Genomic DNA, 56,954 nt, shown 5'->3' with positions numbered 1-56,954 from the left:
AGTGTGATTTATCGAAAATAAGACTTGCTATATTCTGCGTTTAGAGGCATATATGTACATGACCAAAGGGAACAACCTACACACAGAAAGCGAGGAACACAAAATGAGAAACGCAGAAGCAAGATGGCCGAAGACCACTACGATGGAGCACCTCGATGAGATGCGGTTCGGAACGAGCGGCGCGATCCTGCGGTACGGCGAGCAGATCCTTGTGGTCGGGATGGAATGCTGGGGCTTCCACGCAGCCGTTTATGAGATGGTCGAAACGCCGGAGGAGACGGGATTCGCGGACATCGAATGCCGCTTGAACCTTGTCGAAGCCGCCACCGAGCTTTTCGAGGACGGCGGGCACGCGATGGCTTGGTGCATGAAGCGCATCTAAGCCACGCCGAACAACAAAACAGCCCTTCGGGGCTGCTTCTCGTTACAGATATTTCGAGTCGCTGACAGCGGCTCTTTTTTGATGGGGGTGATTGCTTGCGAAAACTTACGGACTACAAGCCGACAAAGTTTATGGCAGAGAACGCGCATTATGACAAAGAAGCTGCGGACTACGCTGTGGGATTCATCGAGTGTCTGTGCCATACGAAGGGGACGTGGGCAGGAAAGCCCTTTGAACTCATCGACTGGCAGGAGCGCATTATCCGAGACATTTTCGGAATTTTGAAGCCGAACGGGTATCGCCAGTTCAACACGGCGTATATCGAGATAGGGAAGAAGAACGGGAAGAGCGAACTTGCGGCCGCCGTTGCACTGCTCCTTTGCTGCGGCGACGGGGAGGAACGTGCCGAGGTGTATGGCTGTGCTGCCGATCGTCAGCAGGCGAGCATTGTCTTTGAGGTCGCAGCAGATATGGTGCGGATGTGTCCCGCACTCGGTAAGCGGGTGAAGATCCTTGCCTCCCAGAAGCGAATGGTCTATCTTCCGACGAATAGCTTTTATCAGGTGCTTTCGGCAGAAGCATACTCGAAGCATGGCTTCAATATCCATGGCGTTGTATTCGACGAACTTCACACGCAGGCGAATCGCAAGCTCTTTGATGTTATGACGAAAGGCTCCGGCGATGCGCGTATGCAGCCACTCTACTTCCTTATCACCACGGCAGGAACGGATACGCAGTCCATCTGCTACGAGACGCACCAGAAAGCGAAGGACATTCTCGAAGGGAGAAAAATCGACCCGACCTTCTATCCCGTGATCTACGGAGCGAAGGAAGATGAGGACTGGACAGACCCCGAGGTATGGAAACGGTCGAATCCGTCCCTCGGCATCACGGTCGGCATCGACAAGGTACAGGCGGCGTGTGACTCTGCACGGCAGAACCCTGCCGAGGAAAACAGCTTTCGTCAGCTGCGTCTGAATCAGTGGGTGAAGCAGTCCGTGCGGTGGATGCCAATGGATAGGTGGGATGCGTGCGCCATACCTGTGGATGCGGATGGTTTGGAAGGACGTGTCTGTTACGGCGGTCTTGACCTTTCCTCCACGATGGACATTACGGCATTTGTTCTCGTGTTCCCTCCGACCGAGGAAGATGAGCCGTTTGCCGTGCTTCCGTACTTCTGGATTCCCGAGGATAACATCGACCTGCGCGTGCGGCGTGACCATGTGCCGTATGACGTGTGGGAGAAGCAGGGCTTTCTCATGACCACGGAGGGGAATGTTGTGCATTACGGATTCATCGAGGCGTTCATCGAGAAATTGGGCGAAAAGTACAACATCCGCGAGATTGCCTTTGACCGCTGGGGCGCGGTGCAGATGGTGCAGAACCTTGAGGGAATGGGATTCACCGTTGTTCCGTTCGGGCAAGGCTTCAAGGATATGAGTCCGCCGACCAAAGAGTTGATGAAGCTGACACTGGAAAAGAAAATAGCGCACGGCGGGCATCCCGTCATGCGCTGGATGGCAGACAACATCTTTATTCGCACCGACCCTGCGGGCAACATCAAGGCGGACAAGGAGAAGTCCACCGAGAAGATCGACGGTGTAATCGCGCTCATTATGGCACTTGACCGTGCGATTCGGTGTGGGAACGATACGTCGGAATCGGTGTATGAAAATCGTGGGGTGTTGGTGATGTGAGCGAATTGTATCTTTACACCGATGACATTAAGCCCCCATTTAATCTGCTTACTCAAACCACAGTTTATCGAGTTCCTCTACTTCCCCAAAAGTCTCTTTTATGATTGTATATGTCCGCTACTTTATTTAATACCCCTGCTACGACATCAGGGGCGGAATCATATGTCCATAATTCAGGTGTCTTCAACACATATTTTTTTACACTGCCATCTCTTGCAGTTTCATAACCTGCAATCACTAGAAATTGTTTCTTGTTTGGGTCAAATCTTGTGTAGTATAAAGCAGACTTTATCGGTATATTCATTAATAATTTGTCCTGTTTTTCTTTCGACATTTCAGGGGTTATGAGCCGCCCTACATCAATATCAAGACGTATCCATCCTTCAAGGTAGTTATCTACCCAGCGAATAGATTGTGCGTCAACATATATATCGGTAAAACGTGCATAGAAGATTTTTTCAGTCTTCGGATCAATATCATCAGTTTTTTCCCATTTCTTTGTCAATCTTGCCCAGTAGTAGTCAAAATTTCTTGAATATATCACATTTAGTTCATGTTCTTTGCGTTTGTTTTTATTGAAGTAAGTATCCTTAATTGATTCGAGGAACTCTATTGAAGCATTGGCGATTTCGGCATATTCAGGGCTATTATCCATGTCGGAAAAGTTGTAGTCTGTATGAAACGTACCTTCTGGATCTAGGTTTAGTATAATCTCAGGATTTTTCCCCGCTTTCGTCCATAAAGATTCATCAAATATCGCTACAGATCGTGTTCTAAAGTCTAGATATATTTTTTCTTGAATCCATAAATCATTGTTAGCGTAGGCAGAACCAATCCTTGAAACAATATCCTCCGGATTCCAAAATGGTGGTGCATAAAATTCACGAATCACGCTTTGAATATGATTCACATATGACCTCGATTTTATCTTCTTTATGATGGTCATCTCGATCTTTTTATTGGAGTAGAAATTGAATAGCTGATTTTCAACAAGATTTGTGGTTATATAGACATCATACAGATCCGACGAATATGCTAGTCGATTTTCATATATTTCACTACGAACAGCATAGCAATATGAATTGTTCATCACAATCAAAAGGAAGCATACAATCAATAAAGCGAGCTTTTTCATCAGAAGCATCCTTTCTGCAAGTCTAAAAAAAAATATGTATATCATAGCATACAATCATCTTCAAGGGGGGGATTATATGAATTTCTTTACAAAACTCTTCCGTTCGCGGGACAAGCCCATGAATCATCTCGGCGGCTTGTCCTTTTTGTTTGGGCAGACGGCGGCGGGCAAGGCGGTCAATGAGAGAACCGCGATGCAGACGACGGCAGTCTACGCTTGTGGCCGCATCCTCGCAGAATCCATCGCAGGGCTGCCCCTTCATGTTTACGCATACAAAGGGCAGGGCAAAGAGCGCGTGCCGGAGCACCCGCTGTACCTCCTGCTCCACGATGCACCGAATCCCGAGATGACCTCCTTTATATTTCGCGAAACAATGATGATTCACCTTCTTCTGTGGGGAAACGCCTATGCCCAGATACTTCGGGATGGCAGTGGACGTGTTCTTGGTCTCTATCCGCTGCTCCCGGACAAGATGGAGGTGAGCCGTGACAGCCACACAGGCGAACTCTACTACACCTACACCAGAAGCACGGAGGAGAATCCGAATTTTGCGGATAAGGGGCAGATTCGTCTGCGACGTGAGGATGTGCTGCATATTCCGGGACTCGGCTTCGATGGTCTTGTGGGCTACAGCCCCATCGCTATGGCGAAGAATGCCATCGGCATCGCTCTGGCAACGGAAGAGTACGGCGCGGCATTCTTCAAGAACGGTGCGCGTCCGGGCGGCGTACTCGAACATCCGGGGGTTCTCAAAGATCCGTCGAAGCTCCGTGAGAGCTGGCACGCCGTCTACGGCGGTACAATGAACACAGGCAGGATTGCTGTGCTGGAAGAGGGCGTGAAATATCAGCAGATTGCCATACCGCCCGAGGAGGCTCAGTTCCTAGAGACGAGGAAGTTCCAGATCGACGAGATCGCACGGCTCTATCGTGTGCCGCCGCATATGGTGGGAGACTTGGAGAAGTCCAGTTTCTCAAATATCGAGCAGCAGTCGCTTGAATTTGTCAAATACACACTGAATCCGTGGGTGGTGCGGTGGGAGCAGTCCCTGCAAAAAGCACTGCTGACGGATAAAGAGCGGAAGGACTACTTCATCCGTTTCAACGTGGACGGGTTGCTGCGCGGAGACTACAAGAGCCGCATGGAGGGATATGCCATCGGGCGGCAGAACGGATGGCTCTCGGCAAACGACATCCGCAGTCTCGAAGACATGAATCCGATTGAATCTAGCGAGGGCGGCGATCTATACCTTATCAACGGGAATATGACGAAACTGAAGGATGCGGGCTTGTTCGCAGGAAATCAGGAGGGAGAAAGCGATGAAGCGTAAATTTTGGAACTGGGTACGGAACGAGGGAGAGAAGCGAATCTTGCTTCTGGACGGTGAAATCTCGGACGAGACGTGGTGGGGCGATGAAGTCACACCCCAGACGTTTCGCTCTGAGCTGAACGCAGCTGAGGGAGATATTGACCTCTGGATCAACTCGCCGGGCGGCGACTGCTATGCAGCGGCACAGATCTACAATATGCTCATGGAGTATAAGGGAAACGTCAATGTCAAGATTGACGGGATTGCGGCATCAGCTGCCTCTGTTGTTGCGATGGCAGGAACAACAGTTGAGATGTCGCCCGTGGCCACCATTATGATCCATAATCCGATGACTGTTTCCATCGGAGACACGCACGAAATGGAGCGGACAATCACATTCCTTGCCGAGATCAAGGAGAGCATCATCAACGCCTATGAGTTAAGGACGGGATTGTCCCGTGCCAAGATTTCAAGGCTCATGGATGCCGAAACGTGGATGAACGCAAAGAAAGCAGTGGAGCTTGGATTTGCAGATTCTGTTCTCTATGCGGACGTTCAGCGTCCTGTGACGGATATGGAGGACGGACTGATCTTCTCCCGTGCCGCCGTCACGAACTCTCTGCTCTCGAAATTCGGGCAGGGAACGCAAAATACTAATGTCGATGCAGAGCCGTTTAAGAAGCGGCTCTTTTCTATTTCGCATTAACGGAGGAAAAAGAACATGGATAAGATCATGGCAATGCGCGAGAAGCGTGCGGAAATGTGGGAACAGGCAAAGCAGTTTCTGGATTCTCACGAAAAGGACGGTCGTCTTACGGCAGAGGATGCCAAAGCGTACGAGCAGATGGAGAATGAGGTGCTTGCGCTCGGGAAGGACATCGAGCGCATGGAGCGTCAGGCGATTCTCGACGCGCAGCTCGCAAAGCCTGTGACAGCGGCGATCACCAACACTCCGGGGGCAGGATTGTCTTCTGAAAAGACGGGGCGTGCAAGCAAGGCATACCGTGCGGCAATGCTCAAGGCACTGCGTACGAATTTCCGGCAGGTGGAGAACGTCCTGCAGGAAGGCGTGGATGCAAACGGCGGCTATCTCGTTCCCGAGGAATACGATCAGCGTCTGATCGACGTTCTGAATGAGGAGAACGTTCTGCGCCCGCTTGCGACGGTGATTACCACAAGCGGAGAGCATAAGATCAACATTGCCGCCACAAAGCCCGCCGCATCGTGGATTGAGGAAGGTGCGCCGCTCACCTTCGGGGATGCGACCTTTGACCAGATCGTCCTCGACGCGCACAAGCTCCATGTTGCGGTCAAGGTGACGGAGGAACTTCTCTATGATAACGCATTCAACCTTGAGAGCTATCTCATCGAGCAGTTCGGCAAGGCACTCGGCAACGCAGAGGAGGACGCATTCCTGAACGGCGATGGGACGCACAAGCCGAAGGGACTTCTTGCCTCGGCAAAGACATCCGTTACCACGGCGGCAGCCGACCTCAAGGCAGACGAACTCGTGACACTCGTCTACAACCTCAAGCGTCCCTACCGCAAGAATGCAGCATTCATCGTCAACGACCAGACGCTTGCCAGCATCCGCAAACTCAAGGATGCGAATGGCGCATACTTCTGGCAGCCGTCGTATCAGATGGGCGAACCCGACCGTCTGCTCGGCTATCCCGTCTACTCCTCGGCGTATATGCCCGCTGTCGAGGCGGGAAAGATCGTCATTGCATTCGGGGATTACTCCTACTACAACATCGGCGACCGTGGGACACGTTCCCTGCAGGAACTCAAGGAGCTGTTTGCAGGCAACGGTATGGTCGGCTACGTCATGAAGGAGCGGGTAGACGGAAAGCTCGTTCTTGAGGAAGCCGTGCAGACGCTTAAGATGAAGGGCTGATTGTGAAATATGCGGCAAAAGAAGAGAGGTGGTTCTATGCTTGTGCCGCTTGCAGCAGTCAAGCAGTATCTTAGGATTGACGGCGATGAAGAGGATGATCTCCTCACGCACTTTACGGAAACGGCAGAACAAATCTGTACAGCATTACTGCGCGTGAAGAAGCTGTCCAAGGTTGAAGATCAGGCGATTGTGCGCGTTGCAATTCTCTATGCCGTGTCCTATCTCTACGAGCACCGGGAGGAAGCGGATCACAGAGGTCTTGCGCTGACATTGCGCTCTCTGCTCTTTGGTGTACGGAAGGAGGTCTTTTAGGTGAGAGTGTCCATGAGTGAACTGCGTCACCGAATTTCCATTCTGCGACCTGTGACGGATACGGACGATGAGGGGAATATCCTCGCGCAAACAACGCAGGAAGTAGGAAAGGCGTGGGCACTCGTTCTGCCCTTTGCCGCAAAAATCTCGGACGGATATGCGGAGAAGGTGCAGGAGGTGGATCATCGTGTCGTTATCCGTTACCGTGCGAATGTACGAGTGACGGATCGTATCCGTTGGGGAGATAAAACGCTCACGCCGATTGCGCCGCCCTATCCGCTCGGCGGGAAGAAGCAATGGCTTGTTCTGGAATGCAGGGAGTTGGTGGAGGATGGCTAGATACCGAGGTTTCGTCTCTGCCGAGAAGATCCTTTCGGAACTCGGCGCAGAGGCGACGGCTGCGGCAAAGGAAGCCCTCGCACACGGTGCGGACGATGTGGTCGCAGAGGCAAAGAATCGCTGTCCCGTCTATACGGGAACAGATAAGCGCGTGGTCAAGGGCGCACTCCGTGACTCCATCCACAAGCGGCTGCGTCGAAAGGACGGCTCTGTCTGGCGCATCGCGGCGGATGCAGAATCTCAGGACGGTGTGCCCTACGGCGTGCTTGTCGAGTTCAGCCCGAGAATCAACCGCCCATTTCTCTATCCCGCACTTGACGCCAAGAAGGACGGTATCCGCTCTGCCATTGTGGATGCCGTGCGGTCTGCGATACGGCGGAGAGGAAGATGAGTGTTGCACGAGCCGTATATCAGGCGCTTTCTCATTCACGCGATGTGACGCAGCTTCTTGCACACGGGAAGAAGAGCATCTACCACGGACGCAGCCCCGACGCAGGGACATACCCGATCATCGTCTATTCGGTGATCTCCGATGTTCCCGTGCTCTCGGCAGACGGCGCAGAACTGGAACGGTGCATAACGCTGCGCATCCACGTTCTGACAAAGGACGGACGCTTTCGGGAGATTCATAAAGCTGTACAGAAGGCGCTTCTGCCGCTCGGCTTTGTTCGGGCGCAGACGCAGGAGTTTTTTGAGAAAGATATTTTCGTTGAAATCACAGACTACAGAACAGCAGTAGAGGGAGAATAAAATGCCAAGTCCAACACCAACTGGAAAGCCCGCCGCAAATCTTACGAGCGGGCAGTTCATCAACATCCAGAAACTTCATATCGCGAAGATGCTCACCGATGTGGCAGGAGGAGCGGCGACCTACGAGGCTCCGATTCCGCTCGGAAAACTTCTGCGTAAGGTGGACATCAAGCCACAGACGAATCAGGCGGAGCTTTTCGCCGACGGGCAGTCCGTAGATACGGCATCGAATACCGCATCCTACGACCTCACCTTCGATACTGCCGCGCTTCCTTTGGAATACACAGCCTATCTTTTGGGACACAGTATCGAGAACGGCGTGATGAAGGCGGGCAAGGACGATGTCGCTCCGTACTTCGCCGTGCTCTTTCAGTCAGATAAGCGCAACGGCAAGAAGAGATACACCAAATTCTACAAAGATGAGTTTTCTTAGGGATACATAATCAACGTAGTTTTATCGACAATCTTCAAGAGGAAGACGACCATGTGGATGCAAAAATCCTGCATGGTCGTTGCTTTATGAGAGTATATCTCAAAAAGTACTTGCAATTTCTGCCTCGGCGAGTGATAGATAGACATGGAAAACCACACCATTACAAAGGAGGACAACATCATGGAACGCAATTACAACGTGAGCGGAGCAGACCGCAAGCGCCTAGTCAAGACTATCGGAGATGCTTTGGGAATCAGACCAAAGTATATGGGGACACCGAGCTTTGCCTTTCAGATTGGCAGTTACGAGGTCACTAAGCACGGCGTGCTGATTTTCGAGAAGGATGAGCAGACGGCAAACGTCCTCGCAGCCATTGAAGCAGCAGGATTCATGGCAGAGCAGTCCGAAGGGGATGTTCTCACTGACAGCAGTATGGAAGAGGCCAAGGACACTCTGCAGGAGGAGGGTACACAGATTACGGAGATTGAAGCGATGGCGCAGACAGTCGAGGAACACATCATGGAGGAATCTGCCCCCATTGAGTCACAGGAGGATATCGTCAATCTTTCTATCAGTATGCCGAGGGAAAATTTCTCCGACACTGCATTGGCAAATTTAGATGCCTTGCTCAAAAGCAAAGGGAATCTCATCAAGGCGGCGTTCGACATCGAGGAGGTAAACTATACGCTGACAGAGGAGCGGATTACTTTCGCATGGTTTCACGGAACACTCACGCCGGAGGCGTATCGTGCCTACGCTGATTTCATCAGCAAGCTGTGCGATATGGCACAGCGGCAGAAGCGTGTACTTGCCAAAGAAAAGAAAGTGGACAACCCCAAGTACGCATTCCGCTGCTTCCTTTTGCGATTGGGGTTGATTGGAAATAAGTATAAGACCACCCGGAAAATTCTCCTTCAGAATCTTTGGGGGAACAGTGCATTCAAATGCGGACATCGCAAAGGAGACTGCTTATAATGAAATTTCCCAGTAAAGAACACATCGAAATGTTCCGCAAAAAGTACCCCGCGGGGACGGTGGTCGAGATTATCTCGATAGAAGATACCCAAGCGCCTCCTGCCGGGACATTGGGGACGGTTTGGGGAGTAGACGATGCTGGAAGCATTTTGGTGCGCTGGCAAAATGGCTCATCCCTAAGCCTTATTCCTGAAGTGGACGAATTCCGAAGTATGAAGGCTGCAAATAAAAAGTCAAGCCATCAACAGTAAAAAGATGAGGAGTTGAGGAAAGGCACGGAAAGATTTTTTCTCCGTGCCTTCAGATTTACGCAAATATAGTCTTCTCGAAATCTGTGTAGGCTTTTTTCCTTAATTCTTCAGCTTTTGTATAGAACTTGTCGGCTCCGTCTTTTGTGGAGTAGTATTTCTTGATGATTTCCTCTTGCTCTGAGATTGAGGGAATCGGGATACGGATAGAACCTATTTCGTCACTATTTATATTACACTGTCCTGCTGTTTGTCTGCTCATAGTATCGATTTGAAATCGTACCAATGGAAGCATGAATAGGATGTTCACATATTCTGGCAAAACTATAGAAGTATCAAACCGATACCGTATGACGTATGAGGCATAGGTGTAATCGCCGTCAAGGTTAAAGACTGCTGATTTCCCAACGAGCTCTTTGCTGTTTGTTCTGTTAATCAGGAAGTCGCCTTTACGTAATAACCATTTATCCGGCTCCCTTGCCGTAGTCGCAGTTTTGCGTGGTAAGTACTTTAAATCGTCTAAATCAAGCGCCCCATCGACGATGTTAGGCATTCGCAGCATTGGTATCATACCCGTTTTCTGTGTGGGAGATGCCTTTATCGACAGCCCGAAAAGCGACTCCTTTGTAAGTTCCGCAATTGTGTGTATGGGGGATTTGAAACTGTTATAGACCTTGTCCAATTTGCCTTCTTTTAAACCAAACGCAACTTCCCAGCGTGATACGGATGAATAAGATATGATTTGAAGAATCGATGATGTTGTCGCTGTCGACACATCCTGCTCCTTCAAATCTGAAACTGTAGACTGGATATCGAATAGTAAGCCACTGCTGAAATCGTCCCCGTCAGACATACTTTTTTCGGCCGCCGCAATCGTGGCGTGATATACCTTTAGGATCTGTTCTTGTTCCGGGATTGGCGGAATAGGTGCCTCAATAGCTGCTAATTTTTCATAACTCAACGTTTGTCTAACCGAACCTGTGGTTGAATCTTTGATTAAAGTGTTGAAGTATTCGCTCCTCATCATCAACCATAAGAATTGTGGAATTAGAGTTTCCATGCAGCTGAAAACGACATATGCGGGACTGATGTAGTCACCTTTTAAATCGGCTGTTTTAATGCCTATAGAGCCGACATTGATCCTGTACGGGTTATAAGCAAGCCAACCGCTTTCTACCCTGTGGTATTTCTGCTTTATCTTCTTACCCTTTTTAACACCGGCATCAAACATTCCGACCTTATTGGAAACGCCAAGAATAGTGCAATCCTCATCAGGGTAATCGGATAGCTGAATCTTTTCTGTTTGATGAATTAAATGCTTTCCTAATGGCTCTACTGGATAGATTGACTTTATCTTGTTTAGCAGAAACTGCTTTACATCCCACTGCCCAAGTGAAGAAAACAAAACATTGGAAAGGATGGCCGACTTATTGTTCATTTAATACAACCTCCTTTTCATGGCTGTTTCTGCAATAAAATCCGTCTGCATTAAGACTGTATTCGACATTGATTTTTTCTGAATACCATAAGTGGTTCTGAATTCGATAATCCCGATATTCATTCACCAAGGCAGGTAACTGATTGCCTTCTGATGCCGCTCCGGTGGTAGTGATTCCTGCATCATCGATCTTTGCAATCGGCACATCGTAGTCAAATTTTTTCTTTACGACGGGTTTGGTCTCATCCGCGATCTGTTTCTGCAGGTCTTTGAGAGCCTTCTCTGCAGACTTCTTCGAGTCTCTGTTTTCTTTCTGTTCCAGCTGAATGGCTTCGACCTCTTTCTCAATTGCAGAGAAATCCGCATCTTTTGCTTTTTTTGCCTGTTTCATTCGAATACGAGCATCCTTCAAATCTTTTTTTAAGATATCTGTATTGGAGCTACATTCGGCGATAGTGGTATTCAGGTCGTCGATTTCGGGTTGATGAAGTGCGGTTACTTCATCGAGCGCAGTTTTTTTACAACGAGCATATTCTTGCTCTTCCTCATCTGTAAACTTGCGCATAAAGACGAGGGACGGCTTTACTGTTGCTCCTGCTGCGATGAACACATCTTGGGGGATCGAGCAAATGAGTATAAGTTTTGCACGTCCTTCAAAGTATTCTCTGACTGTGGCAAGGTTTTTATTGTTAAGTACGCCTTCGGGGAGAACCATGCCCATCCTTCCACCTTTTTTGAGCAAACGAAGACACCGCTCCATAAAAAGAACTTCCGTAAGGGTACTTGTGTTGCCAAGGTCGTAAAGCGAGAGTAGGGATGCACCGATGTGGTCATCAACCTGTTTAAGAGCTTCATCATAGGATTTCCCATATTTTTGTTTGTATTTTCTTTTCATCTCCTCATCAGTAAAGCGATCAGCCTCGGAAATGAGCTGATTACGGTCAACATTCTGACCAAATGGCGGATTTGTCAGAATTACATCAAATCTTTCCTCGAATATACCGTTGACATTGAGCAGACCATCGTGATGATGTACGCCGCCGTGACCATCACCATGCATAATCATGTTCATTTTGGATGTTCGTGCCATACGAGGATTTGCATCCGTTCCATAAATACAATTGCGGGAAAGCTGATACATTCGACTCTCCTTGATAGAAGTATCTAGTTCAGTATTCAGTGCAGTTTGCATCGCATCTATTTTATCGCTGATTTCTATCTGTTCTTCTTCCAGCTTGCTGTCAAAGTCATTTCCTTCAAGAGAAGCTCTCAGTTTTTCTTTCTGTAATCTGACATCAGCCTCTATTTTCTCACGCACATATTCAAATGCTTTGATGAGAAACCCCCCAGAGCCGCAAGTTGGATCGCAGATAACTTCCCCTTCCTGAGGATCGAGTATCTCCGTCATAAAATCCACAATTGTTCTCGGCGTAAAGAATTGTCCAAGTTCACCGCGAAAAGTTGTACCGAGAAATTGCTCAAAAGCGATGCCTTTTACATCATCCTGTGTATCAGACAAATTGTAATTTTCCAGCTTCTCCAAAATCTGCACAAAGCTGTTCTCTCTGATTTTAATTTCATCATTATCCTCGAACAGATGGTCTTCTTTAAATTCGATTTTTGTGGTGTCGAATAGGTTCTGCATATAAGCTTGGTCAATACCTCTCGCTTTTAACCCGGGACGCATATTTTTTTCGTAATTATCAGCTTGAGACAGATATTCCGCTTTGGTAAATACTTTTGTGCCTCTTTGCTGACGCTCATATCTGATTTTCATAAAAAGTAGTTTGCTGATTTCGTCAAATGCCGCCTCTGGTGATAATTTATCATTATTGCGGATGATGTTATGGCAAGCCTGTAAAGTTTTTGTAAATTCCTCACGTGTGAATGTCTTTGTCTGATTCTTGATTTGCTCAATTTTCTTAGCGTCGTCGATGTCCTTAGCAGTAGGTATGGCTACAACTTCCTCCAGTTTTTGTGGAAGAAATGCCGGATCAACATTAAAGAACTTTGTTTCCTTCTCGTTTGTAGTAACAAAGAAATCAGCGTGTGCCCAAGCGGCATAGTTGAAGCCTTGATAGTAGTCCTCTACGCGGATTTTTACATTTTCAGCTTTGCATTCTATAACTATAAAAGCTGTTTTTTTATCATCTTTATCTTTTTTGCTTTTCCATATTACAATATCTGCACGAGCCTTGCCTTGCCCACGCTGCGAATTATTGACTTTTAACTCTTGCGCCATCTGGTCTAAAGAGTACCCATAGTCATTCACAAGAGTACAGACATATCTCTGCCTAACCTTTTCCTCCGGTTTTGCAACAAGCCACTTATTTGCTAATGGGCAAAATACCTTGCCATCTTTTTCTTGATATTCAAGCTTTGCCATTGTAATTCTCCTCCGTTTGCATTTTCTTTCCCGCCTTTAACATTCTCTTGCGATTGCGAAATTCTCGCTGATTTTTGGCATTCCGTGCTTTCTGGCATTTTTCCTTGTCGCAGTATTCCTGCCGATTGTTTCTGCGAATGAAGAAGTCCCCACAGTGGCGGCAGGTCATCATAACGCCCGTCAATCCTTCGTGAGAACCGCCGTGGTGTTCCTCGATGGGATCTTCTGACATCATGTGGGCAAGGGTGAGCCAAGCAATCTCAAAGACCGAATCCACATCCACGGCAAAGGTCATACGTCCTGTTTTCGGACTTAGCTTGAGCCGCAGACGGAAATCCGGGACGCTTTCCATGAGCAAATCCCGCAGCCGATCGTAGTCATCGAAAGGCTCTGCGGCGTAATCTCCCTCTTTGGGCTGCTCAGAAGGGTGCGCTTCCATATACGCGCACTCGATTTGCATTTCCTTGAGCAAGTCCCCCTTGGCGGCACTCACATCTATATTTTTTGGTGCGCGCATACTGTGTTTGTACCGCTCCAAGTACGGCAGCCCCGGGAAGCGTTTATCTTCATCGTACATATCGTAGGTTTCATCGGAATCTCCCTCGCAAATCCGCATGAGAGCCGTGTAGAAACGGGCAGTATCATAGAGTTTCCCGAGTTCTTCCATAAAGGTATGAAGGGAGAAGGTGGCATCACGGACAGCAAGCTCCGCTGTCATATCGCCAAGGTCGAATTGCTCATCCGTCAATTCGCCGTAGACTTCATCTATATGATAAGGGTGCATCACATCCTTGCACCAGTCCAAAATCAAATCCGTGAATGGCTTCTCTTTTGGGAGGTCATTTATTTTTTTGCCAGATTGCACAAGGTAGAAAGTATGTATCCTCCCGAAATGTAATCCTTTTGCGTTACATCCGGGGGATGATGAGCGTCGCATACGGGGATGGCAGCCCAAGTGCCGTCCTTCAAATAATCAATCTCATAATCGGCAAAGCGAAAGCTGTGGTAGACAAGCTGTCCCACGCCGCCGACTTCTCCAAAACCGAGCATATCCGTCTGCTTGTTGGCTCTCATGCCGGCGTTGGTTCGTCTATATCCCATCATTATCACACCAATCATTTGATAGTAAGCGTTAGAGTAAGTATAAGCGTGAGTGTGAATGTGTTGATTACGGTTATAGTTTATAGTAGAATAGAGATAAATACAAGAGGATGTGAAAAAAATTTTTTCAAGAAAATAAAACACGTTCCCAATCGTCAGCGGATGTCAGCCGGAAACGGCGGTTTCCCGTATCAAGGGAGGAGTCTTTTTGTTTTGAGAGGAGATCCACCGTGAAGGACAGAAAACGACAACGGGAGAATCGGCGAAGGAAGCATCGAGAGGAGGGGCTTGAGAAGAAAAACATCTTCGGTGTCAAGGACATGACCGCCTACAATGCCGTCCAACGAATACGGATTGGGCGACAAGCAACGCTCAAGCTGGCATAACAGAATAGGACGCATACGCGCCGCTCGAATATTCGAGTGGTTTTTGTTTGCCCATTTTTAAGGGAGGTAGGTGTATATGGAGAAAACGACCATGAGCGTGCGGGAATTGGCGGAGCGGATGGGCATCAGTCTGCCGATGGCATACGACCTGACTCGCCGTGTAGACTTTCCGAGCATCCGGGTGGGAGCGAGAATCCTCATTCCCGTCGAGGCGTTCCATACGTGGCTTGTCAAGGAAGCAAGCCCCAAAGCGTAATGTATGACTGATTTTGCAAAGGAGGTGATATTTTGCAGGAGCTGAAAGCACAGAAGATATGGGTGTGTTGGCGATACACCATGGTCAAAGGGAACAGGACGAAAAAGCCGTTCTCGGCTTATGGAACGGCAACGGGAACGGATGCACCGCATCGACATTCTTGGGTAACGTATGATGAGGCTCTGACGGCCTCCAAGGAGAAGCACTTTGACGGCATTGGATTCATTATTCCCGAAGGATATGTATTCCTCGACATCGACCACAGAGGTTTGGATGATCCTCTGGTGCAGACCATGCTCCGAAGGTTCGATACGTACGCCGAGCATTCTGTCAGTGGCGAGGGCATACACTTCTACGGAAAATGCGATCGGGAGAAGATCCCCTCCTATATTGACGGCAAAGGTCAGCGGAAACTCGACAAGACATACTACACCAAGCATCCCAAAACCAAAATCGAACTGTATGTCGGTGGTATGACCAATCGCTTCGCCGTCTTTACGGGAAACGTCATAAGCGACAAGCCGCTCAAAGACTGCACGGCAGCCGTTCTTACCACGTTGGATAAGGATATGCGCCGCTCCAAGAAGCAGAAGTACAGTGCCAAGCGGGATGGGGACAGGAATATCTACAACACCATCTCCAAGCTACGGGAGCAGAAGAACGGCGAGAAGTTCGCCGCGCTCTTTGACCGTGGGGACATCACGGGCTACGGCTCTCCATCGGAGGCGGATGCCGCCCTCTGTGCCTTGATTGCCTTTCGTACCGGTGCGGATGCCGAGATGATCGATGCCATTTTCCGTCAATCCGCGCTCTATCGTGAGAAGTGGGAACGGGAGGATTATCGGGAGGCGACCATCGCGGTCGGGATTGAAGCCTGTCAAGGCGTGTTCCATCGCTCTAAGATGGAGCATCCCTATTTTATCCGCTTTCATGAGAAGACGGGCGCACCGTATGTGGAGCCTTCCATGCTTGCCAAGTATGTGCGGGAACATCTGGATTACATCCTCGTTCGGAACAGCGGGAAGCAGGGAATGATCAAGTACGTATACGAGCGGGGCGCTTACCGCATCTATGCCGACGACATGATGAAGGGCGTCATCAAGAAATTCATCGCCGATTATGACGAGGAACTGGTGCGCATCAAGCCGATCAACGAGGCATTTCAGCTTCTAGCGACCGACCTCGACTATGTGCCGCAGGAAAAGCTCGACGCCGATGAGCGTCTTATCAACTTTCGGAACGGCCTGCTCTATGTGTCCGCTGCGGAAGCCGTGCTCCATCCGCACTCTCCCAAGGCGATGTCTACCATTCAAATTCCCTGCAACTGGACGGGGAAGGAAACGCCGACGCCTGTATTTGACCGCTATATGCATATACTGACGGGCGGTGATGCAGCCATTCGGCAGCTCCTCCTTGAATTCATGGGAGCGTGTATCTCCAATGTGAAGGGATGGCGCATGAAAAAAGCACTTTTCCTCGTGGGGGAGGGAGATACGGGAAAGTCACAGTTAAAGAGCCTCGTGGAGCGGCTGTTGGGCACAGGAAACTACATCGGCATTGACCTCGCGGAGATTGAGGCGCGATTCGGAACGGGAACACTCTACGGCACACGTCTTGCGGGAAGTTCCGATATGAGCTTCCTTACCGTTGCGGAATTGAAGACCTTCAAGAAAATCACAGGTGGGGACAGCCTTTTTGCCGAGTTCAAAGGACAGCAGGGATTTGAATTTACCTACGGCGGTCTCCTCTGGTTCTGTATGAACCGTCTGCCAAAATTCGGCGGGGATGATGGGAAGTGGGTGTATAACCGCATCATGGCAGTGAACTGCCCCAATCCAATTCCGAAGGATGCGCAGGACAAGCTGCTTCTCGAGAAGATGTATGCCGAGCGGGAGGGCATTGTCTACAAGGCTGTGACGGCCTTGCAGACGGTCATCGCCAACGGCTATCGGTTCTCCGAGCCGGAATCTATTCATGTGATTCGTGAGACCTACCGCAGAGAGAATAATACGGTTATCTGCTTCTTCGAGGAATGCATGGAGGAACGAGAGGAGTCGAAATACACCGATGGCGCTACTACGGGGAGAATCTACAATGTGTACAAGGCTTGGTGTCAGGACAACAACCATGGCTTCTCCAAGACGGCGAAGGAGTTTCGTGACGAACTTGCGGCTCACGTGGGCAGCACCTTCAAGGACATCTCGCTCCACACGCGCACAGGCACATATTACAGGAAGTTCACGCTCACGCAGGAAGTGATGATGCACTACCGAAAAACCTTTGATTTCTATGCGGCAGGCGACTTTTCGGAGGACTTTCTCGCCTGAACGTGACAGTTCTATGACTGCCCGTGAATGCAGGAATTGCGCTGTTTTTGCCTATGCTCCGTGATTCCTCTGTGACGGTCTGAAACCATAGGAATCACACGAGGAAGCCAATCATCTCAAGGGATTAAGTCAACCTGTGAACGGTGTGACAGTTTTTCAAACTTCTTGGGGGGATTTGAAAACGTTAGGAAGATATAGATATGAAGTATAAAGATATAAAAGATATGAAAAGAACGGGGGAGGTTCTGTCACGGATGTCGTGAAAATCTGTAAAGCCCTGCGGGATAAGCCGTTGCGCGTGTTTTTCATTGTCACGCAGCAAGCACGGGAAGAATCACGCCGTCACAACAAATCACCGACTGCTGTCATGCCGGAGAAAACCTGCATTTTCGCTAGTGAAAATCTTAAGGAAGCACTGATAAATTCAGCCGCATCATCTTGACGCATCTTTTTTGCCCGAACTTTGTCGGCAAATCCTCCACATAGCTTTGGCTATGCGTCCGGTTTGCCTCCTTGTTCGGACGAAAAAATCTACGCCAATCTGACAGACTTCATTTTATCAGCGATTCCCTTAAGGGAGGCTGTATATATGTCAAAACGAGACCGTATGCTTCGGGACTTGTGCAAGTCCTTGGGCAAGAATTACATTATCGCCACCATTGACCTTGAGCGGGTCATTTACCGCGATTTCGGCAACGGCTTCCATGTGGAAATCAGCGGCGTGCATACGAGCAAGGAAAACAAGAGGGCAACGCTCTATCTGTGGCACGGAAACAGTGCGCCGGCTTGCCTCATTGTGAAGACCGTTTCCGATGTTCCTCGCGGAAGCATCGGGGATGTAGCAGAGGAACTTCTCCGCTATTCCGAGGAGCTGATTCGCTCCGGGAAGGGGGACAGAGACACGCTCTTTCAAATGCTTCATCCGGAAATGTGTGGCAGGAACGCCACAGCAAGATCATAAGTCGAATGTCAACGCGACAGATGAGAAGCGTCTGCCGCTGTATTGCTGCCTTGCTTGCAGCAGGAAGGAGGAACTGTATGTTCCATCACGCTCAAAACTATCCCCTTATCCCTACCGTCAAGAACGGCACTCGCCTTCATCCGCAGAACAATCTTTGCTCGGAGGAGCACACACGCAGCATCTACGATCTCTATATGACGCGTGAATTGGTGCGCAACGAGTATAACGAGGTGCGCGGCTTCTATCGTCTTCATGCCAAGAATTCCCACACACTGGATATGGCATTGGTTTATGACATTGAATGCCCCAAGTGCGGCAATCTCTTGAAGCAGGTGGGACATTGTCTGAACGATCATGAACTGGGGCTGTATGCCTGCCGGGTATGCGATAAGAAAAAGGGAGGATTTTGATTATGTCTGCAAATTTCAATATCATCGGTACGTCCGACTACCGTAAAAATTTCTGGAACGCCATGCGCCAAGAGCCGTACAACTGCATGGTTCTCGACCATGCGGAGGGGAAACCTGTATCGGCGTATACGCTTCCCGCCGAAGACGCTTCCTCTATGGACGATTTCATCAAGCAGGAGAGCATTTCGCAGAACCTCTGCACCACGGTGAAGTTCTATGGTGGGGCAAGCCGCATCTTTGCCCATGACTGCGCCGATTTTGCTAACTGGGTACCGGAAGGAAGTGTCATCCCGCTCTATGACGGCTTGAATGACTTTACCAGATACCCGGTGGACTCCCATAAACTTGCCGTGTTCGTCAAATTGACCGAGGAATTCGTGCATGATGCCGCTTTCGACATGGAGGAGCATCTTACCCGTCGCTTTGCCAAGAACTTCGCCAAAGCCGAGGACGATGCTTTTCTGAACGGTGACGGGGCAAATAAGCCCACAGGACTTCTCCATGCCGAAAAAGGAGCGGAAGTCGGTGCGACTGCCAAGAAGCTGTCCTTCGATGAGTTTATCAAGCTGTATGCATCGGTGAAACCGGAGTACCGCAGCAAAGGCACATGGCTGATGAATGATGATACGGCTCTTTTCCTTCGCACGATGAAGGATGATAGCGGAGCCTATCTCTGGAACAGCGATAAGGCCACCATTCTCGGCAAGCCTGTGGTTATCGGTGAGGGGATGCCAAACGCCGAGAGCGGGAAATTTCCTGTGCTTTTCGGAGATTTCAGCTACTACTGGATGATTCATCGCTCTCCCGTTCGTGTGCGCTCCCTCAAGGAGAAATTTGCGCTTCACGGACAAGTCGGTTATCTCGCCATGGAATTCGTGGATGGCAGACTCATGCGCAGGGAGGCTGTCAAGGCACTCAAGATAACTGCATAAAGGGGTTATGGGTACGGCGGAGCGATTTGCTCCGCTGTATCTGTTTTCGGCAGGTAGGAAGGATAGGGCTTTGATTTATATGAGACAGCACTGCGCCGTATTGCGTTCCAACAGCCGCTATTTATCTCTATGACGGGTTAATCCCCCGTTTGAATTGTCGTTTTTGTGCGCGTGACCCAGCGCCGGTCACCACGGCAAAAGATTGTAGAGATTTGACCGCCCCCTGGGGGCGTCGTCAGAGGACGTAGCGAAACGTGACACCCTTGATGCTATCACAAATAAGGAAGGGAGGGGAAGCAATGACAAATACACAGTCAAGAGAGCGCAATCCGCAGGACACCGTCTATATTGTAGAAGATATTATCAGCGACACGGCCAAGGAAACCGTAATGGACAAGGTGCAAAAACTCATCCTGCGGGATGCGGAGGATTTAGCGAAAGATTCGGCGATTTCGCCGTAATCCGCTTGACTTCTTCACAGCAGTACGGGAATATGAAGTACCACTTGAAGATTGTCGGAAAGGAGGATATCATGGGCAGACAATCACAAACTGCCGTGGAGAACGGTGAAAAAATCACAGCCTTGTATTGCCGTCTCTCGCGGGACGATGAGATGCAGGGCGATTCCAACAGCATCCGCAATCAGAAAGCCATCCTCGAAAAATACGCTGTTGACAACGGGTTTCGGAATCGCGAGTTCTTCGTGGATGACGGATACAGCGGGACGAATTTCGACCGCCCCGACTGGCAGCGACTCATAGCAAAGGCGGAGCGCGGGCAAGTAGGGACGGTCATCGTGAAGGACATGAGCCGTTTGGGGCGCAACTATCTCCGGGTGGGCTATTATACGGAGATGTTTTTCCCGGATGCGGGCATACGCTTCATTGCCGTCAACAACGGCGTGGACAGTGCCAATCAGCAGGACAGCGATTTTACGCCCTTCATCAATATCATCAACGAATGGTATGCCAAGGACACCAGCAAGAAAATCAAGGCTGTTTTTAAGGCGAAGGGGGAATCCGGGCGGCACATGGCAAACCGGGCGCCTTATGGCTACATGAAAGACCCGCAAAACAAGGAGCGTTGGATTCCTGATGAAATTGCCGCTCCCTTGGTGAAAGCTATGTTCCGCAAGTGTATGCAGGGATTTGGTCCCGGATGGATTGCCCGGGAACTCAGGGAGCAGAAGGTTTTAAATCCGATTCTTCATGCCAAGGTCAGGGACGGGAAAATTTCAAGGCAGGAAGCGGAAGCCATGCCGAACGCTTTTGTGTGGAGTTCGACTTATGTGGCCGATATTTTAAGACGCCCGGATTATTTGGGGCATACGGTCAATTTCAAGACGTACAAAAAATCCTATCGCACAAGAGGCGTATATCTGAACGATCCTTCGGAGTGGGTGATTTTTGAAAATACGCAGGAGCCGATTATCGACCAAGAGACCTTCGATATTGTGCAGCGCATTCGTGAGGGACGACGGAAAAAGACATTCCTCGGTATTCCCGATATGCTTTCGGGGATTCTCTATTGTGCGGACTGCAAGGAAAAGATGGGAGCGGTTCGGCAGGGCAATCGTCGAAGGGAACTCGACCATTATGTGTGCGACAACTATCGCAGGAAGAAAGCGCAAAAACTCTGCGACGGCAGAAGCCACACGATCCGCATCAATAAAATCGAGGGGATTCTCCTTCATGCCATTCGGCGCGTTACAGACTTTGCCCGTGCGCATGAGGACGAGTTCATCACCTTGATTGTCAAGAAATCAAGAAAAGCGGCGGACAAGGCTCTGCGTGATGCCAAACGGGAAATGGAACAGGCAGGCAAGCGTATGCGGAAACTGGATCTGCTGATTCAGCGGCTTTACGAGGACAATGTGGACGGAAAGGTTTCCGATGAGCGTTTCACCAAACTGACCGCCACTTATGAGAATGAGCAGAGCGTCTTGACTGCACGGATGAAGGAATTGCAAGCTGTGGTCGCCAAGGAATCGGAAACCGCAGCCAATGTGAACGGCTTCCTTTCCATCGTCAGGAAGTATACGGACATCCCGGAGCTTACCTCAGAAATCGTCCGTGAGTTCATCGAGAAGGTGTACATCTTCCATCCGGAAGTGGCGGACGGCAAACGCACACAGAAAATCGTCATCGTGTGGAACTGCATTGGAGAGTTCAACGCTCGGACTTTGGATGCGGAAAACGAACAGGCATAGTCGGTTTTACGGACTGGATGTGCCATATTTTTTGCGAAAGCGGTATCCATAAGGGAAGTTATCTAAAGTCCAATTCCTCGAACCCTCGGAGAGCGGCAACTCGAAGCAGGAGAGCATTCAGTTCGACACACCGACGCTCACGGCAAAGGCGATCTACCGACTCTCCGACGGGCTGTCCTACGCCAAAGCGGATGAGGAGGCGGCGGGCTTTGCTGCTGAGACAGGGACGAAGTGGTACGAGCAGGTATGAGGGAGCGTATCATGGAAAAACCAACGCTATGGATTGCGGGTAGGGAAATCACGCCGACCCCTCCGAAGATGAAGGTCTGGCGCACGTTCCTTGCCTTTTTTGATGCGGAGAAACAGGACATGGATCTTGAGATGTTCTTGGACGAGCACGTCCGCCTGATCGTCCTTGGATTCGGACGGGAGGAAGTGACAAGGGAATCCGTGGAGGAAAATGTGGATGTGGCGGACATTGTGCCGCTCACCCGTGCGCTTTTTCGATGGATTCAGTCGCTGACGTTTTCCAAACTGGTGAACCTCCCAAACGGGGAGGCGGGGAAAGGGGCGTAGTTCTTTCTCCGTACCAGAATTTACTGCGCTATTACGAGCGGCTGCAGTCCGCCTACGGGTGGACGATGCAGGAGATTGACGCACATGAGATTGCGTTCCTGCTCGATCAGCTTGTGGTAACGGCACTGTGCGAACAGCGGCAATGTGAACGCTTTATTGACGATGTGATGTAGGGAGGGGATAGGGTGGCAAAGCGCGGACAAAAGATTGATGAGCTCTATCTCGATATCGGTCTCAACATCGCACGGCTGCAGCTGGACTTTGACACAGCGGGTAAGACTATCTCGGATTCGATTGCGCGGCTGAACAGCAAGGCAAACAATATCCATCTGAAACTGGATGCCGACCTTGCCAAACTCGACGGTGTGGGTACGGAACTGGATAAGATCAAGGTGCGCCATCAGGCGATCAACCGCGAGTTGGATATTCAGCGGCAGAAGGAACAGATTCTTGCCGCCGTTCTCCAATCCGCAAAGAAAAACGATGGCACGGATAGTGCGTCCTATCGGCGTGCCGAAAGTAACCTGTTACGACAGCAGAGAACCGTCGCACAGACGGAAGCCGAGGTGCGAAAGCTGAATAACCGCCTAAAAGAAAGTGTGGTACTCTCCGGAGCGCTCGGCGGACGTATCTCGGCGGGCATGACGGCGGCACAGGCGGGTGTCAAAAACCTAACGAGTGGATTCAATGTCCTCTCGGCAAAAATGGCCGCAGTTATGGCTGTTGCGGCGACAGGAGCAGGGCTGTTTAACATCACCAAGGACGCGATGCTTGCGGGCGAGAATGTCTATAAGCTCACACAGCGACTTCATGTGTCCGCGAGTGAGGCGGCGACGCTCAATCGGGTGTTCCAACTTGCGGATACGGACATCAAGAGCATTATTCCGCTGATCGCTCGTCTTGACAAACAGGTATCCGCTGCGGGAAATTCGGGTAACGATACCACACACGCCCTATCGCGCTTTGGTATTGCGCTCAAAGACCAACAGGGCAATCTCCTGCCGCTCAATGAGCAGCTGGCACAGCTCGCCAAAGGTTACAAGACGGCAAGTGAAGCGGGGATGGAGGAGGCGTATACCGCAGAAGTCCTCGGAGCGCGTGGTGCGTCACTCATCCCCATTCTCGAACAATACGAAGACCTTATGACGATTTCCTCACGGGTCAAGACCACGGGGCTGCTCGACCCGGCACAGGCGCATGAGACCTATCTCAAGTGGCGTGCGATGGAGATGGAAGCGGGGCAGTTGAAACTTGCCCTCGGCGCGGCGCTGCTCCCTGCCGCCGAGGAACTCATGCCCGAGATCAATGACGGCTTTGAGTCTCTTGTTGAAACGATTCGCGACAACAAGGATGAGATCAAGGATGCCGTCCTCGGATGGGGCGAAGCACTCAAGACCGTCGCAGAACTTGCGGGCTTTGTCGGCGAGCAGATTCATAAGGTGAGTGAACACGCAGAAGCAAATGCGTGGCTCGTGAAAAATCATCCCGTGGCATCTCCTCTGATTGCAGTTCCGTTTCTCGGTGGTACGGCTCTCGACGCTCTCTACGGGGACGAATACAAGCAGTACCAAGAACAGCAGAAACTCGCCAAAGAGAAAGCGGCGGCAGAGGAGAAGGCGCGTGCCGAGGCAGAGAAGAATGCCAAGGCGCAAGAGCAAAATGCCAAGGCTGCAAAAACCCGTGCGGCGGCTGAGAAAGATGCCGCAAAAACGGTCAGTGAATCTGCAAAGGCGACCGCACAATTGACGGACAGCCTATATACACTGACACACACAGACATCCAAAACAGTCTTCATACACTGGATCGTGAATCCTTCGATTTCTTCCAGAAGGGCGCAGATCCGCACCTCATCGACGAATACCGTCTGGCAAAGGAAGCGAAAATCTACGCCGACTTTCAGCGGGACGTTGTGGACAAGGCGAATGCGCTCTACAAGACAGACCTGCAGAACAAGCTGGATTCCATCGCCCGTGAAGCCGATGCCTTTCGTCAGAAGGGCTTGGACGAGCTGCAGACGCAGACCTGGCTCAGCGAGAGCAAGGCGCGGGTGATGGAGCAGTGGGAGCGGGATGTCGCTTCCAACATCAGTGCCATCTGGAAGACCGAACTTGAGAATCGCCTTGCGGAGATTGAGCGCGAAAAGGATGCGTGGGTACAGAAGGGGCTGGACGAGGTCGAGGCGACGCGTTGGGCAGAGAAGCAAAAACTCGATGCCAAGCGCAATGCCGCTCTGGAAGTTCTCCGCTCCCAGAAGGAGGAGTTGAAGGTATTCAAGGCATCCGGGCAGGTCGGGCTGATGGAGTATCTTCGCAAGAAGAACAAGCTGACCGCAGAGGATCTGGGGCTGACACCGGAACTCTTGCAGCAGTTTCAGTCCGGGCGTAAATGGGCGATGGAGAATCTCCTGCCAAACTTCCGTCTTGAGCAGCGTGATGACAGTTCCCGCATTCGTGTCAACGGGCAGGAGTTCTCGTATGCACAGATGATGGCAGGGCTTGGACAACAGGCGCAGATTGTGCAGGGAGGGGGACAAAATGTCAATTCTTCCTTCAATGGTGCTCAGTCCGCACCATCCATGACAGACAATCGGCAGATTCACATACAGGTGCAAATCGAGAACGCCGTCACGGAGGACAACGAGGGAATGCGTATGCTCGCCGATCATGTCGCCGACCGCATTCGACCTGCTGTTGAAAACGCCCTTGGAGGTGATTCCAATTCATATTCACATTGGTGAGGTTAAAACATTGAGTGTCGAGAACTGGCAGATCGTTCCCGATGATCGTCAGCAAATCATCGAAATTGTCGGCGGCGCGGTCGTGCAGGATTTCGGACACATCACGGAGGGCGATCGTATTTCCTGTTCGGTCACGGTCACTTCTGCCGCATGGGAGAAGATCAAGGGCTACTGGGACAGCCGCACGATGGTGTCCGTAACGGATGAGGGCGGGAGCGTCCTGCCCTCCATGCGTGTTGTGGTGAAGTCCTACGAGTATGTGGCTCATTTTCCGAAGGTATATAAACTGTCTCTGGAACTATGGAGGGTGTGACAATGGCAGAACTCCTGCATATCTATATGAACAATCCAACCGAGGGCGGCAAGGACGGGACGGAGGTCAGCTCCGGCACGGAACTTTCGCCCATCTCCGTCCTCCTCGATGCGGGCAAGGGCGAGCAGAAAGCTGTCAAATGTGCCGTGCGCTGCGAGAGCGGCTTCCATATCGACGGAACCTTGACAGTCAAATTCGTCGGCGATCATGCGGATAAGTGGAAAGCGGCAATCAATAACGGATACACGACCGAGACCGCATTGGAGTCCGCCGAGTGGAAAGACAGTATCTCATTATCCAATGTCGGCGACACGAATACCGTATTTTGGGTCAAGGCACTCAGCAGTGCAGATGAGCCGCCGCAGCAGGATGTGAGCGTGGACATTCAGGCAGAGGGACTCCTAGTCTCGAATTGAGGAGGTTCGTATGACGTTCAAATACATCAATCCGGGCTATGCGGAGCTGCTCTCGGTTCGTGGAGGCACGACGGTAACAGGGGAGCAGTACAGCAAAACAGGCATATCCTTCTGGCAGCCGACCAGTGACAAAGGGCTGACGATTTCAGAATTCCCTGCAGAGCTTTACGGGAAACTGGATCTGTACTTCAAAGCACCGGAGAATGCAGACCGTGCCAAACTTACTCTGGCGATTGGGGGCTACATCATCGTTAGTGCGGAAACGTCCTGGAGCAGGTGGCGCATGAAGGGAGACAACAATAACGATACCATTGCCACTTCCGACAGCATTCGTGTAAATGCAGTCAATACCTTGTGGTTTCATGTCAAACCGGGGCAGAACAATGACGGTATCTTTCGGGCAATCCTGAACGAACGTGAGGTTTATAACAAGCAGGACTGCTCTTTTTGGTACGCCTACAGTTCCAGTGAAAAGACCATAACGATTTACAGTAGAACCGAGGATATCCTCATTTCGAATCTCATTCTCTCGGACGAGGAGATCAGTCCGAGAGAGCAGGTTATCATGCTGCCCTTCCAAGCGACGCAGACGAACATGACCGACTGCGGCGATGGAAGTTATGAGGCGACGGCGGCGAATCAGGAGATTCTGCAAACGGCCGATGTTGCCGCCCTATCCGCGCAGTATGGCGCGGACTCGCGTGTGACGGGGATTTCTCTCATCGGGAATCCTGCCTATCGCACGGCAGAAGGGCTGTGTGCTTTGACGGCGATTGAAAAGAGCGGCGGGAATATCACGGAATACGGCAGACATATCGCCGAACAGAATCCGACTTCCACCGTTATGGACACGCGCACTGTCTCCATGACGATTGCAGAACTCACGGGGCGGCAGTTCGGATGGAGAGCGGGGACATGAGCATCAAGCTGAAACCGGCCGTCTGTATTTCGTGGCTGCCGTTCGGGCGTGTTCACCTAAAACCAATCATATACGCCACGGTGACTCCCGTATTCCGTCAACCCGTGCAGGTGAACGGAGATACGTCGCGCCGTCTCAACGCATCCATTTCTTCTCGTTCAGATACCCTACGCGATATTCGGATTGTCAAGAAAATCACGGTAACGGGCGACACCGAGCGGCGCATTGGTCGCTGTGGTACGGTTCTCGTAGATACGAAGCGGACACTCATTAAGCAGTCACGGATTCTTGCAGATACGAGGATAGAGATTCCTCATACACTGACCTATGCAGAGTTCAAGGAGCGGGGGATTCGCTCGTTCTCTGTGACGCTCGGTGAACTCAGTCTTTCCGATAACATCCAACTTGAAACGGTGAATCCTCTCCCCATCGGCTCGAACGTCCAAGGTCGGGTGATGGATTATGCCTTCCGTTTTCTCGTCGAGGAAACGAGTCAGTGCGGCATCGTGCAGTCCGTCAAGGGAACGTACAGTAAGGACACGCTCCTTTACACGCCCATCCATATCTACGTCGAGTGGGCGAAGGTGTCGCGCTATGCTGCTGAGATTGCCGCAGCACTCGGGCTTCGACTGCATCGTTTGACCGATGATTTCACGCCGTCGCAGAACTTCGAGGGGAGTGGAATGACGTATCATGACTTCATCTCCGCGCTCTTCGGCTGGACAGCGAAACTGCCGCAGCAGCAGATCAACGTATTCATTCGTGGAGATACGCTCCACATCATTCAGCGCGGCATGGAGGAGACTGTCATTGACATTACGAACTGGCCGCACGCACAGCCGACCATCGAGCGGAAACTCCTGCGCTCCGTCTGGCACAGCGCGAACAACAATCATGAAAGTGGAGCGCACAACGAGGAGGAAACATCTCCCATTCCTTTCACCGGCACGATTTCCTTCAAAGAGATCAGCCGCACTTACTCCAACGGCTTTCTCGTCCGTGAGACGAATGAGAACGGCTACAGCACCTATACCTACGATGGGGAGTATCTCGCGGAGAAGCGCACGCATAATGTGGACGGCTCCACAAGCCGCACGGATTACGCATACGCCACTACGGGGCGTGACGTGTATCTCTTCAAGGAGTGGGAGCGTACCACAGAGGCGGTCAATGACGGGAAAAAGCATACGGAATATGACTGGGAGGATTGGAGCAACGAGAAGGGGACGGAGCGCATCACCTACCATGCGCCGCTTGGCTACGGATGGTATGCGACCACGGTTTACGTCGATGGCGTATTGGAGGGGAGCAGTTTGTCGCAGGGAAAGCCCGGCGGCAAGGCAAGTCAGTTCACCGTCGAGCAGTCGAATCTCAGCCTTGGTGCTCATTACGCCAGTGACGATACACTGCCGTATTCTTCTCTCATCGACACCGAATTTCCCGTTGTGGGCTTGGAGTATTTACAGACGCTGACGAGAGCGATTGAATGGCTCAACCGCAAGACGCAAGAGACAGTTACGGTGGAGATTCGCGCACGGATTCAAAACGGCATCCCGGACATTGACCACATCGTCGATTTCACCGAGCGCATCCGCTTCGAAGGACACGAATACTTCTTGCAGTCGAACACGGTGGAACTTATGCCGCGCCTTCTGCGGCAGACGATCAAGATGGTGAGGTGGTGCGGATGAACGGCATTATGGGGCTTGCAGCGGCAATCCGAGCAGGACTGAGAAAAGGAAGTACTCAGGAATCTCGCGCACAGCGCGGAAGGATTCAGAATGGACGTGTTCATATCGGCGAGCGGTCGTATCCCTTCCGTGCGGCAGTGGACTGCAATACGTCAGAGGGCAGTTTGGTGTGGGTACAGATTTCAAGGGGTGGTACCGCCGTAATCGTGGGAGCGTGAGACGATGCACAGGGCTAGAGTGAAAGCAGTGCGCGGAAATCGGGTGCTTGCAGATGGCGTATGGCTTACCTGTATTGGGAATCGGACAGTCTATCCAGGCGAATGGATCTGGACGGACGGTCGCTGTGTCTACGGGCATGAAGCTGAGGGCGGCAGCAACTACATTCCGACGAATGTTCTTTCCGGCATACCGCTCCTCCAACTCAAGTGGACAGATCACAAAGAGCGGATGCGCTATTCGTATTATGCGAAGGGCAAACTGCATGAACTGGGCTTTGGAAAAGATGCCGGGTGGATGGTCAATCACGGTGACCGTTTTGCATTCCTGAAGACAGGGCTGCTCGATATCGAGATGGATGCGCGGGGAAATGTCTATACACTTGAGGACGCGAACGTCCTTGTGGATTCTATCCTTGGGGCAGAGGTGCATGATGGTGTTTCCCATGTCAGATGCAATGGGGAGATTATTGCCACATACGATCTTGAGAAAGCATTTGGCACCCCTCCTGTGGACGATCCATATGATCACTATACCTGCCGACCGCTCGAAGGACGGGTGGATCAGCAAGGAAGATTCAAATTGCTCATATGGCATCAAGTATCGCGGAAGCTGTGGGATGGGACTTGGATCAGCTCCGAGCGCCATGTGGTCTTTGACGGCACGAACATCGAACCGTGGAGCGAGGAATCCAAAACATCGTGGAAAGATCCTGTTACCGGTGAAACACAACGATCTCACACGAAATGGATTGCACCGGATTACAGTGTCCGCTTTCCCATCTATGACGGGATGTATATGCTTTTGCCAAGCGATAGGAATTTTATGGGGGGCTCCGGCAAATGCAGCACCCCTATCTATAACGCGCAGGATGAGTTGATTATGAAGATTGATACGCATGCAGGAGGACGCGTGAATGTTTGTCCCTTGGGTAAGGAGAAATATCTGGTCAGTATGGTGCCCAGTTCCATCTTGGGCAATGAAACCTCTGAACTGTACCTATGGGAAGACGGAAAACTGACGCATCTGATGCGTGGCTGTCTGAACCGCCGTCTGCGCAGGATGGATCATATCAATAAATGGAAGAAAGCAGGAGGTTTTCGATGATGGATCAGATTTTGACGATACGTCTCTATGCGGCGGGCATTGGCATCGTAGTCGGGGAGTTCCTTGGCAGTTTCGACGATCTGCTCTATGCCCTCGTCGCATTTGTGGCAACGGATTACGTTACAGGTGTTCTCCGTGCGATTGTGGAGAAGAAACTGTCGAGTGCGATAGGCTTCAAGGGGATTTGCAAGAAAGTCTGCATTTTCACCCTTGTGGGCGTGGCAAATGTGTTAGATGTTCACATCATTGGAAGCGGATGCGTCCTGCGTTCCGCCGTGATCTTCTTCTACATCTCGAATGAGGGAATCTCCATCATCGAGAACGCAGCACGAATGGGGCTTCCTGTACCGCAGAAACTGCAGGACATGATGCATAGTCTTAAAAATCAGTAGGATACATAACAACTTCAACGCCCGGCGGCTTACCGTCGGGTTATTTTTTTACTTCTTGGGTGACCAAAAGTGCCGTTTTTGTCTGCTGCTTCATGAAGGGAGATGTTGAAATGAGCAAGGAAGAAGGGCTTCGGGAAATGACGTATCAGATGGTGACGCGTGCTTCATGGAAAATGCTGCGGAGCGGGCTTTTGTCAGAAGACGAGTATCTTGCCTTTGAAGCGAAGATGTGCGAAAAATATCGTCCCGTCATTGGACTTCTATTTTCAGATATTGACTTGCTATCGTGCGGATAGTACGGGAATATGGGAGTGGAAAGGAGTGAGCACCATGAAGATACGAAGAGTCCAACAAACTCAGACATTGCAGAAAAAGCTGCGTGTGGCTGCCTATGCCCGCGTCTCTGTGGATACGCTTCACCACTCCCTTGCGGCGCAGGTCAGTTACTACAGCAGTCTCATCCAGAAAAATCCCGCATGGGAATACGCAGGCGTGTATGCGGACGAAGGTATCACAGGCACAAGTACCGCGCATCGGACGGAGTTCAAACGGCTGATCGCGGACTGCAACGCCGGGAAGATTGATTTGGTGCTCGTCAAAAGCATCAGCCGTTTTGCCCGTGACACCGTGGATTGCCTTCATACCGTTCGACAGTTGAAAGAGAAGGGGATTGCCGTTCGTTTCGAGCGCGAGAACATTGATTCCACATCCGAAGACGGAGAACTCCTCTTGACGCTGCTCGCATCTTTTGCACAGGAAGAGAGCAGGAGTATCGGCGACAACATTCGGTGGGGCGTGCGGCGACGATTCGCCGAGGGGATTCCGAACGGGAATAAAGCACCTTACGGCTACCGATGGGACGGAGAGATGTTCCGCATTGTTCCTGCCGAGGGCAAGATCGTCAAGGAGATTTTCCGTAGATACCTTGCAGGAGAATCTGCCTATTTCATCGCAAAGACACTCGCGGGACACGGAATCATGGGATGGCAGGGGAGACCAATCGAGCAGACCACAGTAAAGGATATTCTCTCCAACATCTCCTACACTGGAACAATGGCACTGCAGAAAAACTACATCAGCGAGGGGCATATCCGCAAGCGGAATAAAGGTGAGCTGCCCATGTATCTGGTGGATGGCGTGTTCGAGCCGCTCGTGAGCAAGGATGATTTCGATAAGGCGCAGGAGATACGGAAACGGAGAGCCGCGCAGTCTGGCAATCGGAATCCTGTGTTGATGCCGTTTTCCGGCATGGTGAAATGCGGGTGCTGCGGAGGCGGCTTCAGCAGAAGAACCGCCGGGAAGTACAAACGGTGGGGATGTAACACAAGGGAGCGGAAAGGCAGCACTGCTTGTGACAGCCGTCCAATCAAGGAGGAGGAGCTTGTTGCTGCGGTCAGAGCCGTCATGGAGAAGGATGATTTCGATACCGCTGAACTCAGACGCAAGGTGTCCAAGATTGTCATTCATGGTGATCGAATCGACTTCCATCTCGTCAACGGGCGCATAAAAAAGATTGCCCGAATCTACACAGGGCAGCGCGGCAGCAATCCCTTCACCAACAAAGTTTACTGTGCCTCCTGCGGCAGCAAGTGTGAGCGTGACACTTGGACGAAGGGGACAAAGGTGTGGTCTTGCAGTCAGCCGCGCACAAAATGCCAACTGAGGAGATTGCCCGAATCCGAGATGAGGGAAGCTGCGGCATCCTTCTCTGGCAATGGCTACGAGGGCAAGATTGTGCAGAACGTCGAGCGGATCACCATATCCGATGATACAGTGCTTTTCCATTTGAAAGAAGGAGGCGCATACCGATGGCAAAGACAGTGAGGGTCATCACTGCCAGTCCTAAAATCTTTCGCTCTGAGGTTACGGCAGAACCAAGACGGCGCAGAACGGCAGGATATGCCAGAGTTTCGACCGATCATGAAGAACAGGCTTCCAGTTACGAAATGCAGATGGCGCATTACAAGAACTACATTGAGAGCCGCGCAGACTGGGATTTCGTCGGCATGTATTCGGACGAGGGAATCAGCGGCACCAACACAAAGAAGCGTGACGGCTTCAACCAGATGATCGAGGATGCCCTTGCAGGCAAGATTGATCTTATCATCACAAAATCCGTCAGCCGTTTTGCAAGAAACACAGTAGATTCGCTGCAGAATGTCCGAAAACTCAAGGAAAACGGTGTAGAGATTTACTTTGAAAAAGAGAACATTTGGACGTTCGACACGCGCGGAGAACTCCTTATAACGATTATGTCCAGCCTAGCTCAGGAGGAAAGCCGCAGCATCTCGGAGAACACCACATGGGGCAAGCGCAAGCAGTTCGCTGAGGGCAAGACCAGTGTGGGCTACAGTGCATTCCTCGGCTATGACAAGGATTTCAAAATCAACGAGGAACAGGCGAAAGTGGTGAAGCTCATCTACAAACTCTTCCTCGGCGGGCGATCCTTCTATGCCATCACCAAGGAGTTGGAGAAGCGGGGCATCAAATCCCCGTCGGGAAAGGATAAGTGGTATATTTCCACCGTGCGCTCCATCCTTACAAATGAGAAGTATCGCGGTGATGCGCTGATCCAGAAAGAGTATACGGCGGACTTTCTCGATAAGACGAGACGGAAGAATACAGGTGAGATTCCACAGTACTATGTGGAAGAACATCACGAGGCGATTATCCCGCCGGACTTGTTCGACTTTGTGCAATCGGAGATAAAGCGTAGAGAGCAGAATGGCAAGCACAGCGGTGTGAGCATCTTCGCGAACAAAATCAAATGCGGATGCTGCGGCGGTTGGTACGGGGCAAAGGTCTGGCACTCCACGGATAAGTACCGTAGGGTCATCTACCGCTGCAACAAGAAATATGCCCACAAGGGAAAGCCGTGCGGCACGAGGCACTTGACGGAGGAGGAGATCAAACGAATTTTCGTCAAGGCTCTGAACTCTTTGGTGGAAGTCAAAGAGAACGTGATTGGGGAACTTCGGTCATTGATTGACGACATTTGCCGGACGGAAGAGATGATCGAGGAACACGATAGAGCAGAGCAGGAACTTGGCGTTTTGGCAGAACGGCTTGAAACACTGATTCGTGAGAATGCAAGGGTGGCACAGGATCAGACAGCGTATCTGAAACAGGAGAATGAGATTCGCGCACGCTATCTGGAAAAGCAGGGACATATAGCGAGGTTGGACGAGCGAATTGCCGAGAGGGAGAGTAAGAGAAAGACCTTGGATGGAATGATACGGATGATCTGTGGCATCAATGGGGAGCAGGTCGAGTTTGATGAAGATTTATGGGGCGGACTGCTCGATCACATCTGTGTGGAGGAGGACGGGCAGATTGTTGTTGTTTTCAAGGGCGGGATTGAGATTGGCGTGGGAGGATAACTCATTTTATGGCATGCTTTTTATGAGAAAATTTTGATTTATAAATAGTACAGATTTCAGAGCTAAGGAAGCACTGATAAATTCAGCCGCGCCATCTTGACGGACTTCATTTTATCAGTGATCCCTATATCAAAATTTTCAACCTATTATAACATAAATTCTGAAATAAAACAGAAGGGACTATTGCACACAGATAAAAACTTCGTGCAAAAGTCCCTTCAAAAATCTCACTCAGTGCACCTCCACCTGACACATCCGCATCGCGGCGAGAGCGTTCCTGTGGCTCTCGGGGGTGACGCCCGCACAGCAGGAGGCATCGACGCTGATGCGTTTCTCGGGATGAAACGCCTTCGCGATGAGGGCGTTGGAGATGACGCAGATGTCGGTGCACAGACCAACGAACTCGATTTCGTCGTAGTCCGTGAGGATGGCAGGGAGGTTCGTTGCACCGAAGGTGGGTTTTTCGACGACGGCTGCCGCCTCTCGGACAAACGGCTGCAATGGCTCCGCGATCTGCCAGCCCACCGTGCCACGGATGCAGTGTTCGACAGGTAGCTTCTGCCCCTCCTGGGTCGCGAGGTAGTCTGCGCCGTGCGTGTCCATGGTGAAAATGAATGCTGTCCCCTGCTCTCCTGTGAGCTTCGCCACGAGGCGCGGCAGCATCTCCTGTGCCTCAGGTGTTCCGAGCGCCCCGTCAATAAAGTCATTCTGCATATCCACGACAACGATTGCCTTGTGCATGATCGGTTCCTCCATATCCATGTAATCACGATCATTATATCATATATGCACAAGAAAAGCGTCCTCTCCATCGGAAAGGACGCTGCGCGGCAGGAGATTCTCACGTATTCTTTGCGATGATCGCGCCAATGACGGCACCGGCAATAATCGCTGTATTGACGCTGCCCTGTGAATACTTCTTGCCGCCTTTGCGGGACTTGCGTTTTCCCCCCATGCGAGCTGCTGCACATCCGCACGCCCGTCAAGACGCTCGAATGCCGCGGGTGTCACGCGCTGATCTGCGCGGGGCGCACTTGCGGAGACCTCGGCAACGCCCGCCACGCCATAGCTCATGGCACCGATTAGGGCGGCAATCGCGGTTCTCTTCATCATGTTCGTTGTCATCATATGAATCACATCCTTTTTGTCGGCAGACCATGATCTCTTCCCGTTACAGTGAGATCATACCGCACATGGATGGGAAACGGATTCGATGGGCGTTCGAGCTTTTTAAGACTTACTTCTAATTTTTTGTGTGTGCATAAAAATTGATTGAGGTCGGCTGAAATGTATCCTATGCCTGATATTGTCAAGAACAGTTGACAAATTTCTCACAAGGGAACGACCGTTTAAGTGGTTGCGGCAATGGAGTCATATTACGGGAAATTACTTTTGTGATGGAATGGAGTGTGGATATGTCAATCATTTTGAATTTGATTGTTTTACCGATCATGGCACTGTTTTATGCGATATATGATATGTGGCTGCGGAGTCAGAGGGGGAGATGGGCAAATGGTGGGCGAATATCGCTTTACAACGTAGCGTCCGAAGGGGCGGTGACTTGTAGCAGATGTGTAACGGGGTTGTGAGATTGATTGCAGAAACTTTATAAGGAGAGTATTTATGCCATTGGATGAGGTTATTGATTTAGTATTGGATGGTAACAGCGTATTGTTTTTGGGCTCTGGTTTTTCGGTCGGTGCTGTTAATAAGCGCGGAGAAAAGTTTTTGACCGGCGAGGAACTGAAACGTTACTTTGCGAAAAAATGTGAAGAGCTGAGCGATGAGGAGTATGTAAGGTATAATCTGGCGGATATTACCCAATATTATATAGATCAGGCGGCATCTTGCTCTGAAAAAGAGAGGCGAAAACAGAATCTGATTCACGATCTGCAAGACTTGTTTTGCGTTTCCTGTGTTGAGGACTATCATAATGTTATTTTATCCGTCCCGTGGAAACGGATCTATACAACGAATTATGATGATGTCGTTGAGGTCTCATCTAAAAGCCACGGGAATGAGAGAGTGCCGATTGTTTTGTCTGAGTCGATTCAGCAATATGTCAAGAAGAATATATGTGTGCACTTAAATGGATATATAAAAGAGCTTTCGGTACAAACCATTAAGGAAGCACTGATCAATTCAGCTTGTGTCTCTTGCCGCATCTTTTTTGCCCACACTTCGGCGGAACATCCTCCACAGAGCTCTGCTCTGCGTCCGGTTTTCCTCGTTGTTCGGACGAAAAATCTACGCCAATCTGAGAGGCTGTTGTATCAGCGATTCCCTAAAAACAATTTGTGCTCTCTTCTCTCTATTATAGACGAAAATGCGACGGAGCGCACTGTAGTAAATGACAGCTTGACAAAATTTTTATTGATATAATATGATGTAAATATCGAATCATTTGATATTTCGGAAAGGAGCATTCCCATGACAACCAGATTCCCCATCCGCCTCATTGCTGCCGCACTCTTCGCTCTGGCTGCCGTTCTCGGTGTACCGAACGCACAGGACGCATCGCCCTCCCTCGGCACGCCCGTCGCTGCGGCGCAGGAGGCACAGACAGAGCCGCGCTACTGGCAGATGTACTACAACTTCGCCCCACCGACGGATGCATTCATCGCAGAGCTTGCGGCAGAGCAGGGTGTCGCCTATACCCCGGGCAAGAAGGGTGAGGCACGTTTCTATGGCGATGACGGCCGCCCGATCTACCCGAGCAACGACGGCGCTGTCGGCGTGATCGTGACCATCACACTGCCCGCAGGCGACGTGCTGACGCGCTACGGGAAGCCGACAGGACGCTATGTCTCGCCCGACGGCATAACCTTCGAGCAACGATCGTTGCCGAGCACGACCAGCGAGGGCGATTTCCACGTCTACTGTGTCGACCGCAGCATTGACGGTGTGCAGAAAGGGAAGATCGCACCGTGGTTTGGTCGCCTGGGCGGCGGCATCCAGTACAAACTCCCCGACCGCATCGTGCATCTGATGGAGGCCTCCTTCCTACACGAGTTGGACTTAGTCGAGGAGAACGAGGCGGCATAATACACGAGCTGCTATAGAACGAATTTTCCGACTGCACTTCTTCTTGTATTCCTCCCGCTTTTTTTCTATAATGGAAAGAATTCTACACGGATAGGGGTGCTCTCATGAAGATTCCAATGCGTCAATATATGGCGCTGTTCGGCATTACGATTGCGGCATTTATCTTTAACACATCCGAGTTCATACCGATCGCCCTGCTCATCGATATCTCGGAGTCGTTCTCCATGACGGAAGCAGCGACGGGGCAGATGATCACGATCTATGCGTGGGTGGTTGCTCTGCTCTCACTGCCGCTCATGCTGCTGACCTGCCGTATGGAGCTGAAGCGGCTTCTGCTCCTCATGGTCGCGCTCTTTGGCATCGGGCAGCTCGTCTCGGGACTCGCGACGAGCTATGATATGCTGCTCGGCGCACGCATCATCGTCGCCTGTGCGCATTCGATTTTCTGGTCGATTGCCGCACCTCTTGCGACGTGTCTCGTGACGCGCGAGCATCGGCCAACAGCACTCAGCATGATTGTGACGGGCAGCTCCGTCGCGACGATTGTCGGGCTTCCGCTCGGGCGTGTGATCGGCCTCGCGGCAGGATGGCGCATGACGTTCCTGCTGCTCGCCCTGGTTGCCGTCATTGCGTTTGTCTATCTCGCACTTCTCCTGCCGAAACGGGCACCGGGAGAGGGCTTCACCATCGGCGAACTGCCGTCGCTCGTCCGCCAGCCTGCGCTTGCGTGCATTTACATCATGACGGCACTCTTTGCAACGGCGTACTTCACGATGTACAGCTACATCGAACCGTTCCTGCACAGTGTCGCGGCGTTCTCGCCTGATCTGATTACGACGGCACTCATGCTGCTCGGCGTCAGCGGCATCGCCGCGAGCCTCGTTTTCTCCAGGATGTATGGAAGGCGTCGCTTTTTCCTGCTGCGCTGGTGTCTCGTTGGAGTCGCGGCCATGCTCTTCCTCTGGCAGGCAGCATCCATCTCCGTCGGCACGATGATCGTACTCACGATGCTGCTCGGGATGCTCGCAACACTCTACAACACGATGTTCCAGGCAGAGGTTCTCGCCACTGTCCCGCGCGACGCATCGACCGTTGCGACGTCGATCTACTCGGGCATCTTCAACCTCGGCATCGGCAGCGGAACATACATCGGCGGGCTCGCGGCGGGGGACGGCCACCTCGCTCACATCGGCTACATCGGCGCGGCGATTGCCGGCGCTGCAGCCCTTCTTTGCCGCTACGTCTATGTGAGAGACGTGCAGGGGAGATAAGCTCATACACAAAAAAGTCCCGCTGCATTCGGAGACAACCGAATGCGGCGGGACTTTTTGAGGAGCGCAAGGAGTGATAGGATGAAGCTGCCATCGTGTGTCCTGCCCTTTTTCTACTCTCGTACGATAAGGGAAGCACTGATAAATTCAGCCACGCCATCTTGACGCATCTTTTTTGCCCGCACTGCGTCGGCAAATCCTCCACATAGCTTTGGCTATGCGTCCGGTTTGCCTCCTTGTTCGGACGAAAAAATCTACGCCAATCTGACGGACTTCATTTTATCAGCGATTCCCTAAGAAAAAAAGAGAGAATTCATTTATCCATAGTTGGGGGTTGGATACTCTTTTTTGTGCAAAGAATTATTAGGAACATGACTTGCTTTATGTTATAATTTGATCATATTGAAAGTTCTTTGATGATTTGCAAATAATTTTATCCATCCCACAATATGTCCATGCGAAGGATTATGATAGTAATAGATCAGAGAATCCTTTCACTTGAAATTTACGTTTACGACGAAATGGCTAAAATTGCGGAGGATAAGTATCGACGATATTCTATCAATTATGGAGACATATATAGTGAATGAGGAGATAATTTATTCCCCACAAATTAATGAGCTTTTGCAGTCGGCTTGTTCTATAGTTGCTCCCCCCCAAAGAGGTTGATGAATACAATATTTTTTCTGTGCTTGAAATTTCTGATAAAGAAGATATTATGTGCAGAATGTTAGCTGACTTGCTTAATCCCAGAGGGCAACATGGATAGGGGGCTATTTTTCTGTATGTGTTTTTAGAATATATAGTAGGGATAAAAGAGAAAGGAAAACTAGAAGAATATACAAACGGTGTTTTTGTGAAAAAAGAATATTCTACAAAATGTGATGATAATCCAAGTGGGCAAACAGATTTGGCGGTAGATTCAAAAAAAGACGATGGCAGAATTGATATTGTAATTTATAGGCTAAAAGTTTAACGAGAACTTGCGACAATTAAACTTGCAATTTGCCTTACAAAAACCCTTGACCACAACATTAACAGGAGAACAATATGAGACTATGGCATGAAAAACTTATCCACTTATTGCCTAAAAATCAGCTTCTTGGACAACATAGGGAATGTTGTGCTCTGAGGGGCAATGGATGGAAAAAGAGACATAAAACTGTGGACTATGTGTTTACATATTCCCCGTATCATCTTTTTATTTACCATGTATTGGTTATGGAGGAGATGGAAAAAAGAGGATATAATGTTTCTGCGGAATGGAAAGATAAAAATTATAGAGGAAGGACAGCAGAAAAGTACGATAATCTTAAAGAGGAAATTATAAGCAGTCCAATTTACAAAGAGCATAATATTGAATATCTGGCTGATTGCATAGAAAATTTGAGAGGTAAAGGTATACATTTAAAAGTATAGAAGTTGTGGAGGAGTAAGCGGAAGCCATAGGAGAACTCCTTCTTGGCATGGTCGTAGAGGCGGGCGAAAAGCTCCACCTTTTTGGAGCGGGCGCGATGGTAGATGGAATCGTCAAGGATGAGCACGTTAATGCGATCTGCATGAGTCAGGGGAGCGAGCGTGTCATAGATGATGGCGGCGGCAATCTCTGTCGTGAATCTGCGCCAGTGGATTCGGCAAGAGTTCATGAAGCGGTAGAACGTATCCTTGCCAAAAGGCATGGCGGTACGCTGGAGATGCATCTGCGTGTAGACGGAACGCTGCTGGAACACCATGCGGAAAACCAGCAGGAAGATGCTAAGGACAGGGACGCCGCGAAGCTTGTACGCATTTGCCGTACGGAGGATGCGACTGACTTGATAGCGACGGAAAAAGACCTGCATTTTCTTAGAAAGCAGTTCCTCGTCTTGGTGGTTTTGTGTTATACTGTTCATAGCATGAGCCTCCATTGGATGTTTTTTGTTTGACACTTAAAATTATACCAAATGGATGTCGCTCATGCTATTTTATTTGCCAAGACGATAGATATTTCAAGGGTTACAGCAGATTATTCATCTGCGAAGTTTGAGTAAATAAAAGAGAAAGTGTTTACTTCATATGGTTATGTTACAATCATACAAGGTTTTGGAAGGAATGGAGCTTTATGAAACAACAGATCTCATATAACTTCGCACCCCTTTTATCTTTTTTTCGTCACGAGGCAGCCAGTGGCATCCTCCTGCTGCTCTTTGCATTGATTGCTATTGCTCTCGCGAACAGTCCGCTGGCCGGGCGCTACACCGAAGCTCTCGCATGGGTACCGATCGATGGGCCAACGGCGTGGCATCTCGACCTCTCAATACTGCTCTGGGTCAATGACGGTTTGATGGCGGTATTTTTCTTTGTTATCGGACTGGAGATCAAGCGTGAGATTTTCTTCGGTGAGCTGCAGTCGCTTTCGGCGACCATTCTGCCCATCGCTGCTGCAATCGGCGGCGTTGTCGTTCCGGCACTTATCTATGTCGCCGTCAACGCAGGCGGCTCTCCCGAAGCAATGGCCGGATGGGGCATTCCGATGGCGACCGATATTGCATTCTCCCTCGGCATTCTCTCCATCGCTGCACGTAGCGCACCAATTTCCGTTGTTATTTTTCTGACTGCACTTGCAATTGTCGATGATCTCGGCGCAATTCTCGTCATAGCGCTCTTCTATACAAGCTCATTCTCCCTGCCTGCTCTGCTCGCGGGGATTGTTGCGCTTCTGGCGGCATTCGTTCTGAATCGTTGCGTGAGACGCAGTACTTCCGCCTATATTGTTGTCGGTATGATCGCGTGGTTCGCATTTCTCAATGCAGGCATTCATCCGACCGTCGCAGGCGTTGCGCTTGCCTTTGCCATCCCCGTTGATCGCGCAAACCCTGAGCAGTCCATGCTCTATGTCCTCGAGCATCGTCTCGAACCGTGGTCGGCATACGTCATCATGCCGATTTTCGCCCTTGCCAACGCGGGCGTTGTCCTGCCGGGGGGTCTTTCTGTACTCGCCGAGCCGATCGCTCTTGGTATCGTTCTCGGTCTTGTTGTCGGCAAGCCGCTCGGTATCTGCGGAGCCGTTCTCCTGCTGAATAAAGTCTTTCGTCTGCCTCTTCCATCCAATCTGCACATTGGTCACATCGTCGGCGCGGGCTGTCTTGCCGGCATCGGTTTTACTATGTCTCTCTTCATCTCATCGCTCGCTTTCCCGGATTTTGCACATCTTTCTACGGCAAAGCTCGGCATCATCGTAGCATCGCTCATCTCGGGCATTGTCGGTGCATCAATTTTCCTTGTACTCGGACGACGCTCCTCTGCGGCATGAGTACGTTGTCACAACCAATAGAAAACAAGTGTTTGATGATTCTTGGCGAAAGATAAATTCCATAGAGATGAAGGAGATGATTTGTTTGATTTTGGATAAGCTAAAAAATTTTTTGACTTGCATGGAGACATTGCGTCAATACAGGAAATTACAGAGCGGATCAACGCTGGCGTTCAGTTTCGGGGGACGAATCTCAGTGTCCTGATGCTGGCGATCTTCATTGCCTCCATCGGTCTCAATATGAACAGTACGGCAGTCATTATCGGCGCGATGCTGATCTCTCCGCTGATGGGGTCGATCCTTGGGATTGGCTATGGACTTGCTCGTTATGACGGCACATATATCCGTTCCAGCGCAGGGAGTCTGTTCGCCCAAGTGTTCATTTCGGTGGCCACATCGACGCTTTATTTTTCCCTCACCCCCATAGATACACCCTCGCCGGAACTGCTTGCACGGACATCGCCGACCATCTGGGATGTTTTGATCGCGGTCTTTGGCGGTCTCGCGGGCATCATCGGCGTAACCCGCAAAGAAGGTGGGAATGTCATTCCCGGTGTTGCGATTGCGACGGCACTTATGCCGCCTCTCTGTACCGCAGGGTATGGCATTGCCACGGGCGTGACGGCGTACACCGTGGGGGCGCTCTATCTGTTCTTTATCAACAGTTTCTTTATTTGCCTGACGGCATTCATCGTCCTGAAAATCATAGATATCCCCTCCAAGGTCGAGCGGGACTCCGTGGAATTTTCAAGACAGAAACGCTATTTGCTGACCGCTGCCATACTTGTCACATTGCCCAGCTGTTTTTTTGCATATCAGAGCGTGCAGGAAAATCTGGAGAACGAGCAGGCAAAGAGTTATATTGAGGAGAATTTCAAAGCACCGCCCCGTCTGGCAATCTCCTATACGTTGGACAACGAGAAGAAAATGCTGACGGTATTTACGAGTGCCGGAATACCGGAGGACGACTTGGCGGCATTGACGGAAAAGCTGCATGAAAAGACACATCTCAGACCGTTCCAACTGGAGGTCTTTTCTGCGGAGACAGTGGAAGAGCGAGAAAAGATGGAGGCGATGATTGAGCGGAGACTCCGCGAGGTTGAAAAAAGAGCCATTCCCTCCGTGCAGGAACAGCAGACTGTGACCGCACTCAAGTCTGCCCGCGAGGAAAGCGAGAAGCAGGGCACCTACATATTGGACTGGAATCGTGAGGCACGTATCGTATTTCCGCAAATCTCACGCATCGCCGTCGGGAGTGTACACGCCCCGGATCCGGCGGCGAATAAAGCGGCGTCTCTGCGTGAAACGCACATTGCGTTCGTATATCTCCAAGCCGATCTGGACGAAGCATCGCGTGCGCGTCTGACCGAATGGATTTCTGCCAAAGCACAGCATCGTGTAGAAGTACACTTCCTCCCCGAAGTCCCTGCAGCAGAGGAAAACAAGGGGACGTAATCCGTGTCTGAGGAAGAAATTCGTATATCGTAAAGAAAAAAACGGGACTACAACCGTTCAGATTGTGTAACTCGGTGTGTTTTCATGGGGAAGCGCATGAAAAACAAAGTGTACCTTTTTCCGGATAGGTTTCCAAGTTCATAACACACAGCAGAGATTCCATTCGCTCTACCTAGCGTCTGGAATCTCTCTTTCTTTTGCAAAGAATCATTAGCCATCTTCCCCTATCCTGTGTTATAATTTTCTTATATTTGAAACGTAGGAGGGAAGGCCGTTGTTTGCAAAGACTTATGGTGCGACGACCCTCGGGATCGATGGACGGATTATCGACGTTGAGGTGGATGTGTCGCCCGGGCTGCCGGGCTTTGAGCTGGTCGGGCTTCCCGATACGTCGGTGAAGGAGTCGAAGGAGCGGGTACGGACGGCAATTCGGAACTCCGGCATTCAGCTGCGGCAGGAGCGTGTGACGGTCAATCTTGCACCCGCCGATGTGCGAAAGGACAGTTCTGGGCTTGATCTGCCGATTGCGGTTGGTCTCCTTGCATCCTACGGTATGGTTCCGGAGACGGCGGTGCATAACGCGCTCTTCTCGGCAGAGCTTTCCCTCGATGGGAACTGCCGTCCGATCAGCGGCATTCTCCCGATGGCGATTACGGCGCGGGAACATGGGCTGACAGAGTTTTACGTTGCACCGTCGAATGCAGACGAGGCACTCCTTATTGACGGGCTGAAGGTCTTTGCAGTAGAGAATCTGGCACAGCTTGTGCGTCATTTGACAGGCACGGAGACGCTGACTCCCGCTGTGCCACAAGGAACAGAGCAGAAAAAGGATGCCGCTTTCACCGATGACTTTGCGGACGTTCAGGGACAGTATCAGGCGAAACGTGCGCTTGAGATTGCAGCGGCAGGAGGGCACAATGTCCTCATGGTTGGCGTGCCCGGTTCGGGCAAGACAATGCTTGCGCGCCGCATGAGTTCGATCCTGCCCGAACTGACGAAGGAAGAAGCCATCGAGATCACAAAGATCTACAGTATTTCGGGATTGCTCGGCAAGGATACAGGGCTTGTGACGACGCGTCCCTTCCGCAGTCCGCATCATACCTCCTCGACGGTGGCGATGATCGGCGGCGGGAGCATCCCACGTCCGGGCGAGGTGACACTCGCGCATCACGGCGTTCTCTTTCTCGACGAGCTGCCGGAGTTCAGCAAGAAGACGCTTGAGGTGCTGCGCGAACCGATTGAGGATCGCCAGATTACGGTATCGCGTGCCAACGCAACGCTGACCTTTCCCTCTAGTATCATTTTGGTAGCGGCAATGAACGAAGTAACGTCGATAACGATACAATGTGGTGATGAACGAGAAGCGGCTTGATACTCCATCGAATTATACGAATTGGTGGGGAAAGCTAAAGGAGACTGTAGGGGTGAGTACATAGAAGTTCCCTCACAGATTTTTATTTTTTGGGGAAATTATTGCACGATTTATGGATAACAATTTCGCATAGAACTCACACTCAAAAACGGCGCGTAGCTTTTAGCTACACGCCGTTCGGTTTATTTTGATTTTCTTCATGCTTTCGATGGTTTTTTCTGCATTGCCGTCTCACCGAACTGTGAATGTATTTCACAAATGTGCCAGAAGTTCCTGTAGGAGTGCCTCATCTTGCAAAAGCGTGATGGCAAAACACTTCTTTCCGGCATCTTTGAGCGATGCGCCAATGTGATATGCCTCTTGGTGGTCAAGAATAAGGAAACGGTCGTGAAAGGCGTTGGTGTGATTGATGGTAAGCGCTGGATATTGGCTGTTGAAGGTCGCAACATCTGCTGCCGTCAATCTCGTATTGTTGAATGTGTGGATTTCCACGGAAACATTAGCTTGTTTTTTTGCCAACAGATTGAGCGTCCCTATATCCACATAGCCGTCAATGAGAATGATGTCCTTGGTAGCCTTTTGAATCAAGCTCGCCAACAAGCTAAAGGCATCGTAGATTTGTCCGTTGAAGAATATCTTTTGGTTGGACTCTGTATGAGTGTGTATGAAATCAAATATCTGCTCGAATTTTTCATCGGCTTCTTTTTGATAGGTGAGTTGTTTTAGCTCCATTCGCTCTATGCGCTCGAAAAGATGGGCATTGCTGGCGATGAAATGCCGCATCTCAACAAAAGCCCGCATAATGCCGATGCTGACCTCTATGGCGACATCACTTCTCAGTACCCCGGACAGCATGGAAATCCCTTGCTCGGTGTAGACATAGGGGAGATAGCGTCTGCCGCCATGCACAGTGTCACTTGAAATCCCAATTTGGGATTTCAAGATTTCAAACTCATCTTCTGTGAGTTGAAAGCGAAAATCCTCTGGAAAGCGACGAGCGTTGCGGGCTACATTACGGTTCAGTATCCTTGTTTCTACCTGATAAAGCCGCGCCAAATCTGAGTCTAGCATGACTTGAATGCCACGAACGGTGTATACCAAATTCCGTATGTGGCTTGTGTCTATCGGCGCTATGGATGTCTGATCAAGGGCTTTTTCACTCATAAAAGTTCCTTTCCTTTTGAGGTGCCAAATTGGGATCTCAAATTTTGCTGGTGAATAGCAATTAACCAAATTTTCTTGAGGTAGCCTTTACTAGTTCTACAGAAATATTCCTGCAGAGAATTGCTGACAGCATAGCTATGCTCTGTTCGGTAAAGGCGTAAGGCGGGATTCGCTGCCCGCCATGTGCGGAACTTGACATCACAATTCGTGATGTCAAGTTTGCCTCCTCCTTGGTTAACTGGAAGCAATATCTTTCGGGAAATCTTTTCTGATTCCGCTTCACAGCCTGATTCAGAACCCGTGTCTCCACTTGGTAGAGCATAGCAAGATCGCTGGCAAGCATCACCTGTTGATTACGTAGTGTAAATAAATCGGCTGATATTTGGAGTGTCCGTGGCCGACGAGATGGACACTGGTTGAATTTCTTTCATGATGCTTTACCTCCTCGATAATTGGTGTGTTGCATCCCTCGGTTTTTTTATGTAGCTGGGCATGAGAAGGAAAAATTAGCTTCTCCCTTACACAAGTTGTTATACGTTATTGGAACTTCCTGCCTGTGCGCTTATTGAAGTGATAAACAGAAACTTGGAATAGGGGGAGTGCGAAGTTTTAGCTACTGAAACAAATCAAACAAATCGTCGCCAATAGTTTGCTCCTTATCAATGAGTTCCTGCATATATGCTCTAACGGCTAAAAACTCTGCCCTTATTGGAAAATCATCACTTTCAAGTAAGTGGATAGTATCTTCATGTTTCTCTGGCTTTCTTAGGATGGCCTCGATATCAATTTCATAATATCTTCCGATGACCTCAGGCTCTCCGAAGTACTCCTCATATTCCCAAGGTACATCATCCTTGTTTATCAGAGTACCCGATTCGAACTCAGGGGATTTATAATCTGAATCCAGATACACCCATTCGTCCAAAAGATATTCATCCTCTTGTGGTAATTCATCAAAGTCCAACGTCGCAGCTATATCTTGGATTCTGATAATAGCATTGTAAATAAAGGAGTTTGGTTCATTGTCAATCAGTAGGTTTGTTTCACCGCTTTCGTAGGACAGCGTAGGATACAATTTCTCAAGAAAGGTCCAATAACCATTTTCAGCATCACACATCTCGAAGAGTGATTGTAAAAATGGAGAGAATATATACTCTTCAATTTTCTCCGGGATCATGTCATACAGCATATTGAATGTCTGATCTGAATAGTGACGGCGATTCTTGTTTTCAAAAAAATCCCCAATTGCTTTCAACGTCTTATCTTTTTGCTTTGAAAAGTACAAGGCGCAGAAATATTCTTGGAAAGAGCGATGGGTGAAATGATACTTTCCGTTCTCATAAAACATAAGGCACATATTTTCAACGATGTCATCTCTGAAATCTGATGCCGTAACCCTATGCTGTTCTTTTGTGCGTTCGTGCAGACTGTTAAAATACTGATCAAACAGAAGATCCGTGAATTCAAACTTCTCATCACGATAGCTTCGTGCGCAGAACTCAGCAAAATAGTCTGCAAACCGATCTGCAGTCAATCCTGTCTTTAAGACGCGTTTGTATGCTCCTTTGCTTGCATCGTGTTTTTGGGATAATGTGATGTATGCCTCTCTGTAAAAAATATGCATTTTTGATGGAATCTCTGCAAATTGCTCATACGTCATAAGCATGATGGTGAGAAGGAGTGGATTTTCGGTGAACTCCATATGTGTACGAAATAGGGTGTTATCTAATTCATTTCGGAAATTCGCCTTGATTGCCGGCTCGTCCGGTCTAAAATCCAACTTGTCAATCAGTGAAAGTGCCTGTTCTTTAGTAAATGGGCAGAGGTTGAGTACGGTAAATCTATGAAGGGATATAAATGCTCCGGCTGGGCGAGAGGATATGACGAACATGTTATCGGTGTACTTGTCGGCAAAAAATTCAAGGTCATGTTCGAACTTCTTCCTACAGTCTGATTTTATTTCATCTAAGCCATCAAACAGTAGCAAGCACGATCCATGTGAGAGTAGTTTTGAGAGGTCGTTTAGTTTTTTAGATCCACCGAGACCCTCAAATTTTTCAAAAATGTAATCCAATAAGCTGTCATAGGAATCACTGTAGTCCTTCAAAGGAATAAAGATAGGAATTTTCCCAAACTCATCAAAATGCTCTATGGAATCCAAAAGAAGGTGACGCATCATCATCGATTTTCCGAGACCGCCCGTACCGGAAATCAAGATGAAATTTGAACACTCGTGCAGTAATTGTGCTGTACTGTTTTCTATAATTTTCGTTTGGTAACGGTTCTTTTTAATATAGATCCTTTGCTCGATATTGTTGCAGATGTAAAAGTTATAAAACTCCACAGGTGCATCGTTATAAAGAAGGGTCTTCAATTTATTGTATTTTTCACGAGTATTTTTAAGATAAGCACGGTATTCGTCTTGGGGAGAACGCATTTTTCTCCGAACCGCCCAATCAAGCTCAAAATTGCTAGACCTCTTATCGACCAGAACCTTACGTGATCTGATGGAATCTTTCTGATTGTCTGATACAGATCCGTCGACCTGAATTATATGGACAGAAACATTATTGTCCCAGTTCTTTCCAACCTCTGAATTAAACTTGCGCCTTGCTCTCTTTACAGTAGGTCTATCATGCCACGACTCAATAGTAGTTGCACCAACGGTGTTATCTGCTCGGTTCAATAAAATGAAATGCCAAATACCAAGAAGGAACGGCTGCAGGTCGATGTTCTGCGCCGTGAACATATGGTTTTTATCCATTGGATGACCGTTTTGGTCAACGTAGAATATTTCATCTGTGATACTGGGATCTCGGCTGATCGTATCGAGAATGGCACGAACGAGCCAGCTCCCCATGTTTTTCTCATCGATAAAAGACGATGAAAATTGGCACATGCGCTGAAGAGGGGAAGAAAAAGTCTTTTTTATCTCACGGTCAAACGTGTGAATGAGCTCTTCTTTATCGAATGGAAGATATTCATTGGCAGAGAGCCTGCACGCTTTATATGAAGAAGTATGGGTTCGGATCGAACGTCCCGCAGGAGAAATATAGTCGGGGAAAGCCACACGGATAAGTCCTTCAAGAACTTCACTGTCATTCAGACCGTCCTTTTCGCCAACCGCATTTTTCCTGGCGGCGGTTCTCTGTTTTCTTGCCTGAAGAAGAAGGGTGAAGAAGGTACCGCCGCACAATGTGTATTCTTTGTTTTCCAGCATAAAAATACCTCATTTGCAAGTATTGACACTATTAACGCAGTTGACGCTATTGACTGCCGTTCACTGTTTACAGCAACACTATTGTATATAGGATGAGCCTCAGAGATTGAATCTCTGGGGCTTTATTTTTTGACGATTGTGCATGTATCAATTATATCACGGCTTTTCTGATTTTATAAGGAAAAATTCTAATCAAAAAGCGGTGACCAAATCGGATGTATGTGTCCGCTCCTATGTAGAGAAAGATTTTTAAGGTGGTGGTAGGAAGATTCAAATTCGGTTTCCCTAAGTAAGTCAATCTGTTGTCCAAGATGGCCATAGGACGGCGGGATGCGAATAGGGATGCTGACAGGTAACGAGCTTGTCAGTATCTCTATGCTCCCACCGTGCTTCTTTATGCCCATTTTCGGATAGAAGCCCGTGCGTAGTTTTGCATCCCGCCGTTCGGCAAGAACGAAAGGAACGCAAAACTATGAAAATCCAGCTCAACGGCATCATTAAAGACTACTCCGCGCAGGAGGTCAAGGCACTCCGACAGCAGGGACATCGTTTTCAGCTCAGTAAGAAGCTGGGCGTGTATGTCCCCGTCCTGATTCAGATCCACGAAAACGGAAGATTACGGGATACGGGCATGGACGAACTCGTCCGGCGAAAGGCTACCGGAGAAAAGTTCCTCAAGGCGTCGGAGCGGGCAATTTATACACCTGTCGATGCCGAGCAATACTCTGCTGTCATGCGACCGATCTGGCGGGAGGATAAGCGGGAAAAGCGTGGGCAGCACTGTATCTATGAAGGAAAACCCTGCTGCGCCAATCGCAGCTGTGATGGCTGCTCACATCCCGTGTATCGGACAATCTCCTTGGAGCGTGCGGTGGAAGTCAACGATCCCGCGCTTCCCGTTCACGAGGATGTCACCGAGACCGTCAGTTGCAGAGAGCGCAATCGCAAATTGTACGAGGCTCTCGGTGAACTCGATCCCATCGACCATGAAATTCTCGTCCGCAAGGCGGCGGGAGAGTCGGAGCGTGCGATTGCCGCTGCTGTCGGCTTCAAATCTAAGGAAAGCGTCCGCAAGCGCATGAATAAGTTCATGCCCGGGCTTCAGGCACAGCTCAAAGATTTTATGTAAAAATCGGTGACCAAAACATACGGTGGTGTCCTCTTCTTTATAGGAGGGTGAAAATCCCCGCAGTCAATCGAAAGGAAGTGATCTCCATGCGGGAGGAAAATGAAGCAATAGCCGAGCTTATCGGCGTTCTTCACCGACTGGTCGATGTCTTGGAGGAATTCGTGCAGAGTTCTGAAGGAGAGAAACCGTTGCCAACGGAGAAGACAGAAGCACCGACCCTTGAGGAGGTACGCGCCGTACTTGCGAAACTCTCTGTCGCAGGACATAGTGGCGCCGTCAAGGCACTGATTGCCAAGTTCGGTGCGGACAAACTCAGCGACATCGTACCGGAGCAGTATGTGGCACTCTTGAAGGAGGCTGAGCGCATTGGCACGTAAGCACGCCGTCCTCTCTGCATCTTCTGCCGCACGATGGATTGCCTGTCCGCCGTCGGCACGGCTCAATGCGGATAAATCCGATATGCCGAGCGAGTATGCCGCCCAAGGGACTGACGCACATGCGCTCTGCGAGTACAAACTCCGCAAGGCTCTGGGCGAAAAGGCACGTGATCCGACCAAGCATCTCGCCTCCTATGACACTGAGATGGAAGAATGTGCCGAGGCATACTGCCAGTTCGTGATGGAACTGGTCGGTCAGTTCCGCGCCGAGAGTAAGGACACGATGGTTTCGGTGGAGCAGCGCGTCGACTTCTCGGCGTTTGTGCCGGATGGCTTCGGCACAGCCGACACGCTCATCGTCTCCGGTAAGACCGTCTGCATTGTGGACTACAAGCACGGCAAGGGCATCGAGGTCAGTGCAGACCATAATCCGCAGATGATGTGCTACGCGCTCGGCTGCGTCCAGTTGTTCGACGGTCTGTACGACATCGGCGATGTGCGGATGGTGATCTTTCAACCTCGTCTCGCCAACATCTCAGAGTTCAGCATCTCGAAAGCCAACCTTCTGGCATGGGCGGCAGATACGCTTGTACCTGCGGCAAAGCTGACACACGCAGGAGAAGGCGAGTTCAGTGCAGGGGCGCACTGTCAGTTCTGCAAGATCAAGGCGACCTGCCGTAAACGGGCAGAGTACAATCTGGAACTCGCCCGGTATGACTTCGAGATGCCGCCGACACTGGAGGATGCCGAGGTGGAGGCGGTGCTTGCAAAAGCCGACACGCTCGCCGCATGGGTCAGCGACATCAAGGAATACGCCTTGCAGCGGGCAATCCAAGGAAAACAGTGGGCGGACTGGAAACTGGTCGAAGGCCGCTCGAATCGGAAGTACACCGATGAGACGGCGGTCGCCAAAACCGTCAAAGAAGCAGGCTTTGAGCCGTATGAGCAAAAACTGCTCGGGATTACAGCAATGACTGCACTTCTTGGAAAAAGTAAGTTTGAGGAACTGCTCGGAGGCTTCATCGTAAAGCCACAGGGGAAACCAACCCTCGCTCCGATGAGCGACAAGCGGCCTGTGATGAATACCGCAGCAGAAGATTTTAAGGAAAGTTGAGGAAAAGTACCATGGCAAAAGTTATCAATCCGACAAAAGTGATCACGGGAGTCAAAACACGTTGGAGCTATGCCAACGTCTGGCAGGCAAAGTCCATCAACGGCGGTGCACTGAAGTTCAGCGTATCACTCATCATTCCGAAGAGTGATACCAAAACCGTGACGGCAGTCAAGAACGCCATTCAGGCGGCATACGATGAGGGACAGAGCAAACTCAAGGGCAACAGTAAGTCCGTTCCCGCACTCACGGCGATCAAGACACCACTCCGTGATGGTGATGCGGAACGCCCGGACGATGAGGCGTATAAGGACAGCTACTTCATCAATGCAAACTCGGCCACAGCTCCCGGTATCGTGGATGCCGCCCGCAATCCGATCATCGAGCACTCGGAGGTCTACTCCGGTGTGTACGGACGCGCAAGCATCAACTTCTACGCATTCAACAGCAACGGCAATCGCGGAATTGCCTGTGGGCTGAACAACCTGCAGAAGATTTCCGACGGGGAGCATCTCGGCGGAAAGACACGTGCCGAGGATGATTTCACTGATGAGGACGAAGATTTCCTTAGCTAAATAGGACTAGGTGACATGGGCAGTGGGGATTCGTCTTCACTGCCTTTGTCACGGAAGGAGACGTGACATGGAATCATTGTCTATCGATCTTGAAACTCGGAGCAGTGTGGATATTGGGAAAAGTGGTGTTTATCGATACGCAGAGGCAGAGGATTTCGCGATCTTGCTCTTTGGATATTCCGTGGACGGCGGTGCTGTGCAGGTCATTGACATTGCTAACGGAGAACAGATTCCGCAGGAAATTCTGGATGCTCTGACCGATGAGAGCGTCATCAAGTGGGCATTCAACGCCAACTTTGAACGTGTGTGCCTGTCGCGTTACTTGTCGGACTTGGGGATAGCCCTCGATCCGTTCCATGACAATCATCCACTTTCTACGGAGTGTGCCCGCTTTCTGAGTCCCCACAGTTGGCGATGCACAATGGTCTGGTCTGCCTACATGGGACTGCCGCTCTCACTTGCCGGCGTTGGACGTGTGCTTGGACTGGAAGAGCAGAAAATGAACGAGGGTAAGGCTCTGATCCGCTATTTTTCAACGCCTCCGTTCCACGAACCCACGGGAGCGAAGTGGGACCTCTTCAAGTCTTACAACCGCCGCGATGTCGAAGTGGAGATGGCGATTCAGAAGCGTCTCTCCAAATATCCTGTGCCGCAGTCGGTGTGGGAGGAGTATGTACTCGACCAGGAGATCAATGACCGCGGGATACGTCTGGATATGCCCTTGGTGGAGAACGCCGTCCAGATCGACGTGCGAACCAAGGAAAAACTGACGGACAGGCTGAAAACTTTGACCAGCCTTGAGAACCCGAACAGTGTCACGCAGATGAAGGCATGGCTCAAGGAGCAGGGAGTTGAAACCGAGTCGCTCGACAAGAAGTCCGTGACTGCCCTCCTTGCCAATGTTCCCGATCCGCTGAAGGAAGTACTGGAACTTCGGCAGCAGCTTGCAAAATCCTCGGTGAAGAAATATCAGGCAATGCAGAATACCGTTTGCTCGGATGGTCGTGCACGGGGGATGTTCCAGTTCTATGGTGCGAACCGTACCGGGCGGTTTTCGGGACGCCACATTCAATTACAAAATCTTCCTCAGAATCATCTCGCCGACCTCGAATACGCCCGCAGTCTCGTGCGGCAGGGAAGTTTTGCGGCACTGGAACTGCTCTATGAATCCGTGCCGGATGTCCTGTCACAGCTTATCCGTACTGCTTTTATTTCCAAGGAGGGCAGAAAATTCATTGTCGCGGACTTCTCTGCCATTGAAGCACGGGTACTGTCATGGCTTGCCAAGGAACGATGGCGCATGGACGTTTTTGCAAATGATGGCGACATCTACTGCGCTACAGCGGGCAGGATGTTCCATTGCAATGTGGTCAAGCATGGAGAGAACGGGCATCTCAGGCAGTATGGTAAATTAGCAGAATTGTCGAGTGGATACGGCGGCTCCGTTGGTGCGCTGAAAGCATTCGGTGCATTGGAGTCTGGGATGAAGGAAGAGGAGCTGAATCCGCTCGTGGATGCATGGCGTGCAGCAAATCCGAACATCGTGGACTTCTGGTGGGCGGTGGATCGCGCCACGAAGGACTGTATCAAGGAGCGCAGCACAAAGGTTACCCATGGCATCCGGTTCATCTATCAAGGCAGCATGATGTTCATCGAGCTTCCGTGTGGGCGCAGGCTTGCCTATGTGAAGCCGCGCATTGGGGAGAATCAGTTTGGCGGCGAATCCGTCACTTACATGGGACTCAATCTCTCGAAAAAGTGGGCACGGATTGAATCTTACGGACCGAAGCTCGTGGAGAATGTCACGCAGGCGATCAGTCGCGACATTCTCTGCTATGCCATGCAAACGCTGCGGACGATGGACATTGTTGCACACGTCCATGATGAACTCATCATCGAATGCGACGAGCGAGTTTCTCTTTCTGCCATTTGTGAGCAGATGGCGCGAACCCCGCCTTGGGCAGACGGACTCCCGCTCCGTGCCGATGGTTTCGAGTGCCAATTCTATCAGAAAGATTGACTTCAATCCTCCCGTGAAAAATGGGAGGATTTTTGGTGACCAAAACCTCCCTGTTCGTCCTCTTACTGATGAGAGGAACTAATCAGTTTTCAAAGGGAGGAAATCTTATGTTCTATGTCAAGGAAAACATCAATGACACTCTGGAGGTCACGGTGGAAATCAACGATGAGAATGTCTTCTGTCACTGTCCGCGCTGCGGAGCGGAAGTGCCTGTTGATCTCAATGAATTCTTCGGCGATTCGGAGTTCGACCTCTTCGGCACGGCGATCTGCTGCACGGAATGCAGCAGGAAGATGAGGTGCGAGAAATGATCGAGTTCAGAAATCACGAGGGATATGCCGACCCTACGGCGCACGCAGCTCTCACGAAGGTGCTCCGACAGAATCTGTTCACTTACATCTGTTCGCCCTATCGGGACAATCCGCGCGTCAACGTCATGCGGGCGCGGCAGTACTGCAAATTTGCTGTGGGCAGGGGGCGGATACCACTCGCGCCGCATCTGTACTTTCCTCAGTTTCTGTCGGAGGTAGATGAGCGGGAGAAAGCGATGGATATGAATTTCGAGCTTCTGAGGCTGTGCGGCGAGGTTTGGGCGTTCGGCGAGCGAATCACCGAGGGCATGGCAGCGGAGATTGCTCATGCCGAGCGGCTGCAGAAGAACATCCGCTATTTCACAACGAAGTGCGAGGAGGTTTCGCCATGAAGGTAATAGAGACAGAATACAAGGGCTATCTTTTCCGCTCACGCTTGGAGGCGCGGTGGGCAGTGTTCTTTGATGCCTGCGGTGTTCGTTGGGAGTACGAGCCGGAGGGGTATGTGCTCAATAACGGTCAATGCTATTTGCCGGACTTCCTGCTCCACGATGTTGACGGAAGAGCAGGCGGGGATCTCCATGTGGAGGTCAAAGGGAAGATGACCAAGGATGATGCCGCCAAAATCAACCAGTTCAGCCAAGGTAAGCACCCGCTCCTCGTTGTTCCCGGGATTCCTGACGGAGACGGTATTGGAGATATTGAATCCTACTGCCGCGAGTGGGGGCGTTACGGTTTCCCCAGCTTTGGCGGCGGACCCTATCCCTTCAACTTTCAGACCATCGACGGAGATTACTACGTTGCTCATCCCAGCATCAACAAACAGGGCAAATTTGAGCTTTTCGGTGATGACAGCAGCTATACGATGGACAGGGACGATGCCTCCACCGTACAGGCGTTCAAGCTGGCACGGCAGGCAAGATTTGAATATGGACAGACACCGAGGGTGAGGAAGGTGCGCGTATGAGAGAATTAGCATTTTGTCTTGGCAACAGCCGTGCGGCTCTTGTCTGGCATCCAGGAAAAATGACGATGGACGCTCTTTGGGAAAAATTGCAGAATCCCATCCGTACTGCCGAAACCGCTGCAGAATACCGTTCCATGAAGAAGTGCGAACGGGATGTCGTGAAGGACAAAGGCGGATTCTTTGCGGGAACGCTGAAAGGGACGCGACGGCGGGCGACCGAGGTTATCAGCCGCTCCATGATTACCTTAGATCATGATCGACTGGAGCAGGGCTGTTTCGATGATTTTGCCTTCAAACATTGCACCATCGTCTACACCACCCACAGCCATATCCCGGAAGCCCCGCGAGCGAGAATCCTCGTACCACTGACGCGGGATGTCACACCCGATGAGTACAATGCCATCGCCCGTTATCTTGCAGACGAGATCGGCATGGATACGGTGGATCTCTGTTCCTTCAAAATCAATCAGCTGATGTACTGGCCGACCGCCTCTTCCGACGGAGAGTACATCTGCCGCAAATATGAGGGCGGCTGGCTCGATCCCGATGTGTTTTTGGCAGCGCATCCGAACTGGCAGGACTGCAGCTCCCTGCCAACTGCGCCGGGCGAAAAGGAAGCGGTGGAAAGGGAGCGCAAAAGACAAGCCGATCCTCTGACCAAGGAAGGAATTGTAGGAGCGTTCTGTCGTGCGTACTCCATCCAGGAAGCAATACAGACCTTCCTCTCCGATGTGTATGAGCCGACTGCCGACGAGAATCGGTGGGGCTATACGAAATCGGCGAGCATTCCCGGCGTGATGATTTATGACGGCAAATTCGCCTACAGTCACCATGCCTCTGATCCTGCCTACGGAAAGCTGTGCAACGCATACGATCTCGTAGGGACGCATCTCTTTGATGGTGACTTTACCCGGATGGCTGAATTTGCCGCCAAGAACGAAAAAGTGCGCACCCTTGCACTCAAGGAGCGGCAGGAACGGGCTGTCGAGGACTTTGCCGAGGAGGAAGACTGGAAAGCAAAACTGGTGCGGCAGAAAAAGTCCACACAGCTTGAGAATTCCCTCTACAACATCAAGCTCATCATGCAGAATGATCCCTACATGAAAAACATCGTCTTTAATCAGCTGGCAGACGGCATGGAGATCAAGGGGGAAGTGCCGTGGTCACATCCCGGTAAGTTCTGGCGGGATGCGGACGATGCCCAGCTCATCTGTTATGTAGATGACAACTACGGCACGTTCTCGGCGCGAAACTATGACATCGCCGTTGCCAAAGCCGTGGACGACCGCTCCTACCATCCGATACGGGAGTATTTTGCGGCGCTGCCTCCTTGGGACGGTGTGGCGAGAGTGGACACGCTTCTTATCGACTACTTGGGCGCAGCCGACAACGCATATACCCGTGCCGTCAGTCGGAAAGTGCTGTGTGCGGCCTATCGACGCATCAAAGAGCCGGGCATCAAGTTTGACTATATGCCCGTTCTCAACGGCGCACAGGGCATCGGAAAATCCACCTTCATCGCCAACCTTGGCATGGATTGGTTCTCCGACAGTCTGACCTTATCGGATATGAATGACAAGACCGCCGCCGAAAAGCTGCAGGGGTACTGGATTCTCGAGATTGGCGAGCTTGCCGGAATGAAGAAAGCCGACCTCGATAAGGTGAAAGCCTTTGTGTCGCGGGTGGATGACAAGTATCGGGCGAGTTTCGGCAGGCGGGTAACCTCCCATCCGCGCCAGTGCGTGTTTTTCGGCACGACCAACAGCGAGAACGGGTATCTACGGGACATCACAGGAAACCGCCGCTATTGGAACATTAAACTGAGCGGCAGCAGCAAATATAGACCCTGGCAGATGACCTCGGAGCTTGTGCAGCAAATCTGGGCGGAGGTGATGATTCTCGCCGATGCCGGAGAAAAGCTGTATCTGCCCCCGGACTTGGAGGAATATGCCAAAGAGGAGCAGCGGGAAGCGATGGAGCACGATGAGCGTGAAGGTCTGGTGCGTCTCTATCT

60 protein-coding genes and 2 pseudogenes (1 of these 62 cut by a window edge) are annotated in these 56,954 nt (G+C 50.5%); 53 read left to right on the top strand and 9 right to left on the bottom strand.

Annotated features, from left to right (window positions below; all coding sequences use genetic code 11):
- Positions 1-103 precede the first annotated feature (103 nt).
- Together HMPREF9162_RS08940 and HMPREF9162_RS08935 are read left to right on the top strand one after the other, a co-directional pair.
- Positions 104-382 (top strand): hypothetical protein, encoded by a 279-nt coding sequence (locus HMPREF9162_RS08940; RefSeq protein ID WP_037350273.1) that lies wholly within the window; start codon positions 104-106, stop codon positions 380-382.
- Positions 383-477: 95 nt separating this feature from the next.
- Positions 478-2,079 carry a terminase large subunit gene (locus HMPREF9162_RS08935; RefSeq protein WP_009439015.1) on the top strand — a complete coding sequence of 534 codons (1,602 nt, stop codon included), beginning with the start codon at positions 478-480 and terminating at the stop codon, positions 2,077-2,079.
- A gap of 64 nt (positions 2,080-2,143) precedes the next feature.
- On the opposite strand, the gene HMPREF9162_RS08930 is transcribed toward HMPREF9162_RS08935, so the two are convergent.
- The gene (locus tag HMPREF9162_RS08930; protein WP_217490390.1) at positions 2,144-2,971 is read right to left on the bottom strand and encodes a hypothetical protein; all 828 of its coding nucleotides are present in this window, start codon (positions 2,969-2,971) and stop codon (positions 2,144-2,146) included.
- Between the two features lie 319 nt (positions 2,972-3,290).
- On the opposite strand from HMPREF9162_RS08930, the gene HMPREF9162_RS08925 reads away from it, so the two are divergent.
- The 10 genes and pseudogenes from HMPREF9162_RS08925 to HMPREF9162_RS08875 all read left to right on the top strand — a co-directional run bounded on the left by HMPREF9162_RS08925 (position 3,291) and on the right by HMPREF9162_RS08875 (position 9,480).
- A complete protein-coding gene (locus tag HMPREF9162_RS08925; RefSeq protein ID WP_009439039.1) occupies positions 3,291-4,544 on the top strand; it encodes a phage portal protein in 1,254 nt (417 codons plus the stop codon).
- Positions 4,534-5,229, top strand: a complete 696-nt coding sequence (locus tag HMPREF9162_RS08920; RefSeq protein WP_009438977.1) for a head maturation protease, ClpP-related — start codon at positions 4,534-4,536, stop codon at positions 5,227-5,229. Before HMPREF9162_RS08925 ends, HMPREF9162_RS08920 begins: the two co-directional genes overlap by 11 nt.
- A gap of 15 nt (positions 5,230-5,244) precedes the next feature.
- Positions 5,245-6,420: a phage major capsid protein gene (locus HMPREF9162_RS08915; RefSeq protein ID WP_009439069.1), complete on the top strand. Its 1,176-nt coding sequence runs from the start codon at positions 5,245-5,247 to the stop codon at positions 6,418-6,420.
- Between the two features lie 36 nt (positions 6,421-6,456).
- Complete coding sequence (locus tag HMPREF9162_RS08910) at positions 6,457-6,732, top strand: head-tail connector protein (protein ID WP_006306686.1); 276 nt, start codon at positions 6,457-6,459, stop codon at positions 6,730-6,732.
- Positions 6,733-7,071, top strand: coding sequence for a phage head closure protein (locus tag HMPREF9162_RS08905; protein WP_009439017.1), 339 nt, complete (start codon positions 6,733-6,735; stop codon positions 7,069-7,071).
- Positions 7,064-7,462, top strand: a complete 399-nt coding sequence (locus HMPREF9162_RS08900) for an HK97 gp10 family phage protein (RefSeq protein ID WP_009439097.1) — start codon at positions 7,064-7,066, stop codon at positions 7,460-7,462. The genes HMPREF9162_RS08905 and HMPREF9162_RS08900 overlap by 8 nt, the downstream gene beginning before the upstream one ends.
- Positions 7,459-7,821 carry a DUF3168 domain-containing protein gene (locus HMPREF9162_RS08895; protein WP_009439040.1) on the top strand — a complete coding sequence of 121 codons (363 nt, stop codon included), beginning with the start codon at positions 7,459-7,461 and terminating at the stop codon, positions 7,819-7,821. The genes HMPREF9162_RS08900 and HMPREF9162_RS08895 overlap by 4 nt, the downstream gene beginning before the upstream one ends.
- A gap of 1 nt (position 7,822) precedes the next feature.
- Positions 7,823-8,251: pseudogene (locus tag HMPREF9162_RS08890) on the top strand (major tail protein); the annotation flags it as partial.
- A 183-nt stretch (positions 8,252-8,434) separates the two neighbouring features.
- The gene (locus HMPREF9162_RS08880; RefSeq protein ID WP_037350519.1) at positions 8,435-9,229 is read left to right on the top strand and encodes a hypothetical protein; all 795 of its coding nucleotides are present in this window, start codon (positions 8,435-8,437) and stop codon (positions 9,227-9,229) included.
- A complete protein-coding gene (locus tag HMPREF9162_RS08875; protein WP_009728904.1) occupies positions 9,229-9,480 on the top strand; it encodes a DUF4314 domain-containing protein in 252 nt (83 codons plus the stop codon). The genes HMPREF9162_RS08880 and HMPREF9162_RS08875 overlap by 1 nt, the downstream gene beginning before the upstream one ends.
- Positions 9,481-9,535: 55 nt before the next feature.
- On the opposite strand, the gene HMPREF9162_RS08870 is transcribed toward HMPREF9162_RS08875, so the two are convergent.
- Genes HMPREF9162_RS08870 through HMPREF9162_RS08860 form a run of 3 tightly spaced genes read right to left on the bottom strand, consistent with a single transcriptional unit; the run spans position 9,536 to position 14,238 of the window.
- Entirely contained in the window at positions 9,536-10,915 is a 1,380-nt protein-coding gene (locus tag HMPREF9162_RS08870) for a restriction endonuclease subunit S (RefSeq protein ID WP_009439031.1), read from the bottom strand.
- Complete coding sequence (locus tag HMPREF9162_RS08865; RefSeq protein ID WP_009439073.1) at positions 10,905-13,301, bottom strand: N-6 DNA methylase; 2,397 nt, start codon at positions 13,299-13,301, stop codon at positions 10,905-10,907. Before HMPREF9162_RS08865 ends, HMPREF9162_RS08870 begins: the two co-directional genes overlap by 11 nt.
- On the bottom strand, positions 13,288-14,238 hold the full coding sequence (locus HMPREF9162_RS08860; protein WP_139057094.1) for a hypothetical protein: 951 nt from the start codon (positions 14,236-14,238) through the stop codon (positions 13,288-13,290). Before HMPREF9162_RS08860 ends, HMPREF9162_RS08865 begins: the two co-directional genes overlap by 14 nt.
- A 394-nt stretch (positions 14,239-14,632) precedes the next feature.
- Here HMPREF9162_RS08860 and HMPREF9162_RS12520 point away from each other — a divergent pair, with 394 nt between their 5' ends.
- From HMPREF9162_RS12520 to HMPREF9162_RS08775, 22 genes and pseudogenes are all read left to right on the top strand, one after another.
- Positions 14,633-14,788 (top strand): hypothetical protein, encoded by a 156-nt coding sequence (locus HMPREF9162_RS12520; protein WP_009438994.1) that lies wholly within the window; start codon positions 14,633-14,635, stop codon positions 14,786-14,788.
- A gap of 76 nt (positions 14,789-14,864) precedes the next feature.
- Positions 14,865-15,044: a helix-turn-helix domain-containing protein gene (locus HMPREF9162_RS08855; protein ID WP_009439023.1), complete on the top strand. Its 180-nt coding sequence runs from the start codon at positions 14,865-14,867 to the stop codon at positions 15,042-15,044.
- A 32-nt stretch (positions 15,045-15,076) separates the two neighbouring features.
- Positions 15,077-17,371 (top strand): phage/plasmid primase, P4 family, encoded by a 2,295-nt coding sequence (locus HMPREF9162_RS08850; protein ID WP_009438984.1) that lies wholly within the window; start codon positions 15,077-15,079, stop codon positions 17,369-17,371.
- Between the two features lie 589 nt (positions 17,372-17,960).
- Entirely contained in the window at positions 17,961-18,332 is a 372-nt protein-coding gene (locus tag HMPREF9162_RS08845; protein ID WP_009439072.1) for a hypothetical protein, read from the top strand.
- A 77-nt stretch (positions 18,333-18,409) separates the two neighbouring features.
- Positions 18,410-18,742, top strand: a complete 333-nt coding sequence (locus HMPREF9162_RS08840; protein WP_009439099.1) for a hypothetical protein — start codon at positions 18,410-18,412, stop codon at positions 18,740-18,742.
- A gap of 2 nt (positions 18,743-18,744) precedes the next feature.
- Positions 18,745-19,674, top strand: coding sequence for a phage major capsid protein (locus tag HMPREF9162_RS08835; RefSeq protein WP_009438979.1), 930 nt, complete (start codon positions 18,745-18,747; stop codon positions 19,672-19,674).
- A gap of 299 nt (positions 19,675-19,973) precedes the next feature.
- Positions 19,974-20,135 (top strand): hypothetical protein, encoded by a 162-nt coding sequence (locus HMPREF9162_RS12395; RefSeq protein WP_009439085.1) that lies wholly within the window; start codon positions 19,974-19,976, stop codon positions 20,133-20,135.
- Positions 20,136-20,206: 71 nt separating this feature from the next.
- On the top strand, positions 20,207-21,883 hold the full coding sequence (locus HMPREF9162_RS08830) for a recombinase family protein (protein WP_009439032.1): 1,677 nt from the start codon (positions 20,207-20,209) through the stop codon (positions 21,881-21,883).
- Between the two features lie 55 nt (positions 21,884-21,938).
- Positions 21,939-22,133 (top strand): annotated as a pseudogene (locus tag HMPREF9162_RS12970) (phage tail protein); the annotation flags it as partial.
- Between the two features lie 11 nt (positions 22,134-22,144).
- Entirely contained in the window at positions 22,145-22,459 is a 315-nt protein-coding gene (locus HMPREF9162_RS08825) for a hypothetical protein (RefSeq protein WP_009439049.1), read from the top strand.
- 65 nt (positions 22,460-22,524) lie between these two features.
- Positions 22,525-22,632, top strand: a complete 108-nt coding sequence (locus HMPREF9162_RS12965; protein ID WP_175282266.1) for a tRNA isopentenyl-2-thiomethyl-A-37 hydroxylase MiaE — start codon at positions 22,525-22,527, stop codon at positions 22,630-22,632.
- A gap of 12 nt (positions 22,633-22,644) precedes the next feature.
- Complete coding sequence (locus HMPREF9162_RS08820; protein ID WP_009439016.1) at positions 22,645-25,197, top strand: addiction module protein; 2,553 nt, start codon at positions 22,645-22,647, stop codon at positions 25,195-25,197.
- On the top strand, positions 25,169-25,510 hold the full coding sequence (locus tag HMPREF9162_RS08815) for a hypothetical protein (RefSeq protein WP_037350541.1): 342 nt from the start codon (positions 25,169-25,171) through the stop codon (positions 25,508-25,510). Before HMPREF9162_RS08820 ends, HMPREF9162_RS08815 begins: the two co-directional genes overlap by 29 nt.
- A gap of 2 nt (positions 25,511-25,512) precedes the next feature.
- Positions 25,513-25,926: a hypothetical protein gene (locus tag HMPREF9162_RS08810; RefSeq protein ID WP_009439009.1), complete on the top strand. Its 414-nt coding sequence runs from the start codon at positions 25,513-25,515 to the stop codon at positions 25,924-25,926.
- A 10-nt stretch (positions 25,927-25,936) separates the two neighbouring features.
- The gene (locus tag HMPREF9162_RS08805; RefSeq protein ID WP_009439089.1) at positions 25,937-26,845 is read left to right on the top strand and encodes a hypothetical protein; all 909 of its coding nucleotides are present in this window, start codon (positions 25,937-25,939) and stop codon (positions 26,843-26,845) included.
- Positions 26,842-28,536, top strand: a complete 1,695-nt coding sequence (locus HMPREF9162_RS08800) for a hypothetical protein (protein WP_009439019.1) — start codon at positions 26,842-26,844, stop codon at positions 28,534-28,536. Before HMPREF9162_RS08805 ends, HMPREF9162_RS08800 begins: the two co-directional genes overlap by 4 nt.
- Positions 28,533-28,754, top strand: a complete 222-nt coding sequence (locus tag HMPREF9162_RS12050; protein WP_071586915.1) for a hypothetical protein — start codon at positions 28,533-28,535, stop codon at positions 28,752-28,754. Before HMPREF9162_RS08800 ends, HMPREF9162_RS12050 begins: the two co-directional genes overlap by 4 nt.
- 28 nt (positions 28,755-28,782) lie before the next feature.
- Positions 28,783-29,859 (top strand): hypothetical protein, encoded by a 1,077-nt coding sequence (locus tag HMPREF9162_RS08795; RefSeq protein WP_254655381.1) that lies wholly within the window; start codon positions 28,783-28,785, stop codon positions 29,857-29,859.
- Positions 29,859-30,251 (top strand): holin family protein, encoded by a 393-nt coding sequence (locus HMPREF9162_RS08790; RefSeq protein WP_037350539.1) that lies wholly within the window; start codon positions 29,859-29,861, stop codon positions 30,249-30,251. The genes HMPREF9162_RS08795 and HMPREF9162_RS08790 overlap by 1 nt, the downstream gene beginning before the upstream one ends.
- Positions 30,252-30,361: 110 nt before the next feature.
- Entirely contained in the window at positions 30,362-30,547 is a 186-nt protein-coding gene (locus HMPREF9162_RS08785) for an SHOCT domain-containing protein (RefSeq protein WP_009439068.1), read from the top strand.
- 34 nt (positions 30,548-30,581) lie between these two features.
- On the top strand, positions 30,582-32,075 hold the full coding sequence (locus HMPREF9162_RS08780; protein ID WP_037350515.1) for a recombinase family protein: 1,494 nt from the start codon (positions 30,582-30,584) through the stop codon (positions 32,073-32,075).
- On the top strand, positions 32,060-33,631 hold the full coding sequence (locus HMPREF9162_RS08775; RefSeq protein ID WP_009439074.1) for a recombinase family protein: 1,572 nt from the start codon (positions 32,060-32,062) through the stop codon (positions 33,629-33,631). The genes HMPREF9162_RS08780 and HMPREF9162_RS08775 overlap by 16 nt, the downstream gene beginning before the upstream one ends.
- Positions 33,632-33,862: 231 nt before the next feature.
- Here HMPREF9162_RS08775 and HMPREF9162_RS08770 read toward each other — a convergent pair whose 3' ends face one another.
- Both HMPREF9162_RS08770 and HMPREF9162_RS08765 read right to left on the bottom strand, forming a co-directional pair.
- The gene (locus HMPREF9162_RS08770; RefSeq protein WP_037350512.1) at positions 33,863-34,372 is read right to left on the bottom strand and encodes a cysteine hydrolase family protein; all 510 of its coding nucleotides are present in this window, start codon (positions 34,370-34,372) and stop codon (positions 33,863-33,865) included.
- Positions 34,373-34,411: 39 nt separating this feature from the next.
- Complete coding sequence (locus HMPREF9162_RS08765; protein WP_254655380.1) at positions 34,412-34,744, bottom strand: hypothetical protein; 333 nt, start codon at positions 34,742-34,744, stop codon at positions 34,412-34,414.
- 510 nt (positions 34,745-35,254) lie between these two features.
- Here HMPREF9162_RS08765 and HMPREF9162_RS12510 point away from each other — a divergent pair.
- From HMPREF9162_RS12510 to HMPREF9162_RS08725, 10 genes are all read left to right on the top strand, one after another.
- A complete protein-coding gene (locus HMPREF9162_RS12510; RefSeq protein WP_009439033.1) occupies positions 35,255-36,013 on the top strand; it encodes a hypothetical protein in 759 nt (252 codons plus the stop codon).
- A 48-nt stretch (positions 36,014-36,061) separates the two neighbouring features.
- Positions 36,062-36,676 (top strand): TNT domain-containing protein, encoded by a 615-nt coding sequence (locus tag HMPREF9162_RS08755; RefSeq protein WP_009439020.1) that lies wholly within the window; start codon positions 36,062-36,064, stop codon positions 36,674-36,676.
- 104 nt (positions 36,677-36,780) lie between these two features.
- Complete coding sequence (locus HMPREF9162_RS08750; protein WP_009439053.1) at positions 36,781-37,947, top strand: MFS transporter; 1,167 nt, start codon at positions 36,781-36,783, stop codon at positions 37,945-37,947.
- A 646-nt stretch (positions 37,948-38,593) separates the two neighbouring features.
- On the top strand, positions 38,594-38,716 hold the full coding sequence (locus HMPREF9162_RS12960) for a PD-(D/E)XK nuclease family protein (RefSeq protein ID WP_083801394.1): 123 nt from the start codon (positions 38,594-38,596) through the stop codon (positions 38,714-38,716).
- A gap of 18 nt (positions 38,717-38,734) precedes the next feature.
- Positions 38,735-38,923: a hypothetical protein gene (locus tag HMPREF9162_RS12380; protein ID WP_009439095.1), complete on the top strand. Its 189-nt coding sequence runs from the start codon at positions 38,735-38,737 to the stop codon at positions 38,921-38,923.
- A 74-nt stretch (positions 38,924-38,997) separates the two neighbouring features.
- Complete coding sequence (locus HMPREF9162_RS12030; protein ID WP_009349417.1) at positions 38,998-39,366, top strand: TIGR02328 family protein; 369 nt, start codon at positions 38,998-39,000, stop codon at positions 39,364-39,366.
- Between the two features lie 47 nt (positions 39,367-39,413).
- Positions 39,414-39,872, top strand: a complete 459-nt coding sequence (locus HMPREF9162_RS12375; RefSeq protein WP_139057092.1) for a hypothetical protein — start codon at positions 39,414-39,416, stop codon at positions 39,870-39,872.
- Between the two features lie 176 nt (positions 39,873-40,048).
- The gene (nhaA, locus tag HMPREF9162_RS08735; protein WP_009439081.1) at positions 40,049-41,239 is read left to right on the top strand and encodes a Na+/H+ antiporter NhaA; all 1,191 of its coding nucleotides are present in this window, start codon (positions 40,049-40,051) and stop codon (positions 41,237-41,239) included.
- A 117-nt stretch (positions 41,240-41,356) separates the two neighbouring features.
- On the top strand, positions 41,357-42,694 hold the full coding sequence (locus HMPREF9162_RS08730) for a DUF389 domain-containing protein (RefSeq protein WP_009439090.1): 1,338 nt from the start codon (positions 41,357-41,359) through the stop codon (positions 42,692-42,694).
- 274 nt (positions 42,695-42,968) lie between these two features.
- Positions 42,969-44,066 (top strand): YifB family Mg chelatase-like AAA ATPase, encoded by a 1,098-nt coding sequence (locus HMPREF9162_RS08725; RefSeq protein WP_009439013.1) that lies wholly within the window; start codon positions 42,969-42,971, stop codon positions 44,064-44,066.
- A 252-nt stretch (positions 44,067-44,318) separates the two neighbouring features.
- On the opposite strand, the gene HMPREF9162_RS08720 is transcribed toward HMPREF9162_RS08725, so the two are convergent.
- The 3 genes from HMPREF9162_RS08720 to HMPREF9162_RS08715 all read right to left on the bottom strand — a co-directional run bounded on the left by HMPREF9162_RS08720 (position 44,319) and on the right by HMPREF9162_RS08715 (position 48,450).
- Positions 44,319-45,230, bottom strand: a complete 912-nt coding sequence (locus tag HMPREF9162_RS08720) for an ORF6N domain-containing protein (protein WP_037350507.1) — start codon at positions 45,228-45,230, stop codon at positions 44,319-44,321.
- Positions 45,231-45,291: 61 nt separating this feature from the next.
- On the bottom strand, positions 45,292-45,552 hold the full coding sequence (locus tag HMPREF9162_RS12025) for an ORF6N domain-containing protein (RefSeq protein WP_254655382.1): 261 nt from the start codon (positions 45,550-45,552) through the stop codon (positions 45,292-45,294).
- Between the two features lie 291 nt (positions 45,553-45,843).
- Positions 45,844-48,450, bottom strand: a complete 2,607-nt coding sequence (locus HMPREF9162_RS08715) for an NACHT domain-containing NTPase (RefSeq protein WP_009439030.1) — start codon at positions 48,448-48,450, stop codon at positions 45,844-45,846.
- A 472-nt stretch (positions 48,451-48,922) separates the two neighbouring features.
- On the opposite strand from HMPREF9162_RS08715, the gene HMPREF9162_RS08710 reads away from it, so the two are divergent.
- From HMPREF9162_RS08710 to HMPREF9162_RS08670, 9 genes are all read left to right on the top strand, one after another.
- Positions 48,923-49,579 carry a hypothetical protein gene (locus HMPREF9162_RS08710; RefSeq protein ID WP_009439043.1) on the top strand — a complete coding sequence of 219 codons (657 nt, stop codon included), beginning with the start codon at positions 48,923-48,925 and terminating at the stop codon, positions 49,577-49,579.
- Between the two features lie 86 nt (positions 49,580-49,665).
- Positions 49,666-49,956, top strand: coding sequence for a hypothetical protein (locus HMPREF9162_RS08705; protein ID WP_009439007.1), 291 nt, complete (start codon positions 49,666-49,668; stop codon positions 49,954-49,956).
- Positions 49,946-51,070: a DUF2800 domain-containing protein gene (locus tag HMPREF9162_RS08700; RefSeq protein ID WP_009439059.1), complete on the top strand. Its 1,125-nt coding sequence runs from the start codon at positions 49,946-49,948 to the stop codon at positions 51,068-51,070. The genes HMPREF9162_RS08705 and HMPREF9162_RS08700 overlap by 11 nt, the downstream gene beginning before the upstream one ends.
- A gap of 11 nt (positions 51,071-51,081) precedes the next feature.
- Positions 51,082-51,642 carry a DUF2815 family protein gene (locus HMPREF9162_RS08695; protein ID WP_009439008.1) on the top strand — a complete coding sequence of 187 codons (561 nt, stop codon included), beginning with the start codon at positions 51,082-51,084 and terminating at the stop codon, positions 51,640-51,642.
- A gap of 67 nt (positions 51,643-51,709) precedes the next feature.
- Positions 51,710-53,662, top strand: coding sequence for a DNA polymerase (locus HMPREF9162_RS08690; protein ID WP_009438997.1), 1,953 nt, complete (start codon positions 51,710-51,712; stop codon positions 53,660-53,662).
- 107 nt (positions 53,663-53,769) lie between these two features.
- On the top strand, positions 53,770-53,973 hold the full coding sequence (locus tag HMPREF9162_RS08685) for a hypothetical protein (RefSeq protein WP_009439088.1): 204 nt from the start codon (positions 53,770-53,772) through the stop codon (positions 53,971-53,973).
- Entirely contained in the window at positions 53,970-54,365 is a 396-nt protein-coding gene (locus HMPREF9162_RS08680) for a DUF4406 domain-containing protein (protein ID WP_037350502.1), read from the top strand. Before HMPREF9162_RS08685 ends, HMPREF9162_RS08680 begins: the two co-directional genes overlap by 4 nt.
- Complete coding sequence (locus tag HMPREF9162_RS08675; RefSeq protein ID WP_009439048.1) at positions 54,362-54,940, top strand: hypothetical protein; 579 nt, start codon at positions 54,362-54,364, stop codon at positions 54,938-54,940. Before HMPREF9162_RS08680 ends, HMPREF9162_RS08675 begins: the two co-directional genes overlap by 4 nt.
- Positions 54,937-56,954, top strand: partial view of a virulence-associated E family protein gene (locus tag HMPREF9162_RS08670; protein ID WP_009438996.1) — the 5' portion only. It continues 280 nt past the right edge of the window; the window shows 2,018 of its 2,298 coding nt (coding positions 1-2,018); its start codon is at positions 54,937-54,939; the stop codon falls past the right edge of the window. The genes HMPREF9162_RS08675 and HMPREF9162_RS08670 overlap by 4 nt, the downstream gene beginning before the upstream one ends.

The sequence above is a fragment of the Selenomonas sp. oral taxon 137 str. F0430 genome, from assembly GCF_000183625.1.
Taxonomy (GTDB): domain Bacteria; phylum Bacillota; class Negativicutes; order Selenomonadales; family Selenomonadaceae; genus Centipeda; species Centipeda artemidis.
This window is presented reverse-complemented; position numbering and strand designations above follow the sequence as displayed.

Bases quoted from the DNA above. Each gene is read 5' to 3' on its own strand.
- HMPREF9162_RS08880 (WP_037350519.1), top strand. From the start codon at position 8,435: ATGGAACGCAATTACAACGTGAGCGGAGCAGACCGCAAGCGCCTAGTC.
- HMPREF9162_RS08855 (WP_009439023.1), top strand. From the start codon at position 14,865: ATGGAGAAAACGACCATGAGCGTGCGGGAATTGGCGGAGCGGATGGGC.
- HMPREF9162_RS08870 (WP_009439031.1), bottom strand. From the start codon at position 10,915: ATGAACAATAAGTCGGCCATCCTTTCCAATGTTTTGTTTTCTTCACTT.
- HMPREF9162_RS08680 (WP_037350502.1), top strand. From the start codon at position 53,970: ATGATCGAGTTCAGAAATCACGAGGGATATGCCGACCCTACGGCGCAC.
- HMPREF9162_RS08675 (WP_009439048.1), top strand. From the start codon at position 54,362: ATGAAGGTAATAGAGACAGAATACAAGGGCTATCTTTTCCGCTCACGC.
- HMPREF9162_RS08715 (WP_009439030.1), bottom strand. From the start codon at position 48,450: ATGCTGGAAAACAAAGAATACACATTGTGCGGCGGTACCTTCTTCACC.
- nhaA (WP_009439081.1), top strand. From the start codon at position 40,049: ATGAAACAACAGATCTCATATAACTTCGCACCCCTTTTATCTTTTTTT.
- HMPREF9162_RS08860 (WP_139057094.1), bottom strand. From the start codon at position 14,238: ATGCGACGCTCATCATCCCCCGGATGTAACGCAAAAGGATTACATTTC.
- HMPREF9162_RS08780 (WP_037350515.1), top strand. From the start codon at position 30,582: ATGAAGATACGAAGAGTCCAACAAACTCAGACATTGCAGAAAAAGCTG.
- HMPREF9162_RS12025 (WP_254655382.1), bottom strand. From the start codon at position 45,552: ATGCTCTACCAAGTGGAGACACGGGTTCTGAATCAGGCTGTGAAGCGG.
- HMPREF9162_RS08910 (WP_006306686.1), top strand. From the start codon at position 6,457: ATGCTTGTGCCGCTTGCAGCAGTCAAGCAGTATCTTAGGATTGACGGC.
- HMPREF9162_RS08755 (WP_009439020.1), top strand. From the start codon at position 36,062: ATGACAACCAGATTCCCCATCCGCCTCATTGCTGCCGCACTCTTCGCT.
- HMPREF9162_RS08710 (WP_009439043.1), top strand. From the start codon at position 48,923: ATGAAAATCCAGCTCAACGGCATCATTAAAGACTACTCCGCGCAGGAG.
- HMPREF9162_RS08925 (WP_009439039.1), top strand. From the start codon at position 3,291: ATGAATTTCTTTACAAAACTCTTCCGTTCGCGGGACAAGCCCATGAAT.
- HMPREF9162_RS12395 (WP_009439085.1), top strand. From the start codon at position 19,974: ATGACAAATACACAGTCAAGAGAGCGCAATCCGCAGGACACCGTCTAT.
- HMPREF9162_RS08920 (WP_009438977.1), top strand. From the start codon at position 4,534: ATGAAGCGTAAATTTTGGAACTGGGTACGGAACGAGGGAGAGAAGCGA.
- HMPREF9162_RS08770 (WP_037350512.1), bottom strand. From the start codon at position 34,372: ATGCACAAGGCAATCGTTGTCGTGGATATGCAGAATGACTTTATTGAC.
- HMPREF9162_RS08685 (WP_009439088.1), top strand. From the start codon at position 53,770: ATGTTCTATGTCAAGGAAAACATCAATGACACTCTGGAGGTCACGGTG.
- HMPREF9162_RS08845 (WP_009439072.1), top strand. From the start codon at position 17,961: ATGTCAAAACGAGACCGTATGCTTCGGGACTTGTGCAAGTCCTTGGGC.
- HMPREF9162_RS12965 (WP_175282266.1), top strand. From the start codon at position 22,525: ATGCAGGAGATTGACGCACATGAGATTGCGTTCCTGCTCGATCAGCTT.
- HMPREF9162_RS08720 (WP_037350507.1), bottom strand. From the start codon at position 45,230: ATGAGTGAAAAAGCCCTTGATCAGACATCCATAGCGCCGATAGACACA.
- HMPREF9162_RS08695 (WP_009439008.1), top strand. From the start codon at position 51,082: ATGGCAAAAGTTATCAATCCGACAAAAGTGATCACGGGAGTCAAAACA.
- HMPREF9162_RS08830 (WP_009439032.1), top strand. From the start codon at position 20,207: ATGGGCAGACAATCACAAACTGCCGTGGAGAACGGTGAAAAAATCACA.
- HMPREF9162_RS08940 (WP_037350273.1), top strand. From the start codon at position 104: ATGAGAAACGCAGAAGCAAGATGGCCGAAGACCACTACGATGGAGCAC.
- HMPREF9162_RS08865 (WP_009439073.1), bottom strand. From the start codon at position 13,301: ATGGCAAAGCTTGAATATCAAGAAAAAGATGGCAAGGTATTTTGCCCA.
- HMPREF9162_RS08875 (WP_009728904.1), top strand. From the start codon at position 9,229: ATGAAATTTCCCAGTAAAGAACACATCGAAATGTTCCGCAAAAAGTAC.
- HMPREF9162_RS08765 (WP_254655380.1), bottom strand. From the start codon at position 34,744: ATGATGAAGAGAACCGCGATTGCCGCCCTAATCGGTGCCATGAGCTAT.
- HMPREF9162_RS12050 (WP_071586915.1), top strand. From the start codon at position 28,533: ATGAACGGCATTATGGGGCTTGCAGCGGCAATCCGAGCAGGACTGAGA.
- HMPREF9162_RS12030 (WP_009349417.1), top strand. From the start codon at position 38,998: ATGAGACTATGGCATGAAAAACTTATCCACTTATTGCCTAAAAATCAG.
- HMPREF9162_RS08915 (WP_009439069.1), top strand. From the start codon at position 5,245: ATGGATAAGATCATGGCAATGCGCGAGAAGCGTGCGGAAATGTGGGAA.
- HMPREF9162_RS08750 (WP_009439053.1), top strand. From the start codon at position 36,781: ATGAAGATTCCAATGCGTCAATATATGGCGCTGTTCGGCATTACGATT.
- HMPREF9162_RS08705 (WP_009439007.1), top strand. From the start codon at position 49,666: ATGCGGGAGGAAAATGAAGCAATAGCCGAGCTTATCGGCGTTCTTCAC.
- HMPREF9162_RS08785 (WP_009439068.1), top strand. From the start codon at position 30,362: ATGAGCAAGGAAGAAGGGCTTCGGGAAATGACGTATCAGATGGTGACG.
- HMPREF9162_RS08775 (WP_009439074.1), top strand. From the start codon at position 32,060: ATGGCAAAGACAGTGAGGGTCATCACTGCCAGTCCTAAAATCTTTCGC.
- HMPREF9162_RS08800 (WP_009439019.1), top strand. From the start codon at position 26,842: ATGAGCATCAAGCTGAAACCGGCCGTCTGTATTTCGTGGCTGCCGTTC.
- HMPREF9162_RS08690 (WP_009438997.1), top strand. From the start codon at position 51,710: ATGGAATCATTGTCTATCGATCTTGAAACTCGGAGCAGTGTGGATATT.
- HMPREF9162_RS12375 (WP_139057092.1), top strand. From the start codon at position 39,414: ATGGTCGTAGAGGCGGGCGAAAAGCTCCACCTTTTTGGAGCGGGCGCG.
- HMPREF9162_RS08895 (WP_009439040.1), top strand. From the start codon at position 7,459: ATGAGTGTTGCACGAGCCGTATATCAGGCGCTTTCTCATTCACGCGAT.
- HMPREF9162_RS08790 (WP_037350539.1), top strand. From the start codon at position 29,859: ATGGATCAGATTTTGACGATACGTCTCTATGCGGCGGGCATTGGCATC.
- HMPREF9162_RS12510 (WP_009439033.1), top strand. From the start codon at position 35,255: ATGCCATTGGATGAGGTTATTGATTTAGTATTGGATGGTAACAGCGTA.
- HMPREF9162_RS08810 (WP_009439009.1), top strand. From the start codon at position 25,513: ATGGCAGAACTCCTGCATATCTATATGAACAATCCAACCGAGGGCGGC.
- HMPREF9162_RS08805 (WP_009439089.1), top strand. From the start codon at position 25,937: ATGACGTTCAAATACATCAATCCGGGCTATGCGGAGCTGCTCTCGGTT.
- HMPREF9162_RS08900 (WP_009439097.1), top strand. From the start codon at position 7,064: ATGGCTAGATACCGAGGTTTCGTCTCTGCCGAGAAGATCCTTTCGGAA.
- HMPREF9162_RS08835 (WP_009438979.1), top strand. From the start codon at position 18,745: ATGTCTGCAAATTTCAATATCATCGGTACGTCCGACTACCGTAAAAAT.
- HMPREF9162_RS08825 (WP_009439049.1), top strand. From the start codon at position 22,145: ATGGAAAAACCAACGCTATGGATTGCGGGTAGGGAAATCACGCCGACC.
- HMPREF9162_RS08840 (WP_009439099.1), top strand. From the start codon at position 18,410: ATGTTCCATCACGCTCAAAACTATCCCCTTATCCCTACCGTCAAGAAC.